At 61.8% G+C, this 44,951-nt stretch carries 29 protein-coding genes and 4 pseudogenes; 17 read left to right on the top strand and 16 right to left on the bottom strand.

Annotation, left to right across the window (positions count from 1 at the left end):
• Positions 1-353: 353 nt before the first annotated feature.
• The 9 genes and pseudogenes from F0169_RS23020 to F0169_RS23060 form a co-directional block, all read right to left on the bottom strand.
• Positions 354-2,863, bottom strand: a pseudogene (locus F0169_RS23020) (fimbria/pilus outer membrane usher protein).
• A 99-nt stretch (positions 2,864-2,962) separates the two neighbouring features.
• Positions 2,963-3,703, bottom strand: coding sequence for a fimbrial biogenesis chaperone (locus F0169_RS23025; protein WP_122250345.1), 741 nt, complete (start codon positions 3,701-3,703; stop codon positions 2,963-2,965).
• Positions 3,704-3,779: 76 nt separating this feature from the next.
• Positions 3,780-4,391 carry a fimbrial protein gene (locus tag F0169_RS23030; RefSeq protein WP_058412835.1) on the bottom strand — a complete coding sequence of 204 codons (612 nt, stop codon included), beginning with the start codon at positions 4,389-4,391 and terminating at the stop codon, positions 3,780-3,782.
• Between the two features lie 194 nt (positions 4,392-4,585).
• Complete coding sequence (locus tag F0169_RS23035; protein ID WP_122250344.1) at positions 4,586-5,233, bottom strand: response regulator; 648 nt, start codon at positions 5,231-5,233, stop codon at positions 4,586-4,588.
• A gap of 31 nt (positions 5,234-5,264) precedes the next feature.
• Positions 5,265-8,425 (bottom strand): annotated as a pseudogene (locus F0169_RS23040) (hybrid sensor histidine kinase/response regulator).
• Between the two features lie 82 nt (positions 8,426-8,507).
• Positions 8,508-9,701, bottom strand: a complete 1,194-nt coding sequence (pvrR, locus tag F0169_RS23045) for a response regulator cyclic di-GMP phosphodiesterase PvrR (RefSeq protein ID WP_058412832.1) — start codon at positions 9,699-9,701, stop codon at positions 8,508-8,510.
• Entirely contained in the window at positions 9,688-12,486 is a 2,799-nt protein-coding gene (locus F0169_RS23050) for an ATP-binding protein (protein WP_152747706.1), read from the bottom strand. Before F0169_RS23050 ends, pvrR begins: the two co-directional genes overlap by 14 nt.
• 58 nt (positions 12,487-12,544) lie before the next feature.
• Entirely contained in the window at positions 12,545-13,525 is a 981-nt protein-coding gene (locus F0169_RS23055; protein ID WP_058412830.1) for a fimbrial protein, read from the bottom strand.
• Positions 13,526-13,548: 23 nt separating this feature from the next.
• Complete coding sequence (locus tag F0169_RS23060; RefSeq protein WP_058412829.1) at positions 13,549-14,238, bottom strand: fimbrial biogenesis chaperone; 690 nt, start codon at positions 14,236-14,238, stop codon at positions 13,549-13,551.
• A 199-nt stretch (positions 14,239-14,437) separates the two neighbouring features.
• On the opposite strand from F0169_RS23060, the gene F0169_RS23065 reads away from it, so the two are divergent.
• Entirely contained in the window at positions 14,438-14,959 is a 522-nt protein-coding gene (locus F0169_RS23065; protein WP_152747707.1) for an ANTAR domain-containing protein, read from the top strand.
• On the opposite strand, the gene F0169_RS23070 is transcribed toward F0169_RS23065, so the two are convergent.
• The gene (locus F0169_RS23070; protein ID WP_152747708.1) at positions 14,960-17,272 is read right to left on the bottom strand and encodes an FdhF/YdeP family oxidoreductase; all 2,313 of its coding nucleotides are present in this window, start codon (positions 17,270-17,272) and stop codon (positions 14,960-14,962) included.
• Positions 17,273-17,509: 237 nt separating this feature from the next.
• On the opposite strand from F0169_RS23070, the gene F0169_RS23075 reads away from it, so the two are divergent.
• Positions 17,510-18,640, top strand: a complete 1,131-nt coding sequence (locus tag F0169_RS23075) for a catalase family protein (RefSeq protein ID WP_152747709.1) — start codon at positions 17,510-17,512, stop codon at positions 18,638-18,640.
• Here the strand turns inward: F0169_RS23075 and F0169_RS23080 are convergent.
• From F0169_RS23080 to F0169_RS23095, 4 genes and pseudogenes are all read right to left on the bottom strand, one after another.
• Positions 18,626-19,830, bottom strand: a pseudogene (locus F0169_RS23080) (DUF1835 domain-containing protein). The gene F0169_RS23075 and the pseudogene F0169_RS23080 sit on opposite strands and share 15 nt — an antisense overlap.
• Before the next feature lie 227 nt (positions 19,831-20,057).
• Complete coding sequence (locus F0169_RS23085) at positions 20,058-21,389, bottom strand: OprD family porin (RefSeq protein WP_058412824.1); 1,332 nt, start codon at positions 21,387-21,389, stop codon at positions 20,058-20,060.
• Between the two features lie 72 nt (positions 21,390-21,461).
• Positions 21,462-22,970: an MFS transporter gene (locus F0169_RS23090; RefSeq protein ID WP_152747710.1), complete on the bottom strand. Its 1,509-nt coding sequence runs from the start codon at positions 22,968-22,970 to the stop codon at positions 21,462-21,464.
• Between the two features lie 9 nt (positions 22,971-22,979).
• Positions 22,980-24,188, bottom strand: coding sequence for an aspartate transaminase (locus tag F0169_RS23095; RefSeq protein WP_099236753.1), 1,209 nt, complete (start codon positions 24,186-24,188; stop codon positions 22,980-22,982).
• 493 nt (positions 24,189-24,681) lie between these two features.
• Between F0169_RS23095 and nac the strand changes: the two genes are divergently transcribed.
• The 12 genes and pseudogenes from nac (at position 24,682) to F0169_RS23155 (ending at position 34,359) form a co-directional block, all read left to right on the top strand.
• Positions 24,682-25,587, top strand: a complete 906-nt coding sequence (gene nac, locus F0169_RS23100; RefSeq protein WP_058412820.1) for a nitrogen assimilation transcriptional regulator NAC — start codon at positions 24,682-24,684, stop codon at positions 25,585-25,587.
• A gap of 114 nt (positions 25,588-25,701) precedes the next feature.
• Positions 25,702-26,118: an acetyl-CoA carboxylase biotin carboxyl carrier protein gene (locus tag F0169_RS23105; RefSeq protein ID WP_152747712.1), complete on the top strand. Its 417-nt coding sequence runs from the start codon at positions 25,702-25,704 to the stop codon at positions 26,116-26,118.
• Between the two features lie 33 nt (positions 26,119-26,151).
• Entirely contained in the window at positions 26,152-27,504 is a 1,353-nt protein-coding gene (accC, locus tag F0169_RS23110) for an acetyl-CoA carboxylase biotin carboxylase subunit (protein ID WP_122250335.1), read from the top strand.
• Positions 27,501-28,172: a 5-oxoprolinase subunit PxpB gene (pxpB, locus tag F0169_RS23115; RefSeq protein WP_152747713.1), complete on the top strand. Its 672-nt coding sequence runs from the start codon at positions 27,501-27,503 to the stop codon at positions 28,170-28,172. The genes accC and pxpB overlap by 4 nt, the downstream gene beginning before the upstream one ends.
• Positions 28,169-29,143, top strand: a complete 975-nt coding sequence (locus tag F0169_RS23120; protein ID WP_152747714.1) for a 5-oxoprolinase subunit C family protein — start codon at positions 28,169-28,171, stop codon at positions 29,141-29,143. The genes pxpB and F0169_RS23120 overlap by 4 nt, the downstream gene beginning before the upstream one ends.
• A complete protein-coding gene (locus tag F0169_RS23125) occupies positions 29,140-29,538 on the top strand; it encodes a biotin/lipoyl attachment domain-containing protein (protein WP_152747715.1) in 399 nt (132 codons plus the stop codon). Before F0169_RS23120 ends, F0169_RS23125 begins: the two co-directional genes overlap by 4 nt.
• Positions 29,535-30,308, top strand: coding sequence for a LamB/YcsF family protein (locus tag F0169_RS23130; protein WP_058412814.1), 774 nt, complete (start codon positions 29,535-29,537; stop codon positions 30,306-30,308). Before F0169_RS23125 ends, F0169_RS23130 begins: the two co-directional genes overlap by 4 nt.
• Before the next feature lie 93 nt (positions 30,309-30,401).
• The gene (locus F0169_RS23135) at positions 30,402-31,154 is read left to right on the top strand and encodes an SDR family oxidoreductase (RefSeq protein WP_058412813.1); all 753 of its coding nucleotides are present in this window, start codon (positions 30,402-30,404) and stop codon (positions 31,152-31,154) included.
• A gap of 110 nt (positions 31,155-31,264) precedes the next feature.
• Complete coding sequence (locus F0169_RS23140; RefSeq protein WP_058412812.1) at positions 31,265-31,966, top strand: amino acid ABC transporter permease; 702 nt, start codon at positions 31,265-31,267, stop codon at positions 31,964-31,966.
• Positions 31,967-31,972: 6 nt separating this feature from the next.
• Positions 31,973-32,716, top strand: a complete 744-nt coding sequence (locus F0169_RS23145) for an amino acid ABC transporter permease (RefSeq protein ID WP_058412811.1) — start codon at positions 31,973-31,975, stop codon at positions 32,714-32,716.
• Between the two features lie 23 nt (positions 32,717-32,739).
• A pseudogene (locus F0169_RS23150) lies at positions 32,740-33,467 on the top strand (amino acid ABC transporter ATP-binding protein).
• A 58-nt stretch (positions 33,468-33,525) separates the two neighbouring features.
• A complete protein-coding gene (locus tag F0169_RS23155; RefSeq protein WP_152747716.1) occupies positions 33,526-34,359 on the top strand; it encodes an ABC transporter substrate-binding protein in 834 nt (277 codons plus the stop codon).
• Between the two features lie 165 nt (positions 34,360-34,524).
• Here F0169_RS23155 and F0169_RS23160 read toward each other — a convergent pair whose 3' ends face one another.
• Entirely contained in the window at positions 34,525-35,601 is a 1,077-nt protein-coding gene (locus F0169_RS23160; RefSeq protein WP_152747717.1) for an aldo/keto reductase, read from the bottom strand.
• 132 nt (positions 35,602-35,733) lie between these two features.
• Here F0169_RS23160 and F0169_RS23165 point away from each other — a divergent pair, with 132 nt between their 5' ends.
• Positions 35,734-36,411 carry an ABC transporter ATP-binding protein gene (locus F0169_RS23165; RefSeq protein ID WP_152747718.1) on the top strand — a complete coding sequence of 226 codons (678 nt, stop codon included), beginning with the start codon at positions 35,734-35,736 and terminating at the stop codon, positions 36,409-36,411.
• Positions 36,408-37,199, top strand: coding sequence for an ABC transporter permease (locus F0169_RS23170; protein ID WP_152747719.1), 792 nt, complete (start codon positions 36,408-36,410; stop codon positions 37,197-37,199). Before F0169_RS23165 ends, F0169_RS23170 begins: the two co-directional genes overlap by 4 nt.
• Positions 37,200-37,245: 46 nt before the next feature.
• Here F0169_RS23170 and F0169_RS23175 read toward each other — a convergent pair whose 3' ends face one another.
• Positions 37,246-38,040, bottom strand: coding sequence for a helix-turn-helix transcriptional regulator (locus F0169_RS23175; protein WP_152747720.1), 795 nt, complete (start codon positions 38,038-38,040; stop codon positions 37,246-37,248).
• 485 nt (positions 38,041-38,525) lie between these two features.
• On the opposite strand from F0169_RS23175, the gene F0169_RS23180 reads away from it, so the two are divergent.
• Entirely contained in the window at positions 38,526-44,795 is a 6,270-nt protein-coding gene (locus F0169_RS23180; protein WP_172979530.1) for a non-ribosomal peptide synthetase, read from the top strand.
• Positions 44,796-44,951: the final 156 nt, after the last annotated feature.

A 44,951-nucleotide genomic window follows, 5' to 3' on the forward strand; every position in this document is an offset into this window, starting at 1 on the left:
GGGCTGGATGGGGTGTTGTATCTGCTGGGCTTGCGTGACCGCGAGGGTCAGTCGTAACCCGTTCTAACTAAAGAAATGCAATAAACAATGTGAGTGGGGGGCGGCCATCGTGGTTTAACGGGGCGCTTCTCAGATCAAAAGCAAGAGCACGGCGGCCTGAAAGCCGACCTGAGTGGTTGAAGCAGATCAAAGGCGAGTTTTGCATACACGGCAGATCTGCTTTTTTTGCTTTCTGTGGGAGGGGGCTTGCTCCCGATAGCAGTTTCACAGTTGATACATGAGTTGACTGACACACCGCTATCGGGAGCAAGCCCCCTCCCACAGTTTGACCGAGTTCGGCTTGGGAGATTGGGTCAAGGCTCACACACCAGCACCTGCTTTTCATAATTCAACGCCTTATTTTGCGGCCCCAGCGCATACGATGCGTTGCAACGGTGCTCGCCCCACTTGATCACCAAACGCCCCTGATCCTGCTCCACCAACGCCAGCGCATTCCCGTTGGGATCAGCAATCGCCAACTGCTTGCCTGCTTCGTCCTCCAGCGATGCCCCGAACGACAGCGGCTTGCGCTGCGCATCCAACAACTCAAACAGCACCCGCCGCCCGCTGGTGCCGCTGTAATGCGCCACCACCACGGCTCCGCGGCGCGGCACCAGTTGCTGCGTGGCGTTGGTGATTTCTACATCGCCGCCCAAGTCGCGGGTGTCCAGGCTGATCCAGTTCACCCGATACGGCTGCGCATTCGGAATCACCGCATAGCCGTTATAGCCGGTCTCGACCCCGCTGTAGCTGCTGATTTTCGCCCCGGAAACACCCGGCACCTCGGCCAGTGCGAAGGTCTCACTGACGGTCTGCCCCAGGTTGATGCCGCCCGCGTGCGCCACCACCGAACCGGCGAGGTTGAGGTTCTGCGAGTTGTAGCCCTGGCCCTGGCTGTAGCCGAGGCTGACGTCTGCCACCGACGTGCGGCTGTTGAGGTTCACCGAGCCGGAATCGCCGCTGCTGTCGCTGTGCCCGGCTTGCACCGAATAAAAGGTGTCGCTGGTGTCGGCGACGTAGCCGTTGAGGCCCGCTTGGGTGGTGGTGTCGCCGCGTTGGCGGCTGCTGCTGACAAATGCGCGTGGCGCGCGGGCCTGGCTGCCGAGCGGGAAGGAAATCGACAGGTTCAACTGCGTGTCGCTGCTCGGCTGGCCTTGGCTGACGATTTGCTGGGTGCGCGTTACGCCGAGGTTGTAGCTAAGGTCGCCCCAGTTGCTGGTGTAGCCGGCGGAAAAACTCTGCGAGCCGCCGCGGTTCCAGTAGCGCTGGTCGCTGGCGTTCACGTACAGGCTGCCCAATTCACGGTTGCGCCCGATGCTCTGGTTGATGGTCAGGTCGGTGCGGGTTTTCGAATGGCCGGTGCGCACGCGCAGGCCTTCGCTGCTGTCTTCAACGTGGTCGGTGAGGGTGCGGTAGCCCTCGGTGGAATAGCGGTAGGCGGCCAGGGTGAAGTTGGTGTCGGTGCCCGCGAAGGTTTTCGCATACAGCGCGCGCACGCTGCTGCCTTGGGTGGTTTGCCCTTGCGCCTTGCTGGTTGAGTGGGTTGTGTCCAGCGAGAACGCGCCGAGCGCGGTGTTTTTGCCGGCGCCGATCGACAGCGCGGTGTAGTCCTCGCTGGTTTGCAGGCCGACAATCGCGCTGAGGTTGCTGGTCAAACCGTACGCCAGCGTACCGCTGAGAAAACGCGGGCTGGCGAGGCCGTCGGCATTACTTTTGAACGTGCCCGCCGAAACGCTGTACTTGACCTGGCCTTCACGCACCATGATCGGCAGGCTGGAAAACGCCTGCTGGGTGACGCGGCGGCTGCCGTCGGCTTCGATCACGGTAATTTGCAGGTCGCCGTTGGAGCCGCTGGGGTAGATGTCGTTGATCTCGAACGGCCCCGGCGCGACGCTTGCGGTGTAGAGGATATAGTCGTTCTGGCGGATCTCTACCGTGGCGTTGGTTTGCGCCACCCCCCGGATCACCGGCGCATAACCGCGCTCGCTGTCGGCACGCATGCCGTCGTCGGAGGCGAGTTTCAGGCCGCGATAACGCACGCTGTCGAACAGGTCGGTGTCCGAGAAAATCTCACCGGCGCTGAACTGCCCTTTGATCGCAGTCACGTCATGCTGCGCATAGGTGCGGTTGCTGGTGTAGGTGTTCGGGCGCCGGTGCCGCCACTCAGGTTCGATTCGTTGCGCAAGCGCCAGGCGCCGAGGTTGATGCCGTTGCGCAGGCCCAAATTGTTGGCGATGCGCGTGTCATAGTCGCCGGCGCTGCGGCTGCTGCTGAGCTGGTAGTTGATGAACGCGGCGCTCACACCGGCGTCCCACAGTTGCGGGTCGACATACCCGCGCAGGCCGCGCTGCATGGCCACTTGTGGAATGCTCGCCATCAGGCGCAGGCGGCTGCTGTCGTAACGCACGCCGGCGTCCTCAATCAGTTGCGCCAGGTCGTAGCATTCTTCTGGGTGCTGCGGGTCGACTTTGCCCTGGGCCTGTAACCGGCCCATGTCGATGCCCAACTGCTTGAGCAGGTCGAGGCTCAGGCAGGCTTCGACCCGAGCGTTGTGCGGGTTGCGCTTGAAGTTGATGTCGCGTCGGCCGACCAGCACTTCGTTGCTGTACAAATCGACGCGGTAATTACCCGGCAACACGCTGTTGGCCGAGAGCAATTGCTGCAAGTCGACGGGTGACTGCGAGCCTTGCAGGAAGGTGGTGTTGAAGGTTTCCGCTGCCTCATCGGCGGTTGCCCAAACAGGCAGGCTGGCGGCCATCGCGAACGACAGTGCCTTCAACTTCAGTGCGCCACGCGCGGGCCTGTTGCTGGAAAGAAAAGACATGCGAAGACCTGTGACATCCCGGATTGGCCAACAGCCGCGCGCGCCAATACGCACGCGCGGTGAGCCTGTGGGTTAGCGAAAGTGCTTGGGGTTAAGCGCTTAGGGTTTGCGGCGTGACTCAGTTGCGTGCACAGCTACCGCAGCGGCGCTGGGCAGGGCCGCGCTGTAGTGGTTCTGTGCGCCATAGTCGTTGATGCTGGAAAACGACAGCTGCACCGGGCCACTCGCTAGCGCTGCGCTGAGCGGGAAGCGTTTTTCCTCGCCGGGCGCAATCATCGTGGAGTCGCTGGCCAGTTGCGCCTGCACCTTAATGTCGGCCATAGACACGTGGTACAGCGTCGGGTTTTTCACCTGCAAGACGCTCTGCGCACCGTGTTTGACCAGCGACCACTCAAGTTGCCCGGGCGCTTGTTGCGCGCTGCCGGCCAAACCGGCAGGGCGGAAAAAAATCTTGATGCGTTGGCGGATAGCCAACTGCAACGTGTTCTCGACCTCACTGGCCTTGGGTATTTCCTGCACATTCAGCCACACCACCGATTCACGGTCGGTGGGCATGCCCTTGCCTTCATAGAGGATGCGCAACAGTTGCTGTTCCTTGGCGAACACGCGTGCCAATGGCGGGGTGACGGCAAACGGTGCACGGCTACCGTCGGCATCATTCATGTCGACCCAGGACTGAATCAATACATCCTGGTTGCCGTTGCGCACGGTGATATTGGCTTCCTTGTGGTCGCCCTCGAACACGATACGGGTGGCATTCAGTGAAATGCTGGCGGCGGCCTGGGTAGCCATTAGCATGCCCAGCAGCCCCAGACATGCGGCGATAGAACGAGGCAGCATGAGGGTTATCCAGTGTCGTCAAAAAAGAATGGCGAGGCCGTATGGCCTCGCGCGTTCGGTGCACGGGGCGCCGGGGTTACTCGTACTGCAGGATGAACGGCAGGGTGGCATCACCGCGACCGGCGGTGGCTGTGCCGGCGGCGCCGGTGGTCACATAGGCCGCCGCAAAGCTCAGGGTGGCATCGCCGCCCTCGCTGCCCTGGCCACGCATGGCGCTCTCGATGCGTGCGGTGGTCGGCGAGCTGAGGTTGATCAGTGCGCCTTTGTCGTCGAGCAGGGCGATACCGACGTTTTGCGCGGTGGCCGAACCCGGGGTCAGTGCCAGCACGTTTTTGCCGGTGACCAGGCCCGAACCGCCGTTGTTGGCGTCAAAAATCATCGCGACTTTGGTGCCCTGGTTGCAGTTGACGTTCAGGTTGAAGTCTTTGGCGGTCACACGGCCGGCGGTTGGGTTTTCGGCCGTGCCCATGTCCTTGATCGACACGTTGCCCATATCCACCGAAATGGTGCGGTCGGCGTTGGCGCCGTCTACCGAGCAAGCGTCGTTGTTAATCACGCCGGTGAAAGTAATTTTGCCGCTGCCGCCCAAAGTCGGGGTGGGTGCTGGTGCTGCTTCGCCCTCGGCAAATGCACTGCCGGAAGCGGCGATAATGGCCGAGGCGATAACAGCCAGGGAAAACTTCTTCATGTTGAGGTCCGTAAGTGTTAGTTGAAAAATACTGCTGTTGAACTGCGAGGAAAGAGTAAGGCGCACGGCGCTACGAGCAAATAAGACGATTCTTATAAGCGTTGGAACAGGCGGGTTAGTTGCACGGTAGGGCAGGCAAAAGCCCAGCAAATAAAGGGCGAAGCCATCGGCCAGGAATGGCTTTCAAGGAGGGCTTAGTTGAAAATGTTACGCGCCAGGCAATAGGCGAGAAGGTCCTGGTCGCTGCTCACTTCAAGTTTGCGCATGGCCGATATTTTTTGTGCGCTGATGGTCTTTGAACTGCGGCTTTGACGGCGTGCAATATCGCTGACGCTCATGCCCGAGATAAATAAACGGAGTATTTCGAACTCTTTGGGTGACAACGTAGTAACGCGTTCGTCGAGCGCGGTAAGCGTCTCGATCACCGAGGTTTTCGGCGGTTCCAGGCTGCGATAAGCGCTGTGCTGGGCAATCGCCTTGAGCGCGAGTTGAATCTCGGTGTGCAACTGGCTTTTCTGGATGATGCCGACCACGCCCAATTCTTGCAGACGCGTGAGGATCAGATGATTGGAAATCATCGTAAGAATCAGTATCTGCACCTGCGGAAAATGCCGTTTCAGGTACTCCACCAGCTTCAGGCCGTCACCGTAGGGCGAGTCGCCGGGCATGTTGTAATCGGTGATCACAATGTCGGCGCCCTGATGCTCCAGCAGCTCGATCAGGCCCGCCGAACACACGGCTTCGCCGACCACTTGAAAGCGCGTGTCGCGCTCCACCAGTTCGCGTACGCCGAGCAGTACGATCGGGTGATCGTCCGCGATAACCACGTTGAATTTTTTCATAAGGGCCGTCCGTAATGCCAGTTCAAGTAAGTCAAGTGCGCGGGTGCTTGAGCGTCTCCAGGACGGCCGACAAGCGCTGCATTACAGCCTTCACCTTGAGCTCAAGCGGGGTGTCGAGGCTGCCACGGTTAAGGGCGTTTTCAAGTTCGATGCAGGCGTGGGCCAAATTCAGCGCCTGCACGGCGCCTAGCGCCCCGGCGACCGAATGCAGCAATTGGCCAAGGCCGTGTGCGTCGCGTTGGGCCAATGCCGCGCCGATGCGCTGCATGTCTTGCTGCACGCTGCTGATGAACAGCGGGCGCATTTTTTCCGAGAGTTGCACGCCGTCGTCAAACGACTCGGCGGGTGGCTCCTGCGGCTTGACTTTGCACAGTTTGATTAACTGCGCGCGCAAGGTTTGCAGGCTCAAGGGTTTGACGATCCAGGCGTTCATGCCCACCGCCAGGCAGCGCACGCCTTCCTCGCGCATGGCGTTGGCGGTGACGCCGATAATCGGCAACAGCCGGTCATGTGCCCTGAGGGCCTTGGCCAGTTCATAGCCATTCATCAGCGGCATGTTCACGTCCGTCAACACCAGGTCGAAGGCGTCGGGTTGCCACAGTTGCAGCGCCTGCTCGCCATTGGCGGCCAGGGTGACCGCGCAGCCGAGCGCTTCGAGTTGTTCCTTGATGATCGCCTGATTGATCGGGTTGTCTTCAGCCACCAGAATGCGCAGGCCCAACTGCCCGGCGCTTTGTGGCTGGGCCGCGGGTGGCCGCTCATGTTTGCCATGCTGGGCCAGTGCAACGGTGGCGGCGATGGCACGCACGTCGTGCATATCCACCACCAACCTTGCGCCGAGTGCAACGGCGGGCTGTGCGCGCCAGGCACGCACAGCACGCGTTGACCGGGCCAAGGCTGGGCGGGCTCACTGGGCAGCATGTCGACCAATACGGCATCGCGGCTGGCCTGTTGTGGCATGGGGGCGGCCAGCGCCGCCGTTATGCCCAGGCGATTCAGCCAGTCACACAGTGACTCGGCCAATTCACGTACCGGCGCCTGCACATACACCGGTGTCGGGCTGGGTTCAATAACCGGCGGGTTGCTCAGTGCGCCGCAGCACAGTGGAAGGCGCATTTTCAAGGTGAAGCTGCTGCCCAGGCCCGGTTCGCTGACCACCTTGATTTCGCCGTCCATCATCTGCGCCAGCCAGCGGCAAATCGGCAGCCCCAGCCCCGCGCCGCCTTCAATCGCCGTGTCTGGCGCCTGGTAAAACAGGTCGAACAGCTTGGCCTGCTGCGCCTCGGGAATGCCCACGCCAGAGTCGGTGACCTGCCATTCGAAGTCGACGTTATCGGCATCGCGCGCCGTAACCCTGGCGCGAATCACCACGCGCCCAATGTCGGTGAACTTGATCGCATTGCTCACCAGGTTATTGAGGATCTGGCGAATACGCATCTGATCGCCCATCACGCAGTCCGGCAACTGCGCGTCGATGCAGCTGTAAAGCTGCAAACCCTTGCGCTGGGCGGAAGCCGCGTAGGTGTGCAGGGTGTCTTCGAGCATGTCCAGCGGGCAGAAGTCGACGGCTTCAATCGCCATTTGACCGGACTCTATTTTCGACACGTCGAGCACATCGCTGATCAACTGGAACAGCGTGGCGGATGAGCGCTGAATGGTCTGCAAATAGGTTTTCTGGTGCGCATTCAAGTCGGTCAGGCCGAGCAACTCCAGGGTGCCGAGTACGCCATACAGCGGGGTGCGGATCTCATGGCTCATGGTCGCCAGGAACAGCGTCTTGGCCTTGTTGGCGGCGTCGGCGGCGCGGCGCGCGTCTTCCAGCGCGCAGGCGTCGTCGATGTGCCGGGTGATGTCGTTGAACGCGTATAAACGTACGTCCTCGGCCTGATAGCGGGTCGATACAAAGCCCACTTGCAGGTGCCGACCTTCGACTTCCAAATGGGTTTCGCCGCTCTCGGCACTGTCGTGCACCGCGGCGAGGGCGCTGACCAGCCGCGCCGTGCCAGGCCACTGCTGCGCGCGCTGGTTTTCGATCAACACCTTGCCATCGCTGCGGCGTACCACACACAAACCGGTGGGCGCGGTGTCGATGATCACGCGGCTGAACGCCACGCTTTCGGCAATCCGTTCGTGGGCCAGGCGCGCCGGGGTAATCACCTGGCGCCGATACCAGCGGCTACCGGCCCAGCCCAGGCTAATCAGGCTGACAAAAAACAGCGCCAAGCTGCTGAGCGGCCACAACGCCGAGTGAAAGAAGTGTGAGTAATTCAGCGCATAGATCGCGCTCCAGGGCTGGTCACCGGCTTGGGTGATTTTGAATTCAAAGCCGCTGGCATTCACATGCACGCCATCGCTGAGCTGTGCGCTGACCGCCGGCCCGATCATTCGGTTACCGTCGGGCGCAATCAGGGTAAAACGGTCAAACGCGGAGTGCTCCAGCGCGCGCTGTACGTCGTCCACTTGGGCCACATCAAGCAAGGTGCCCACCACGGCCTGGCCCTCACCGGCGAGTGGCAGGCCGATATACGCCAACAGGTGGTCGGGCGCGGGGCCAGCTTGCCAATACACGCGATTTTGTTCCAGCGGCTGCGGCGTCTGCTCAAGGGTCTGCTGCACGGCATTGACCAGCGCCATCAGGTTGCCGGTGTCTTCGGTGATTTCCCGGCGTTGGTAGCCCACCGACGGAATGGTGAGGGTGTAGGGCGTGTGGCGGTTGATTAAAAACGTTTGCGGCGCTTCATACGGCGACGAAGACCAGAACGCGCTGTAGTAGCTGGTCAGGTGGGCGCCCAGCGCAAAGATCGGCGGCCGGTCAGCGGCGGCGATTTGCTGCTCATCGAATTTGACGTTGAACGGCACCGAAAACGAGTATTTCTGGCCTTCGTACAAGGTGCGATGGTTGTCGATCATGCGGCTTTTAAGGCTGACCTGCACGTGCGTCGCGCGCGTCAGTTCGGCCTGGATGCCAGGGTGCGTCAGGCTTTTGAGATACGACTCCTGCTCCGCCAGGTTTTCCATCAGGCGCGCAAAATGAAAGCGCGTGGCGCCGTAACGGGTTTCGACGCTGCGTTGCAGTGACCAGTAATTGGTGAGCACCAGCAACAACGCGATGCCGATCAGCACCATCAGGCCTTTGTTGAGGCGCAATGAGCTGCGGGTGAAGGCTTCGAGGACCGCGTTGTTGTGCTTCATCAGGGGCTTCCGCAGGCGCAGGATAAATCGGCACTGGATGCAGCTTACTCCTTATTAAAGGACAAATAATCCAGGCCGGCTGCTAGTGAGATGTCGCAGGGCCATCATTGTTCAACAGCTGTTGAAATTGATCCGAAGACACCGCGTGGGAAATCAGAAAACCTTGCACCTGGTTGCAGTCGATCTTGCGCAGCAGGGCCAGTTGCTGCGGTGTCTCGACACCTTCGGCGACCACGGTGAGGCCGAGCTTGCGGCCCAGTGCGATGATGCTCGCCAACGCCTGGGCGATGCCTTCGTTGTCGTGGCTGCCCTGGACCAACGCCTGGTCGATCTTGAGTTCGGTAAACGGCGTCGACACAAGGTTCAGGTATGAGCTGTAGCCCTTGCCGAAATCATCCTGCGACAGGCCGAAACCCTTGATGCGCAGGCGGCAGGCACCGGCGTAAAAGTTGCTGATGTCTTGCGGCACCGAGCATTCCATTAACTCAAAGCAGATCAGCCCCGGAATGCCGTCGTGGTGCAGCACGAATTCGAGCAAACGGTCGGCCAAATCGTGGCTGTTAAGCAGGTGCGTGGGCAGGTTGATCGAGACCGGTATTTCATAGCCGCGCTGGCGCCAGCGCTCCTGCGCATGGATCGCCTGTTTGAGTACCAGCCATAACAAGCGCTCCTCCAGTTCGAACGCCTTGATCGCCGGCAGGAACGCACCGGGCAGCATCACCCCTTGCTCGGGGTGCATCCAGCGCACCAGTGCTTCGGCGGCGACGATACGCCCATTGTCGAGGGATTTTTTTGGCTGGAACCAGGCCTGGAATTGGCCGCTGCTCATGGCCTGCACCAATGTGTGGCGGTCGATGTCGAGGTGTTCGGGCAATGCGGGGGAGGGGTTGCGCACTTTGTGCCGGAGCTGGTCCACCAGGCTGCGCAAGGCGTCGGCGGCGACCGGTTTGGAGATCAGCCCGATCACCTCCACATCCAGGTTTTTCGCTACCAGGCTGGCCGCCATCAGCATGCGCCGCGACGCCGCGCTCATGATCGCCAGCGCCGGTTTGCAGCGCAGGCTGGCCAGGCACTGGATAAACTGCACGCCGTCCATGCCCGGCATCAACAGGTCGGTCAGCACCAAGTCGAAATCGCGCTGGCGCAGTCGCTCCAGCGCTTGTTTGCCGTCCTCGGCGGTTTCGAGCCTGAAATCCCCCAACTCACTGAGCAGGTGCTGCAGGTAGATGTGCTGCAGGGGATGGTCCTCAACAATCAAAATACTAAGGGGCTTCATGGGTGATCCGTGCATAAGGCGCCAGGGAGTTGAATAGAGCCCGCAACGCAAAGGGTTTGACCAGGCAATGGTTCATGCCCGCGGCCAGGCACAGGTCGGCCTCGCCGCGCATGGCGTTGGCGGTGGCCCCGATAATCGGCAGCGGGCAGCCTTGGCGGCGCAGTTCGCGCGCCAGTTCATAACCGTTGATGTGGGGCATGTTCACGTCCGTCAGGACCACGTCGAAATGGCCGGCGTTATACAACTGCAACGCTTCCTGACCATCGGCCGCCACCTCCACGGTGCAGCCGAGTTCTTCGAGTTGGTCGCGCAATATCAACTGATTGATGATGTTGTCTTCGGCCACCAGCAAGTGCAGGTTCAGTGTGTTCAGATCACGCTGGCGCGTTTGCTCATCGGCGCGGGCCACCCACAGCCCCTGCGCCTGGCTGACCGCCTGATGAATCGCACCGAGATGGTTGAGGTTGACGTGCCACGCAGCGTCTTGCACCTCGATGCCGTTGCAGGCCTGGCTGCTGATGTGAATCACCGGGCCTGGCCATTCGGGCACCAGCAATGGGTCGACGCTGCCGGGGTGCACTTGCAGCAGCAGATGGCTGTCCGGCAATGTCGGCAGCCCGGTCTGCGCCCTGGCGCCCCAGCGGCGCAACCAGCCGCTGATCGAATGCGCCAATTCCGGGATCGGTGACACCACATAAATGGTCTCGGCCAACAAGGCAGTCAGCGGCGGCGTGGGCGCTTCTTCCAGCGGCAAAATCAGGCTGAAACTACTGCCCAGGCCGAGTTCGCTGACCATACGAATATTGCCATTCATCAACTCTGTGAGGCGCTGGCAGATCGGCAGGCCAAGGCCAGTACCGGCGACCACATTGGTGTTGCCTTCGCTCTGGTAAAACGGCTCGAAAATCATCGGCTGGTCTTCCTGCGCGATGCCTTTGCCGGTGTCCGAGACTTGCCATAGCAGGCTGGAGCGCTCACCGTCGCGGCCGAGTACTTTGACCCGCAGCACCACGCGCCCGTAGTCGGTGAACTTGACCGCGTTGTTGAGCAGGTTATTCAGAATCTGGCGGATGCGCGTCACGTCGCCAATCAACCGTTCCGGCAGCTTGGGGTCGAAGCAGGCATACAGTTGCAAGCCCTTGCCCTGCGCGGCGGCGGCATAGCCCTGGACGATTTCGTGAACCAGGTCCAGCGGTGAGAACTCGCTCAATTCCAGCGCCAGTTGCCCGGCTTCGATTTTCGACACATCCAACACGTCGCAGATCAGTTGCAGCAAGGTCGATGACGAGCCTTCGATGGCGTGCAGGTAGTCTTTTTGCTGCGTGTCCAGTTGCGTGCGCGCGAGCAACTCCAGGGTGCCGAGCACGCCGTACAGTGGCGTGCGAATTTCATGGCTCATGGTCGCGAGGAACAAGGTTTTGGCGGCGTTGGCCGCGTCCGCCGAGTGCCGCGCTTCCTCCAGCGCCGCTTCTACCTGTTTGCGCGCGCTGATGTCGCTGAACGCGCAAAACAGCACGTCCTCGCCTTTGTAGCGGGTCGGTGCGCTGCTCAAGTAGAGGTGGCGGCCGTCAATCGTTTCAAAGTAGTCGCTGCGTTCATGCGGCTCACCGGCGAAGGCTTGCTCTATCCAGCCCGCGCGCAACGCCTCGCGCTCCGGGCCGTTGCCCAGCCACTGCTGGGCCAGGGTGTTCTCCAGCACCACTTGGCCGTCGGTGCGGCGCAGTACACACAGGGCGACTGGCGCGGTTTGGATCACGTCGCGGCCGAACGCTTCGCTTTCGATCAACGCCTGGATGCGATGGATCGAGGGCACGATAAAACGTTGGTCGACGCGGCGCATCACCAGCCAGATCAGCGCGAGGCTGAACAAGCAGAACAACAGCGAGCCGAGCAGTTGCTTCCACAACCCGTTGACCACCGCGCGCAGGTCGATGGAATACATCAGTTGCCAGTCCGAGGATTTAAGGTGCTTGCGAATCACTAAGTGGTCGGGCAGCAAGCCGTTACCGACAAAGCCGAAAAAGTTCTCTTCCCTGGGCTTGAGGCGTTGCTGCTTCAACTGTGCGTCGTCGCTGTTGGTGAACACCAGCGCGCCCTGCGAGTTAAGCATCATGAACTCGCCGGCGCTGTGGTCGCCGAGGGTTTGTGACACCTCGCGGCTTTGCATTTCCAGGCCCAGCCAGCCGGAGTCGTGGTCGCGCTCATCAAGACGGATGAAAATGTACAGGTGCGAGTGTTGCTCGGTCGTGTCGCTCAGCCACACCTCGTTCAGCGTGTTCGGGTCGCTGTGTTGCAAGGCCTTGAGACGGTTGAGCATGCACTTGGAAATCGGCAGCACTTGCGCCGTCGCGTTGTACAGGCGCTTCACCTGTGGCGTGGGGTCGGCGTTCACATAAAGCAGGTTGAGCTGCTTGTTCTTGAGGTAGTCGCGCATGCGCGTGGTCAGCCAGATGCTCCACTGGCTGCCGGGCGTATCGCCCAACTGCACGTGCAGTTCTTCGGGGGAGGGCGGGTAAATCGTGGATTGCTTGGGCACCGCGGAGAGGCTGAGGCTTTCGAGCAGCGCCTCGCGGTTGGTGAAAAACGTATGCGCTTCGGCGATCGCGCTGCTCATGTAGCCACGACGTTGGGAAATGTCGTTGTTGAAGGTCGACAGCAGGAAAGTGTAAACCCCACTGAGGATGCCGATGAGCAGCACGGTCGCAAAAATACGCAGCAGCCTTCTGGCGGCTTCGGGTCGGGAGAGGACAGGGTTGATCTGCAGCAGATAACTTTTCAATCGCATTGGCGCACTTTAAGTGTCGGCCAATGCGCGTGGCATAAGACGATCCTTAAAAGGCCGGCTATTTGTAATACATGTCCACCACCACGGCGGCGTCGAACGCGCCGGGTAGCGGCAAGGTGCGCCATTTTACGTCGGCGCGAAATTCATCCTGGCTTGTGCCGCGCCCCATCAACTCCTGCAACGTGAACCAGGTGTTGAAGGGCAGTTGCTGTTGGCTTTCGACGCGCGACAACGAGATGCCCACCGAGCTGTTGTTATCCGGCACCAACAAGCCATTGCTCACGCTGCCGCCGCCCGGCGTGGTGGCGAAGCGCGCGCTGACGGTGTAAGGCGTGTCGCAGCCTTTGTTCAGGCCCAAACTGAAGTTTGCGCTGCTGGCCACTTCACCGATCGAGGCTTTGCGCGACGGCGTGGGAAAGCTGACCGTGCTGGGGCTGATAGTCAGCTCGGGCGTGCACGGCACGAAGCGAATGCCGTTCATGCCGGTGACCACGTAGTTGAAGTTGCTGTTGGGCCGTGCGTTGAGCCCAAGCACGCCGTCGAGCTGGAACACGCGGTACGCGTTCAATGTACTGGCTTGGCCGCTGGGCGGGGTAGGGTCGTACTTCTCGATGAATACGCTGAAGTTAAGGGTGAAGCGTGCGTACTGCCAGCCCGTGCAGTTGGCGGTGCAGCCACGGTGCGAATAGAACCCGGTACTGACTTTACCGGTGCTTTGCGTAATCGGCTGGTTGTTGTAACGGATACCCACGCGAATGCCCTTGCCGATGCTGACGTTGGCCGGGTTGACGTAGAAATACACCAGCTCGTTGCCGTAGTTGTAGTCGTCCCGGCAGATCACATTGGTCGAACGTGGGCCGGATTCCCAGATGATGCTGCCGTTGGGCGCATCGGCGGCGACCGCCAATGCGGTGCCCAGCGCCTCTTGGGTGATGATCGAATCGGTGCCGTCTTCACGGCAGGCCAGCGCATGGCTGGTGGCCGGCAAGACGGCGCAGGCCCACAGCAGCATCGGCAAAAAACGTTGGGTGAGTGACATAGGTGCAAGTACCCCGCGATTGATTACTTGAGTACCGCGCTGCGGCGGGCCTGCAAGCCAATATCGTTGATTTCGGTGAAGTGAAGGGTGGTGCCGGTTGGCAACGGGCTCGGCGCGCTCAGGGTTTTGTGCTCGTAGGGTTTGAGCAGCAGGTAATCGCTGAGCGCCACGTTGTCGGTTTGCAGGTTCACCAGCGATACGTGGAACGCGCTGGGGTTGCTGACCGTGACACTGCGCCCGGCGTCGCTGCGCCACTGCAATTGCTGCACCGCCTCGGCCGAACCGCCCTTGAGCGCGGGCGGCCGATAGAACAGCTTGAGCCGTTGGCGTATCGCAAACTGCACGCTGTTGGGGTCTTCGGGCTTGAGCGGTATCTCCATGATGTTCAGCCAGAACAGCGATTCGCGATCGCTGGGCAAGCCTTCACCGGCATACAGGATGCGCAATGCGTGATGCTCCCCGGCGGCCAACTGCACCAGCGGCTCGGTGGCGGCAAACGGCACATTGCGGTCGGTGGCCGGGTCCTCGCCGGTGATCCAGGTTTGCACCACCACCTCGCGTGAGGCCTGGTTGACCACGTTGATGCTGGCTGCCTTGTCCTCGCCGAAATAGATCAGGCGCGTGCCTTCGATCTTCAGCGCCGCGCTGGCGGGCGGCGTAAGGGCCAACAGTGCGCTGGTGAGTAACAGCATTCTGAGTAGAAACAGGTGCACAGCAAAACTCCATGGGAGCGTGTGGGGACGCAGGCCATGGTAGGGCGCGGGATGCGCGAGGGCTTTCAGGCGATTCTTAAAAATCAGCCGGGGTGCCGGGGCAGCGTTTCAGAATTGCCTTAAAGGCAGGCTTCGGTGCTGACGGTAACGTGCTCGGCGTTGATTGATCGACGTGGCTGCCAACTGTCAGGTTTACCCTATGTCCAATAAAGCGTTACGCCTTCTGATTGCCGATGCAGACCTGCTGGCGCGGGTCAACATCGAAAAAATGCTCAACCAGCTGGGCTATTACCGGATCGCCCCGTTGAGTACGTTCGACCAATTGCAGGCGTTGACGAAGGCGGGAAGCGTGGCATTCGACCTGTTGATCATCAACACCGCGCTGGTGCCCTCGCGGCAGGTCAACCTGTTGAAGTTTTGCCATGACAACCCGTTGATTCGCCACACGCTGATCTATGACGGGCGCTGCGCGCAGCGTTCACGGGCGTCGGTGTTGGTCAGCCAAACCTTGCACCTGTCGTTGGCGCAATCGCCGGACCTCAACTCGCTGCGCCGTTGCATGGAAATCGTCGACCCGACGCACAGTGCACCGGTGGTCGAGCGGCCGACCTTGCGCGCTGTCGACACGCGTGTTCAGCCACGTTCGGCAACGCCGCGTGCGAACTACCACGGCGACCCGGCGGTGGTGGCCTGCGCGGTCGGTTTGTCGCCCAAACGCTGATCAAACCGGCAAGCTGAGGCGTACCGGCACCGACTTGGCCGCCGGCACCTTGCTGCGTTCGGCGTGGTGCCACAGCGGCACCAGCGGGTTGCATTCAGGGTAATACGCCGCCGCGCAGCCTTCGGGAATGTCGTAAGCGACAATTTCCAGTGGCCCGACCTGACGCTTCACCGCAGGCTCTATCGCGGTGGTCAGCATCACCCCTTGACCATTCGCAAAACCCAGCCGCGCGATGTCATTGCAGTGCATGAAGATCACTTCGCGGGTGCCGCTGATGCCGCGAAAACGGTCCTCGTAGCCATAAATCGTGGTGTTGAATTGGTCGTTGCTGCGCAGCGTCATCAGTTGCAGCACGTCGCGCGGCGCTGTTTTTGCATTCGCCTCGACATTCACGTCATCGTCTTCATTCAGCGTGCTTGGCAGCACAAACTGCGCCTTGCCGCTGTCGGTCAGCCATTCGCGCTGGGCCACGGCAATCGGGCGGTGGAAACCTCCGGGCTCGGCCATGCGCGTTTCCATGTCGTGGAAGATCTTCGGGTAAATCGTCGCGATGGCGCTGCGTACCCGCGAGTAGTCCTCGCTCCAGCCTTGCCAGTCAATCGTGCAGCCCGCGCCGAGCGTGGCTTGAGCCAAGCCGGCGACAATGCTGGTTTCTGCGCGCAAGTGCGGGCTGGCCGGTTCCGCACTGCCGTGCCAACCGTGGATGCAACCGGTGCTGTCTTCGGTGGCCCAGGTTTGTTCGACGCCGTTCTGACGGTCGATCTCGATGTGCCCAAGGCATGGCAACAGCCATTGGTTTTGGGTCGCCAGCAAGTGCGTGCGATTGAGCTTGGTCGCGATCTGCACGTTAAATTGCAGCGCCTGCCAGGCCGGTTCCATGCGCGAAGTGTCGGGAATCGCCCGCAGGAAGTTGCCGCCCAAGCCGATGAAACCTTGCACCCGCCCTGCCAAAATGCCTTCGCAGGCGTCTACCGTGCACAGCCCCGTTTGCTCCGGGACCTTGAAACCGAAGTGCTGCTCGATCAATTGCACCGGGACTTTTTTCGGGTCTTCGGTGATCCCGACGGTGCGCTGGCCCTGCACATTCGAATGGCCGCGCACCGGGCAGATGCCCGCGCCGGACTTGCCGAAATTGCCGCGCATCAACAACAGGTTCACCAGCATCTGCACGTTCTGCACGCCATGCCGATGTTGGGTCAGGCCCATGCCATAGACCATCATCACCCGGTGGCTGCGCGCATACACCTGCGCCGCCGCTTCGAGGGCACTGCGGCTGAGGCCGGATTGGCGCTCGATGCGCGGCCACGCGCAAGCACGCGCCAGCGCCGCGAACGGTTCAAAACCTTTGGTATGTTGCGCAATAAACGCATGATCAAGCACTGCGGCGCGCCCCTCGCGTTGCGCCTGGTCGTCCATCTCCAGCAACACCTTGGCCATGCCGAGCAGGGCGGCGCTGTCGCCGCCGATAGCGACCTGGTGATACTGGGTGCTGATCACGGTTGATTGCGGGGTGAGCATTTCGACCGGCGATTGCGGGTTGACGAAGCGCTCCAGCCCACGCTCGCGCAGCGGGTTGAAAGTGATGATCGGTACATCACGTTTACGCGCCTCTTGCAGCGGGTGCAGCATGCGCGGGGCGTTACTGCCGACGTTCTGGCCGAAGAAAAACAGGCAGTCGGTGTGTTCAAAATCCTCTAGCGTCACCGTGCCGACCGGTATCCCGATGCTTTCCTGCAACCCCACCGACGTGCTTTCGTGGCACATGTTCGAACTGTCGGGCAGGTTGTTGGTGCCGTAGGCGCGCGCGAACAGTTGGTACATGAACGAGGTTTCCAGCGACGCGCGCCCCGACGCGTAAAACACCACACTGTCGGGTGGCAGGCTGCGCAATTGCGCACCGATTTCGCGGTAAGCCTCTTCCCACGACGTCTCGCGGTAGCGGTCACTGGCCGCGTCGTACCGCAGCGGATGGGTCAGCCGCCCGTGCTGTTCCAGCGCATAGTCAGACCAGCCGCGCAGTTGCGTCAGCGTGTGCTCGGCGAAGAACGCCGGCGAGGTCTTCAGCGCGGTCAACTCCCACGCCGTGGCCTTGGCGCCGTTCTCGCAAAACTCCAGCGCGTGCGGCTTGCCAGGCTTGGCCCACGCGCAGCTGACACAGGCAAAACCGTCCGGTTTGTTCTGTTTGAACAGCGCTTTGGCCGCTTTGCCGAAGGCCTGTTCACGCCAAAGAATTCTCATCACTGATTGTGCGGAACCCCAGCCGCCAGCCGCGTGGGTGTAGGGCTGAAAGTGTTTTTTTGGATAGATGAGCATGGCTGCACCTGAAAGCGTTATCGGTGGGGGATAACGCTACGACGAGTGCGGTGGGCAAAAGGTTCGAGCCAGGTTCCGGGCGGCAGGCTGACCGCTCGTCCGGCGGGCCTGTGGATTTGTTGAACGTCCGTTTATTCGCCCCGGCCATATCCATCACGGCGGCTGAGTTTTCTTATCAATGCCTGCCAATAAAAAAATAGCCTGTCGTGAATAGCATGCCGAGCGGAGAGACACCTGATGAACGACCTACCTGCAGTTAGCCCAGCCATTCAGCCTTTGCCCTTTGAGCCTTCATTCGAACAGATCCCTGAGGATGAAGCGCAGACCAGCAAGGAGTTGGCCGAAACGCTTCGCGGCATCATGCAAACCACTTTTGAAGACAGTGGGCATGCCACACGCAGCGTGCACGCGAAAGCCCATGGTCTGTTGCGTGGGCACATCACGGTGCTCGACAACCTGCCCGCCGCCCTGGCGCAAGGCGCGTTCGCCAAACCAGTGAAGCTGCCGGTGTTTATGCGCTTTTCGACCAACCCTGGCGACGTGCTCGATGACAAGGTTTCCACGCCCCGTGGGCTGGCGGTGAAAATCGTCGGCGTAGACGGTCCACGGCTACCCGGCAGCGACGGTGAGGTGACTCAGGATTTCGTCATGCAAAACGCCAAGGCCTTTACCGCCGCGACGCCCAAGGCGTTTTTGAAAACCCTGAAGCTGTTGGCGAAGACCACCGACAAGGCTCCCGGCATGAAAAAAGCCCTGTCGGCGGTGCTGCGGGGTGTGGAAGCGACGATTGAATCGCTGGGCGGCGAAAGCGGCACCCTGAAGAGCCTCGGTGGCCACCCGCAAACGCATATCCTCGGCGAAAGTTTTTCCAGCGTGGTGCCGGTGCTCTACGGCCCGTACTACGCCAAAGTGGCGGTGGTGCCGGTGTCTTCGAACCTGACCGCGCTGACTGATTTGCACGTGGACTTCGGCGACAACCCGAACGGCCTGCGCGCCGCAGTCGAAGCCTACTTTGCGCAGAGCGGCGGCACCTGGGAGGTGCGCGTGCAGTTGGCCACCGACCTCGACAAAATGCCGATTGAGGATGCCTCGGTGCAATGGCCTGAAGACCTCAGCCCGTATGTCACCGTAGCGCGTATCGAGCTTGAGCCGCAGGCGGCCTGGAGCCCTGAAAACGTGCAGAAAATTGACGATGGCATGGCGTTCAGCCCGTGGCACGGGCTGGCCGCGCATCGCCCATTGGGGGGTGTGATGCGCGTGCGCAAGCCTTCCTACGAGATGTCGTCGGGGTTCCGCGCCGAGCACAACGGCTGCCCGATGCATGAACCGCGACTGGCGCAGGATGCCGGGCCGTCAATCACGCCATAACGGCAGGTTCTCGTCAGTCAGCGTCCAGTGCGGCTGGCGGGGTTTGAGGCAGACCCCGCGACCCAGCGCTCGTGGCTGGCGTGGTCGAGCCAATACGCATCTCCCTTGAGCACTGAGTGCCCCAAAGCGGTCAGTGCCAACCCGCGACGAGGCCAGGGTTGCGCGGTGTCGGCTTCGCTGAGCAACGGCTGCTCGCCATCGATCAACGGCCGCAGCAACGCGTGAAACATCATGTCCCCGAGGAACGGCAGCGGCTCCCGCTTGCCTATCAACTCCGCAAAGACCCTGCCGAACGGCACCGCGCCCACTTCGGCGATGTAGCTCAGGGCCAAGCGTTCGGTCAGCGACAATCCATCCTGGCTGCCCGGCAATTCCTGTAACTGTCGGCGTAAAGCCCGCGCCATCAACGGCAGCGCCGTGTGTGTGCCGTGGGCCAACTGCCAAAGCTTCACCGGCGAACTGTCGCAGTAGGCCGCCCACGCTTGTTTGGCCAGATTTACCGCTTGGTCATCGATAAAGCGTCGCTGCGGCCATAACCACGCCAGCACGTCGGGCGCCAATTGGCCGATGCCGACAAAACGTTCAACACCCGGAACATGATCGACCTCGATCAGCTCAAGCGTGTTCGGTGCATGTTCAAGACCTGCCAACGCGCGGATCAGAAATAACTGGTCATAAGCATCCGCTTCGCACCACAGCACGCTGTGAGCGGCGCTGGCGAGGGTTTGCAGCCGGTCGTATTCATCGTCAACGCGATGCGCTACCTCGCTGTGGTCGATGGCAAAGGCCTGGCTGATAAATGCGCTGCGCACTGCGCGGAATTCCTCGCGGGGCAGGGTGCGAACCGGGCCCATGCACAGTGGATCGCTGAGCATCTGAAACTGCCCCTTGAACCCCGCCAACTTAAGGCTGTGGGCAATGTCGTTGCCGCAGCGCCAGTGGCAGGTGCGCGCTTCGTCGCTGGCGGCGAAATCGGGGTGGCGGGCGGCGAAGTCGATGGCGTCGACGTGCGCTTTAAGCTTGGGCCAACTGCTGAAGCCGAGTTGTTTGGCGATCTGCCATTGGGCCTGCGACAAGGTGGCGGCGGGGTCCTGGCTTTTCAGGCGCGGCAAGAGTTCCTTGGCGCGTTTGCGCTGCTGCTCCAGGTTGAGGCGGCCATCGGTAGTGGAGGCTGAAGGATGTTGCGACATACGATCTCCTTGCACAGACCTTTTCCGCTTAAAGGTTGGGAGTCGTAGAAATGAGGTGAAGCGTGATTGTCTTGGGCGCAGCCCTTTCCGCGGAAGGTGGCGTAGAGAGCGCCAGGCGGCAAATATAAGGCACTGCGGCGGCGGATTGCAACGGGGTTGCGCGCATCGAACAGTGTGGGGCGAGCCTCGCGAAAGGCTCGGCCCCACTGCCGCCCGAGTGCTGGCGTTTACAAAATGCTTAACGGGTAGCTAATGATCACGCGATGTTCATCGCTGTCGCGTTGGGTGGTCACTTCCGTGCGCAACGAGGCGTGGCGCAAGGCAATGCTCAGGTTCTTCAACGGGCCTTGCTGGATCACATAGCTGACCGTGAGGTTGCGTTCCCATTCGCTTTTGTCGCCGGTGGGCGTGCGTATGTTCGAGCCGCTTTCGTACATGCCGAGGAAGCTCAGGCCGGGTACGCCGACCGTGGCAAAGTCATAGCCGTAACGCACCTGCCAAGTGGTTTCGCCGGCGCGCTGGAATTTGCCGATCATCGACTCGGTCATAAAGTACGCCGTGGAACCGTCACCCTGGTTCAGCCACACCGCGTCGCTGTCGCCGCTGACTTGTTGCAGGCCGGCAGACAGTGTGTGGCCGTTGATCAAATACGTGAACTGGGCACTGCTCAGGCGGCTGTCGACTTTGCCTTTGGTCACGCCGTTGCCGTAGTAGCCAAAGGTGTAGAAGGCCGGGTCGTTGCTGTTGGCGCCATCGGAACGGTTGTCGAAGTGCCGCAGGTCGGTGCGCAGGGTGCCGGGGCCGATCTGCCAGTCGTATTTCAGGCCGAGGAAGTGCTGTTTGTAGAAGTCCTGAAGGTTGCCGTAGTAGTACTGCAAGGTCAGGTCTTTTGTCGCTTTGTAGTCGACCCCGCCGTAATAGAACTTGTTGACGAATTCACCGGTGACGGCATTGTTGGCGCCCGGAATCGACATGCCCATTTGGTTGCTTGAGCCGCGACCTTTTACGTGTTCCAACTGGCCGAGGGTGAAGGTGAAATGGTCGAGGTCTTTGGATTGCACCTGGCCCCCGTTGAACGTCTGTTGCAGCATGCGATCGGTGGCCATCACGACCGGCAGCATCGGCACCAGGGTGCCGTATTTCAGCTCGGTTTTGGCGAACCTGGCCTTGGCGGTCATGCCCAGGCTGCCGAACTCATCCACCGCGCGGCCATCGGAGCCAGTGGGGAACACGTTGCCATTGAACGCGGTGTGTTGCGGGTTGTAGTGGCGACCTTTGCCGGAGTCCAGGCGCACACCGAACATGCCGATAGCGTCGACGCCGAAACCTACCGCGCCTTGGGTGTAACCCGACTCGAAGTTGGCGATAAAGCCCTGGCCCCATTCCTGGGTGTAGTTAGGGTCTGCTGCGCCGCTGCGGTTGTCGGCATTACTGAAGAAGTTGCGGGCCAGCACATTCAGCTTGCTGTCTTCTACCAGGCCTGCCGCATAGCCTTGTTGGGCGATGAGCAGGCCGCAGAGGCCGGCCAAAACGGTGGGTGCGCGATTGAAAAGCTCCATCGGAGTGATCCCCATGTGTGATTAGTGTTTTTTGAGGGCAGTCAAAAGCGGCAGTGGTGTTTCTAGTTTTTTTCAGGAGACCGGCAGTCGCACCGGCGGCAAGCGGTACAGAATGAACAGCGCCAGCACGCCAATTGCGGCGCACAGCAACAGGCCGACACCCACCGACTGGGCCAGCGCGTCACGCGCCAGGTTCAGCCAGGGTGAAGGCTCCAGGGTGGCGTGCAGCAACACTTGCGGGTCGGCATACAGCGCCAGGCCTTCAGCGTTGCCCGCCGCGAGAAACACCCGCTGCAAGTTGCTGCTGTAGAGCAGGTTAACCAGCACACCCATGCCCGCCGTGCCGAGCAAGCCGCCGACCAATCGCAGCGATTGGGTCAGCGCCGTGGCGATACCGAGGAACTGGCGCTCGGCCAGGGTTTGCGTGAACACCGTGAGGTTCAGCAAGATAAATCCCAGGCCCAGACCCGCCAGCAAAATCAAACCGAGCAACAGGTTGAACGAGGCCCCACGCCCGACCAGCGCCAAACCTAGGCACGCCAGCAGCAGCGCGACAAAACCCGCCAGCGGCAAATGGTTGGGGTTGCGCAACCGTGTGACCACGCGGCTGTTAATGATGGCGCCAAGCGTGATGCTCAACGCCAGCGGCGTGATCAGCAGGCCGGCGTCCTGCGGCGAGTAGCCATAGGCGCCTTGCAGCAATAGCGGCAAGTAGAACAACAGCGAAAACATGATCGCGCCGGCGGCCATCGACAGCACAAACAGCAGCCGCATGCTCGGCAAACTGAACAGCGCAACCGGCAGCAGCGCATGCGCGAAGCGCCGTTCCCAGTGCCACAACGCGATGATCGCGGCAATGCAGGCGAGCCCCAAACTCGCGCTCATGGCCAGGCTCGAATGCCCCAGCCATTCCACAAACAGTTGCAGACTGCCCAGCGCCAGCGCGATCAACAGCGCGCCGGGCCAGTCCAGGCGAATGCCGCTGCGCTGTTGCGGGCGATACCAGGGCAGGTAACGCCAGGCGATCAACAAGGCCAGGCAACCCAACGGCAGGTTGATGTAAAACACCGAACGCCAGCCGTAAACGCCGGTGAGGTAGCCGCCCAGCCCGGGGCCTATCGCATTGACCACACTGAACATCGCACTCAACAACATTTGCCAGCGCAGGCGTTGGCGGGTATCGGGAAACAGTTCGGGGATGCAGGCGAACGCGGTGCCGATCAACATGCCGCCGCCCACGCCCTGCAGCGCGCGGCCGAGCACCAATACCAGCATGTCGTTGGCCACCGCGCAGGCCAGCGAGGCCAGGGTAAAAATCAGCGTGGCGGCCAGCACGAAGGGCTTGCGCCCGTAGTAATCGCCCAGCCGCCCGAAAATCGGAATGGTCACAATGGATGCCAACAGATAACCGGTGGCGACCCACGCATAGAGTTCAAAGCCATGCAGTTCAGCAACAATGCTCGGCAAAGCGTTGCCGATCACGGTCTGGTCCAGCGCCGAGAGCATCAGCACCAGCGAGATGCCGAGCATGGCCAGCAAGGCTTGCTTGAAACTCAGGGGAGGGTGGGCCGCCACGCTCATCGTCGGTCCTCAGCGCAACGCAGCAACGGCAGCTTTGATGCGCGCGCAGCCTTGGTCGAGGGTGCTGATGTCGGTCGCAATCGACATGCGAAAAAACGGTGCCAGGCCATACGCGGTGCCCGCGACCACCGCCACGCCCTGGCTTTCCAGCAGGTACATGACCACCTCGCTGTCGCTGTGCAGCGTGGTGCCGTCGGGTGTGGTTTTACCCAGCAGGCCGGCGCAATTTACATACAGGTAAAACGCGCCGTCCGGCTTGCGGCAGCTCAGCCCCTCGATGGCGTTAAGCAGCTCCAGGCAACGGTCGCGGCGTTGCTGGTAAACCACCACGCTGTGCTTGACGAAGTGCTGGTCGCCGTTGAGCGCCTCGACCGCTGCGGCCTGGCTGATCGAGCAGGCATTGCTGGTGGACTGCGATTGCAGGGTGGCCATGGCACCGATCAGGTCGGCGGGGCCGGCGGCGTAACCGATGCGCCAGCCGGTCATGGCATAGGTTTTGGACACGCCGTTAACCAACAGCGTGCGCGCGCTCAAAGCCGGTTCGATGGCCAGGATATGCGGGTTGTCGAGGCCGTCGAAACGGATGTGCTCGTAGATGTCATCGGTCATCAACAGCACCTGCGGGTAGTCCAGCAACACGTCGGCGAGGGCACGTAATTCGCTGTGGCTATAGCTGGCGCCGGTGGGGTTGCTCGGTGAATTAAGCAGCAGCCAGCGGGTGCGTTCGGTGATTGCTGCGCGCAGTTGCGCAGGCGTCAGCTTGAAGCCGTTGTGCTCGGGGCAGGCGAGAGTCACCGGCTCGCCTTCGCAGGCCAGCACCATGTCCGGGTACGACACCCAGTACGGCGCCGGTATCAGTACTTCATCGCCCGCGCCGAGGGTGGCGGCGAAGGCATTGAAGATTGCGCTCTTGGCGCCGCTGGTGACCAGCACATGCTGCGCGCTGTAGGTCAGGCCGTTTTCGCGCGCCAGTTTGTCGACAATCGCCTGGCGCAGTTCCGGTGTGCCGGCGTTCTGCGTGTAGCGGGTTTCACCGCGTTCGATGGCGGCGTTGGCGGCCTGGCGAATATTCGGTGGGGTATCGAAGTCCGGCTCGCCGACCACCAGGTTAATGATGGACTGGCCTTGGCGACGCAGCTCGTTGGCGCGGTCGGACGCGGCGCTGCTGGGCGATGGTTTGATGCGTTGCACACGGGCGGCGATGCGGGAGGCGGTCACGGGCGTTCCTCGTTGATGGCGTTGACGGGGCCACAGTACGAGGCGCGGGGGAGGCGGCGATAAGACGAGATCGTTCTGGTTTGATAGGAACTGCTTATGGCTGGCTGCGCACCAAACAAGTGCGCCCAGCCCCGCGTGCTCCGGGCGGGTGCCTTGAGGGGTGGATGTGCGTCAGCCATAGCGAAGCCTTATGGCTGTGGCCTGGGTTTTGCAATCACTTGGGCACGCCTGCCGAATTTTTGATGGAGTGGTTAAAGCAGATCAAAAGCGCTTTTGTGGGAGCGGGCTTGGTCGCGATTGCGGTGTATCAGATAAGTATTTTTCAACTGACACACCGAATCGCGAGCAAGCCCGCTCCCACAGTGTTGACCGAGTTCGGCTTGGGGGGTTGGTAAACCCAATAACGGGTAAGTACCCAATCCAGCAGACACCCCTATGACGCGCAACAGCGCGGCATCAAACCCCCACTCATCCTTACAAGAGCACCGCCCACTTGAACCTGCGTCGATTGAAGTATTTCGTAAAGTTGGTCGACATCGGCAGCATGACCCAAGCCGCCGATGTGCTGCATGTGGCGCAACCGGCGTTAAGCCAGCAACTGGCAACCCTGGAAGCCGAGCTGCAACAACAACTGCTGATTCGCACCAAGCGCGGCGTCACGCCCACCGAGGCGGGCAAGGTGTTGTATGGGCATGCGCAAATCATCCTGCGCCAGTGCGAACAGGCCCAGAGCGACATCAACGCCACCGGCCAGGCGTTGTCCGGGCAGGTCTCGGTCGGGCTCGCACCGGGCACCGCCGCGTCGGCGTTGTCGCTGCCGCTGTTGCGCACGGTGCGCGAGCGGCACCCCGGCATCCTGCTCTACCTCAATGAAAACTTCGGCACCACGCTGAGTGAGCTGATCATGAACGGGCGCATGGACATGGCCGTGCTCTACGGCGGGCGCGAAGTGCATGGCTTGAGTTTCGTCTCGCTGTTGCGCGAGCCGCTGTACCTGGTGAGTGCCGACCCTGCGATTGCAACGCGTGATGACATCCCGCTGGCCGAGTTGGCCGACATGGACATGCTGCTGCCGCGCCCCTACAACGTCATGCGCCGCCTGGTCGATGAGGCCTTTCTGCGCATCGGCCTGGGCGCGCGGGTGGTGGCCGAGATCGAGTCGTCGACCACGCTCACGGCAGCTGTGGCCGACCACTTCGGCTCGACCATCCTGCCGGAGTCGTCGGCGCGGGTGATGGTGGCTGCCACCTCGGTGCACATGTGCCGCATTGTCCAGCCCGAGGTAGAAGCACCGCTGGCGCTGTGCTTGTCCGGGCACTTGCCGTTGTCGGTGCCGGCGCAGGCGGTCAAGGCGATCCTGCTGGAATTGGTCGCGCAGATGCGTGGCAGCTTGATCTGAGGGGTCATAAGGTCGGCTTATCACCCCAAAGCCAAAGCGTCTTGGCTGCTTTTCGAGGGGCTCGGTAGATTGGGCCTATCCACTCAAGACACGCTCGACAGGCAGGGGCCGTACATGGATTCAGCACGTATCAAGGGGTTGATGGATTTGCTCGCCGAATCCGATCTGCTGGAACTGAGCCTCACCGAAGGCGACACCACGCTGCGGCTGTTCAAGCAGCCGGGGCAGGGCGTTATCAGCGCAGCGCCCAGCGTGAGCGCAGCGCCGCCACCCGCGGTAGCACCCGCAGCCCCCAGCGCTGTGGAAATCAAGGCCAGCCTCTACGGCGTGCTGCACCTGACGCCCGCTGTCGGCGAAGCGCCCTTCGTGAGCGTTGGGCAAGCCATTGAGGCGGGCCAGACCGTGGCGGTGATCGAGGCGATGAAGATGTTCCACCCGGTCAAGGCCAAGGTCGCCGGCAACGTCCTCGCGGTGCTGGCGCAGGCCGGGGTTGAAGTTGAAGCCGGCCAGGCCTTGTTTCGACTCGGTTAACCCCCACGCGTATTGGTTATTCAGGTGACTACAATGTTCGATAAAGTGCTGATCGCCAACCGTGGCGAAATCGCCCTGCGCATTCAGCGTGCCTGCCATGGCCTGGGCATCAAGACCGTGGCCGTGCACTCCGAGGCCGACCGCCACGCGCAGTATGTGCAAAACGCCGACGAGTCGCTGTGCATCGGCCCCGCCGCACCCGGCCTGAGCTACCTGAACCAGACGGCGTTGCTGTTTGCCGCGAAGGTCAGCGGCGCGCAGGCGATTCATCCGGGTTACGGGTTTCTCTCGGAAAACGCCGGGTTTGCCGAGCGCATTGAAGCCGCGGGCCTGACGTTTATCGGCCCAAGCGCTGCCTGCATTCGCACCATGGGCGACAAAGTCGCTGCCAAGCGCGCCATGCGTGAAGCCGGTGTGCCGTGCGTGCCGGGGCCGGATTCAAGCATGCCGGGCGACGATGCGAGCATCCTCGCAATTGCCGCTGAAATCGGCTACCCGGTGATCGTCAAGGCGGCGGGTGGCGGCGGCGGTCGCGGCATGCGCGTGGTGCACGAAGCGGCCGACTTGCTCGCCGCCATCGGCCTGACGCGTGAAGAAGCGCGCCTGGCGTTTGGCAACCCGCAGCTGTATATCGAGAAATTCCTCGGCCACCCACGGCACGTGGAAATCCAGGTGCTGTGCGATGCCCATGGCCATGCGATCTGGCTGGGTTGCCGTGATTGCTCGCTGCAACGCCGGCACCAGAAAGTGCTGGAAGAAGCCCCTGCACCGGGTATTGATCCGGCGCTGATCGCCAAGGTCGGCGAACGCTGCGCCCAAGCGTGTCGGCAGATCGGCTATCGCGGCGTGGGCACCTTTGAGTTTCTGTTTGAGAACGGCGAGTTCTTTTTTATCGAGATGAATACGCGCCTGCAGGTGGAACACCCGGTCACGGAGATGACCACCGGCATCGATATTGTTCAGCAACAACTGCGCATGGCGCGTGGTGAGGTGCTGAGCCTGCGCCAGCAGGATGTGCAGCTTAACGGGCACTCGCTGGAGTGCCGCATCAACGCCGAAGACCCGAGCACCTTTATGCCGACACCGGGCCTTATCCAGCGCTGGGAAGTGCCGGGCGGCTTTGGCGTGCGCGTTGATTCGCATGTCACTACCGGCTATCGCGTGCCGCCGTATTACGACTCGATGGTGGCCAAAGTCATCACGCATGGCGCCACGCGTGAAGAAGCCATGGCACGCATGCGCCTGGCCCTGAGCGAAATGCGTGTGGAGGGCATCAGCACCAATATCGCGCTGCACCGCGACATTCTTGACGACCCGGCCTTCTGCGCCGGCGGTGTCGACATTCATCATCTGGAGCGCTGGTTACAGCAAAGGAGTCCAACATGAGCACTGCCGATCGGCACGCTGGCCCGACCATCAGCCTGTTGGGCTCCAGCGCCTTGCTGTTCGAAGCACCGGGCGAACTCGACCTGGCCCCGCAACAGCGCATCTGGAGCCTGGCTTTGCTGGCCGGCGAATGGCCGGAAATTCGTGAAGCCGTCCCCGGCATGAATAACTTGATGCTGACGTTTCTCACGCCGCCGCGCGAGCTGGACGCACTGTGCGACCGCCTCTTGCAGGCGTGGGAACACAGCCAGCCGCTGCCGCTGCAAGGGCGTATCGTCGAGCTGCCGGTGGTGTATGGCGGCGAGTTCGGCCCGCACATGGCCGATGTGGTCGCCCACACCGGGCTGAACATCGAGACCATTGCCAACCTGCATTGCGAACCGTTGTACCCGGTTTACGCACTCGGCAGCCACCCCGGTTACTGCTACCTCGGCGGCATGGACCCACGCCTGGCCACGCCGCGCCGCCAAGTGCCGGTGCTGAATATCGGCGCCGGTTCGGTGTCGATTGGCGGCGTACAAACCGGCGTGTCTGCGTCGGCAGGCCCGAGTGGCTGGAACACCATCGGGCGTACCGAAATGGCTTTTTTTGACCCCGCCCAAACCCCGCCAGCCATCCTGCGGCCAGGCGATTTCCTGCGCTTGCGCATCGAGAGGATCATTCGATGATCGAGATTCTATCGGCCACCGCCCTGGCCACTGTGCAGGACTTCGGCCGTTTCGGCAGCCTGGGTTACGGCGTGGGTACTTCGGGTGCGATGGACCCGTTGGCGCTGGCCTTGGGCAATGTGTTATTGGCAAACCCCGAAGACGCCGCCGCAATTGAAATACCGCTGTTTCCGTTCGACGTGGGGCTGCTGCAGGACTGCGCGTTCGCCGTGACCGGCGCCGTGTGCGACGCCACCCTCGACGGCCAGCCGTTGCTGCCGAACTGGGTGTATCAGGGCCTCGAAGGTCAGGTGTTGAGCCTCGGTTACCCCACGTCCGGTAGCCGCGCTTACCTGTGCCTGGCTGGAGGCGTGGATGTGCCGATGGTACTCGGCTCCCGCAGCACGCAACTGCGCGGCGAGTTTGGTGGCCTGGACGGCCGCGCGCTGCAGCAAGGTGATCGGCTGGCGGCGTTACGCCCTGGCATCAGCCCATTGGCGTTGGACTTTGGGGTGTTGGCACCCAGCCTGGCGCTGCCCTTGCAGGTGGATGGAGTGCCCGCCATGCGCGTTCTGCCAGCCGCTGAATATGAACGTTTTCAGCCCGCCTCACGTGCAGCCTTTTGGGCCGGTGAGTGGAAGATCACCACCCAGAGCAATCGCTACGGCTACCGGCTGCAGGGCGAGCCGTTGCTGCCTGTAACGCCCATGGAAATTCGTTCGCACGGCATCGTGCCGGGCGTTATCCAGGTGCCGCACGGTGGCCAGCCGATTATCCAGATGCGCGACGCCCAACCCAGCGGCGGTTACCCCAAGTTCGGCAGCGTGATCGAGGCCGACCTGTGGCGGCTGGGCCAGGCGCCCATCGGCAGCAACGTGCGCTTTGTCGAGTGCAGCTACGGTGAAGCCGTCGAGGCGCTGCAAACCAATCGCCGTTACCTGCGCGAAGTCAGCCGCCTGGTGGGCCTGCACCGTGAGGGAGTTAACGCATGAATATCGACGAAATTCGCCAACTGGCGCTGTGGCTCAAGGAACACCATTTGGCCGGCGCCGAGCTGAGCCGACCGGGCGTGCACCTGGCGCTCAAACGCAGCGTTTCGGCCGAAAGCAGCTGGGTGGTGGCGCCTGCGCCCGTTGCGATTGAACCCGACGTGCTGCGAACCACCGGCCTTGGCCGTTTGCTGCTGACTCATCCGCAACTCAGCGAACCGTGGGTGGCCGTGGGTGACCACCTCAAGGCTGGTCAACTGGTCGCACTGTTGCAAGTGGGCGAGTTGCTGTTGCCACAGCGCAGCCCTTACGCGGCGCGGGTTCTGGATGTACGCGTGCCGTGTGGCAGCACAGTGGGTTATGGCGAAGCCTTTATGGGCCTGGAGCGTCAGCCATGAAAATTGATTTGAACGCCGACCTCGGCGAGGGCTTTGGCCCGTGGCGCATGGGCGAAGACGAAGCGCTGATCAGTCTGGTTTCGTCCGCCAACGTCGCCTGCGGTTTCCACGCCGGCGACCCCTTGATCATGCACAACACGGTGCGCCTGGCCAAAGCCTGTGGCATTGATGTGGGCGCGCATGTCGGCTTCCCGGACCTGGTGGGCTTCGGCCGTCGGCAGATGAACATCGAGATCAAGGAATTGGTCGCCTGTGTGATTTACCAACTGGGTGCGCTGGCGGGCATCGCAGCGGTCAACGGCCATCGCATGACCCACATGAGTTTCCACGGCGCGCTGGGCAATATGGCCGCTGCCGATGCCGCGCTGGCCGAGCCGTTGGTGCGCGCGGTGGCGGCGTTTGACCCCAGGCTGATCATCAGCTCTTCAAGCAGCCGTGCCATCGAGGGCGCGGCGGATAAATGCGGCTTGCGCGTGGCGACCACGTTTCTCGCCGACCGCGCCTATGACGATGACTGCTTGCTGGTGCCGCGCTCGGTCGAAGGCTCGGTGATCAAGCAACCCGCGGCGGTGCTGCGCCGGGTGCGGCAGTTGCTGGAGGAGGGCAGCGTGACGGCCCTCAGCGGCAAGCTGCTGAAGGTGCCGGCCCAGTCGATTCTGCTGCACGGCGACACCCCCGGCGCGGTCGAACTGGCGCGCACCATTCGCCAGGAAATCGAGCAACTGGGCGGGCAGATTACGCCGATTTCCGAGCTCTTAGCCGCGTCATAAGCAGGCCTTATCGCCACACAACCATTGCGTCTTGGTCCAGCGCCTGAAGGCTGGATACAGTCGAACCATCACCCGTAGCACAAGGATTTCTCCATGCCATTTTCCGACTACAAAACCGCGCTGGTCACCGGGGCCTCCTCCGGCATCGGCGCCGCCGTCGTCGAACGTCTGTGCCAGGAAGGCGTGCAGGTGCATGCGCTGGCCCGCAGCGCCGACAAGTTGCAGGCACTCGCGGCCAAAACCGGCTGCATCGCCCACGCGATTGACGTAACCGACCTGGCGGGCCTGACCCGGCTGTTCGCCGAACAGCGCTTCGACATCCTGGTCAACAACGCCGGTGTCGACAAACCAGGTTCGTTGCTCAAGGCCGACGCCGCCGGTATCGACCTGCTGATCGACGTCAACCTGCGCGCCGTGCTGCACCTGGCGCGCCTGGCCTTGCCGGGCATGGTCGAGCGCGACTGTGGGCACATCATCAACATCAGCTCGATTGCAGCGGCCTACAACTTCGGCGGCAACTCCACCTATCACGCGACCAAGGCGGCGGTGAGCATGCTCTCGCGCCAGTTGCGCATTGATGCGTTCGGCAAGCGCGTGCGGGTCACCGAGATCTGCCCCGGGCGTGTCGCCACGGATATTTTCGCGCATGTGCACGGCGATTCCGAAGAGACCTACAAGCGCTTCGTCGAAGGGTTTGAATTACCGCAGGCCGAAGACATCGCCAACGCCATCGCCTTTGCGATTGCCGCACCGATTGCCGTCAACATCGGTCACATGGAAATCACCCCGACCTTGCAGGTGCCGGGCGGGCTTTCCACCGCACGGCCACAGGACTACCAGGGCTGACTACCCGCCGCTTTAAAAGAACGGATTGATCCGTCAGCGCTGCACCCCCGCCACGGCCACGCCGGGTGATTTTATTTTCTGCCCTAGCCCAATGCCGATAGGGATTGACCATGAAGCAAGACTTCGATTTGGCCGCGATCATGCAGGGCGAATATGCCGAGCTGATCGTCAAGGGCATCGAAATGACCTTGCAGCTGGCGTTGTTCGCTTGGCTGCTGGCGATGGTGCTGGCGCTGACACTGGTGACGGTGCGCCTGACCGGCAATAAACTCGCCGACCGCCTGGTGGCGGGGTACGTGTCCTACCACCGCAATGTGCCGACCCTTGTGCAATTGATGCTGTGGTACTTCGGCGTGCCGACGCTGCTCAGCGAGTCTGCGCAGTTGTGGTTGGCCAACCACAACACTGAATACCTGTTCTCGGTGATTGCCTTGGGGCTGTGCCAGGGCGCGTATTTCTGTGAAGACATTCGCAGCGGCCTGCGCGCGATTCCCGCCGGGCAGACCGAAGCGTCAAGGGCGTTGGGCCTTGGTTACGTGCGCTCGATGCGCTACGTGATCCTGCCGCAAGGCGTGCGCAATTGCCTGCCGTCGCTGATCAACCACACCGTGCTGTTGTTCAAGAACACCAGCCTGGCGATGGCCATCGGCGTGATGGAACTGACCTACGCCACCCGCGAAGTTGAGAACTACACGTTCCGCACCTTTGAGTCGTACCTGGTGGCCACGCTGTTCTACCTGGTGTTTTCACTGCTGCTGATGGGCGCCGGCGCGTTGCTTGCCCGGCACTTCAGCAAAGCCCTGGCGAGGTAGACGGCCATGTTCGATATGTTTGCGATAGTCCAGCAAAACTGGACGCTGTTGCTGATCGGCCAATACCCGCACGGGCCGTTGGGCGGCCTGGCGAGTACGTTGATTTTGGCGGCGCTGGCGTTGTTGCTGGCGTTCCCGTTCGGTTTGCTGTTGGCGTTGGCGCGGGTCTCGCCTTGGAAAAGCCTCTACCTGTTCGCCACGGTGTGGGTCTACATTTTGCGCGGCATCCCGTTGCTGATGGTGATCTTCTGGACCTACTTCCTGGTGCCGTTGCTGATCGGTCATAACATCACCGGGTTCATGACCATGCTCTGCACGCTGGTGATTTACCAAAGCGCCTACCTCTGCGAAATCATTCGCGGCGGCATTCAGGCCTTGCCGAGTGGCCAGTACGAAGCGTCGCGCGCCTTGGGCCTGGGCTACGTGCGCACCACGCTGTGGGTAATTTTGCCGCAGGCGCTGTACAACGCGCTGCCCAGCCTGATCAGCCAGTTCATCTCGATCATCAAGGAAACGTCACTGGGCTATGTGATCAACGTGCAGGAAGTGACCTTTGCCGCCAACCAGGTCAACAACCAACTGCTGACCAAGCCGTTTCAGGTGTTTTTTATCCTGGCGATCATCTACTACCTGCTGTGTTTCGGCCTGACGCGTCTGGCCGGTTGGGTGGAGCAGCGCATTGCGCGCAAGCGCCTGGGTGACGGCGGGCAAACCGTGCCAGGCCGTCCGTTGCTGACCACTGATAATTGAAGAGGGTTGCGCTCATGCATCCAATGATCATGTTTTCGAACATCAATAAATGGTACGGCGAATACCAGGCGCTCACCGACATCACGGCGCACGTGCAGCCCGGCGAAGTGGTGGTGCTGTGCGGCCCATCGGGCTCGGGCAAGTCGACCTTGATCCGCACGGTCAACCGCCTGGAAGACATTCAAAAGGGCCAGATTCTGTTCGACGGCCAGGACGTGCACGGCACCGACGCGCAGATCAACCGCCTGCGCAGCCGTGTGGGGTTCGTGTTCCAGAGCTTCAACCTGTTCCCGCACTTGTCAGTGCTGGAAAACATCACCCTGGCGCCCAACAAACTGCGCAACCTCAAGGGCGCGGCGGCAAAAACCAAGGCCATGGAACTGCTCGACCGCGTCGGCCTGGCGCACAAGGCTGGCGCCTACCCGGCACAGCTCTCCGGCGGCCAGCAACAACGCGTGGCGATTGCCCGCGCTTGGCGATGGAACCGCCGGTGATGTTGTTCGACGAGCCAACCAGCGCACTCGACCCGGAAATGGTCGGTGAAGTGCTGAGCGTGATGAAAGGCTTGGCCAAGGACGGCATGACCATGATGTGCGTGACCCACGAGATGAACTTCGCCCGCGAAGTGGCCGACACCATCTGGTTTATGGACGCGGGGCAGATTCTGGAAAAGAGCACACCCGAGGCTTTTTTCAGCCAGCCTTCGCACCCGCGAGCGCAACGTTTTATCGCCGACCTGCGGGCCCATTGAGCTGCAGCGGCGTTGCTCCCTCTGCCCTTTTGCTGGTTCAACTTTCTGGAGATTTACCATGCGTATGAAGCACCTGTTGACCGCGCTGGCACTCGGCCCACTGACAATCGCGGTGGCTCAAGCCGACCAATTGAGCGACATCATGGCCAAGCAATCCTTGAGCTGCGGCGTGTACGCCGACGTGCCGCCGTTTTCTGCGCCAGACCCAAAAACCCGTGAGCTGGTGGGCATGGACGTCGACCTGTGCAAAGCGCTGGCGAAGACCTTGGGCGTGGCCCTGGAGCTCAAGCCGTTGTCGGTTGAAGCGCGCATTCCCGAAGTAAAAATGGGCCGTGTCGACGTGATTTTCGCCAACCTGGCCTACACCAAAACCCGCGCCGAACAGATCCAGTTCAGCGACCCGTATTACATCGCCAAGGAAACCCTGGTGGTGCGCGCGGCGAATGCTGATCAGCCGAAAAGCTTCTTCAAGGACAAGCGCATCAGCTCGACCAAAGGCTCAACCTCCGAGCAGTCGATTCGCATGGCCGGCGCTACCCCGGTGACGTTCCAGGACACCGGCTCGGCTTACATGGCCCTGCAACAGAACAAGGTGGTGGGCTTGGTCACCAACACCATGACCGCGCTGAAATTGGTCAACCAGGCCAAGGCCGGCGGTGTGGAATTGGCATTGGCCAAAGAGCCGATGGCGCTGGAGCCGATTGGCGCCGGTATGCGCCGTGATGAGCCGGCGTTTCTGGCCAAGGTTAACGAGGCGTTGATGACGATGGAGAAGGCCGGGGAAATCGACGCGATCTGGGACCGCTGGATTGGCCCGAATACCGAGTACAAGATGGTCCGTGAGGACAAGGTGCAGAGCTTGAGAGCACTGAAGTTTGATCCGCTGCCTTAGCGCGAATAGCGCGGCCCGGGGTTGCTGGAGGTGAGCTTAAGTGGGAGCGGGCTTGCTCGCGATTGCGGTACGTCAGATACGTATTTTTAACTGACACACCGCTATCGCGAGCAAGCCCGCTCCCACAGGTTGAGCCGCTGTGGTTGGCAGATTCGCGCTCAGTGCTTATTTGTCCTTGCGCGCGTCCATGGTCTTCTGGTGCTCCGCCAGGAAGGGCTGCTCCGCCGGATCAAAGCGGTCGATCCCCGCGGTAAAGCGATGCCAGTACGGATACAACGGCTCACGGCGCGTCACCGCTTCGATACGCGCAAACTGCTCTTCGGTGAGCTTCAGTTCAGTCGCCGCCAAATTGTCACGCAAGTGTTCTTCAGTGCGCGCACCGACGATCAACGAGGTAATCCCCGGGCGGTCTTTAAGCCACGCCAGGCACGTACGTGCGACCGAAACACCGTGCTCATCACCGACCGCCGCCAGCGTCTCGATAATATCCAGCGCGCGCTCCTGATCATGCACATAGGGTTCCGGCCAGTCGCTACCCTGACGCGTATTCGCCGGCGGCTTGCGCCCGCGACGTGTCGACCCGGTCAACAAACCTTCGCCCATCGGCCCCCACACCAGCGTACCCACCGACTGGTCCAGCGCCAGCGGCAGCAACTCGTACTCGGCTTCACGCGATTCCGGCGTGTAGTAAATCTGTTGGGTGATCGGCTTGAGCATGCCGTGCAGCTCGGCTTTACCCAAGGTTTTCATCATCTGCCAGGCAGTAAAGTTGCTGGTGCCGAAGTAGCGAATTTTCCCCGAGCCGACCAATAGCCGCAGGGCTTCGAGCGTCTCCTCGATCGGCGTCATGCCGTCCCAGTTATGCAATTGATAGAGGTCGATGTGGTCGGTGCCCAAGCGCTTCAAACTGGCTTCGCAGGCACGGATCAGGTGGTAGCGCGACGAGCCTGAGTTGTTCGGGTTTTTATCCACCGGGCTGCGGCCCTTGGTGGCCAGCAGGATGTCGTGGCGCTTGTCGCCCAAGGCTTTGCCGACCACTTCTTCAGCCAGGCCGTGGGAGTAGAGGTCGGCGGTGTCGACCATATTCACCCCGGCGTCGAACGCGATATCGAACATGCGCTTGGCCTGAGGCACGTCCACCGAACCGCATTTTTCGAACTCGGCGCGGCCACCAAAGGGCACGGTGCCGAGGATAATTTCGGATACCAGCAGGCCCGAATGGCCCAGTTGTCGGTATTGCATGTCGTCTCCTACTTTTACGTTACACGTGAAGGTGTGAACGACGTGGGTGGCGATAGTTTGAATTTTTTCATGAAATCTTGCCGCGCCTGCCGCACCATTACGCCCGACATGACCAAGAGGAACATCGCGTCCATGAGCGCACTGATAGAAACCCGCGCCCTCACGCGCAGCGATGAACGTCGCCAGGTAACGTTGCTGCAGCCCACCGATTTCACCTTGAACCGCGCCGATCGCGTGTCGATCACCGGTTCCTCCGGCTCCGGCAAAAGTGTGTTCCTGCGTGCGCTGGCGCTGCTGGATACGCCAAGCGGCGGGCAGATTCTGTGGAATAACCAGCCAATCGTGAATGCACAGATTCCGCACTATCGCAGCCACATCAGTTACCTGTCGCAGCGCCCCGCGCTGATTGAGGGCTCGGTGCAAGATAATCTGCGTTTCCCGTTTAGCCTCAAGACCTTGCGCCAGCGCAGTTTCGATCTGCCGGCGGTTACCGCGTTGCTCGGGCATGCCGGTAAAACCCCGGACTTTTTGGCGAAAAACGCGGGTGACCTGTCGGGCGGCGAGTCGCAGGTGGTTTCGCTGATTCGCACGTTGCAACTGAACCCCGAAGTGCTGTTGCTCGACGAACCCACCGCAGCCCTGGACCCGGCGTCGTCGCGCGAGGTCGAGGCACTGATCGAAGCGTGGTTTGCCGGCGATGCCGCGCGTGCTTTTATCTGGGTCTCGCATGACCTGGATCAGGCTCAGCGAATGAGCACGATCCACTTGCAGATGGCTGCCGGTGTGTTGAGCGGGGCAGACCCGCGATGAACTATCAAAACCTCACGGCGCTCGACATGGGCATCGCCGCTTCACTGATTCTGGTTAACGGCGCGCTGTCGCTGCTGTTGCGACTTGGGTTGGGGCGCCAATTATTGTGGGCTGCGGTGCGCACCGTGGTGCAACTGCTGGCCATCGGTTACTTGCTGGGTTGGGTGTTCGAGTTCGCCTATTGGTACTTGGTGCTGCCGCTGATGTGTGCGATGACCTTGATTGCCGGCCTCTCGGCGGCAGGGCGCGGGCGCCGGACTTATCACGGGCAACGTGTGGACAGTATTGTATCGGTGTGGGGCAGTTCGTGGCTGGTCACGGCGGTCGGGTTGTTTGCGGTGATCCGCATCCATCCGTGGTACGAGCCGCAGTACGCGATCCCGATTTTGGGGATGATCCTCGGCAACACCCTGACCGGCGTGTCGTTGGGCATTGAGCGCATGACCCAGGAACTGACCTCGGGCCGTAACACCATCGAGATGATCCTGGCGCTCGGCGGTTCTCGCTGGGAAGCGGCGCAGGAAGCGATCCGCCAGGCCGTACGCGCCGGGATGATTCCGACGCTGAACCAGATGACGGTGGTGGGCATCGTCAGTTTGCCGGGCATGATGACCGGCCAGGTGCTGGCAGGGGAGAGCCCGGTTGACGCGGTGCGCTATCAGATCGTGATCATGTTTCTGATCGCCGCATCGTCGGCGCTCGGCACTGTGGGCGCGGTGTTGCTCACGTACCGGCGGCTGTTTTCCAAGAGCCACCGGTTTTTGCGCGACCGACTGGAAGAGCGCTGACACGAGCGTTGGCGTGGCGAGCGAGCGCGCTCGCCACAGTTTTTGATCAGACGCCCACCATCCATTTGGCCAAACCATGTCGCCCACTTACGCCCAATTTAGCCGCGGCGCGTTTCAGGTAGGTTTCAATCGAGCTGTTCTTGACGCTGAGTTTTTCCGCCATCTGCGGCACGGTGCCGCCGGTTAACAGGCCCAGGCAGACTTCCTGCTCGCGCGCCGACAGGGTGATCTCGCTGAGCGACAAACGTTTGTAGAACTCGCGCTGCAACTGCGATTGCTCCAACACGTTGAGCGCCGGCTCGGTGTCGGTATGCGGCGAATGGCGCAGGATCTGCGCATGCCGCTCCGTCAGCGGTAACAGCGTCTCCGACAAGCTTTTGAGGAACGATAACTCAACCAGCGAGAAACTTTGCTGGGTGGGTAGGCGGTAGAGCGAAATCACGCAGCGCCGATTGCCCTGGCGCGACACCAGGTTGCACTGGTGCGAGCTGCCGAGCGGGTGTGCGCTGTTGGCTTTGGCCTTCATCTGGATCAGTAGCGGGTCCTGCATGTGGAGCATCTCGTGCAGCAGCGGGTGGTCCTTCAGCGGGTGCAGCGTCTGCGGCGCAGACAGGTCGCTTTGCAGCCCTGCGCTGCCCAACAGCTTAATATCCCGCACGCTGTCACGCAGGTCATCAAGGGTCCATTCACTGAGGTCTACCACGTGAATCGGCACCCACTTGTCGACCAGATGCAACATGTGGGCAGCGAAGTTCTCGTGACCACTGGTTGAAATCAGTTCGCCCAGCTCTGCATAAAAGTGCGGGCTCTGTGTGTTGCCAATATTAAGCGTCAGACTCATAGCCATCTCATTGATCTCGAAAAAAGTCGATGGACGCCCTAAGTCTGTAGGGGGCTATCCGTGCGCTTTAAACGCAACGCGGCGTTTGAAAATCATTTAGCCATAGCGATTTATCCTACGTATGTAGCGGAATCAAGGGACACAAACTGCCATAAAAACCGCGTCATTAATTCGACGTTTCTTACAGGCTATTCCCTCGACGGTAGAGGGTGGATGGTCACTGATTCTGGCTAAGATGCTGATAATGATAAAGTTTTTACGTTTATGCAGTATTGGGTTGGGCATCGACATCGGCCAAATGTAGCCAATCTCTTACATTCATTTAATCGTTTCAGCAGTGAACCTTCAGACAAGCCCGTTTGTGCCGGTCACCTGTCCGGGTTTCGGGTGACAGACAGGTGCTGGTCGGCATGCTCAAATCCGGCAATTTTGTCGTAATGGGCCACCCTGCGCGGCCAGTGCCTGACACCCATGAGAAGGATCTTATGACGCATCCAGACTGCCTGCCGGCCAGCTTCGCCCTCACTGCCGCCCAACACGACATCTGGCTTGACCAACTGCGTGCGGGCGATTCGCCGCTGTACAACATTGGCGGCTATGTGGATTTCGCCGACGCCGTGGTGCCGGAACTGATCCAGCACGCCGTCGAGCGGTTGGTGGCAAAGCACGATGCGCTGCGCACTCAACTGCACAGTGATGCCGATGGTTTGCCGCGGCAAAGCTTCGCCACCACGTTGGCGGCGCAGGTCCCCGTGCATGATTTTTCCTCGCTGCCAGACCCGTCAGCCGCCACCCACGCGTTGATGCACACGCACATGGCGCGGCCCTATGCGATGGCGGGTGAGCCGTTGTTTCGCTTTTTTCTGGTCAAGCTCGCCGAAGATCACTACCGCCTCGGCACCCAGGCCCATCACCTGATCCTCGATGGCTGGGGCTTTGGCCAGATGCTGCAGTCGCTCGCATGCCTCTACACCGAGCTTGAACAAGGCCTGCCACCGCAGCCGCTGGCGCCGTCCTATATCGACTTTATCGACGCCGACCAGCGCTATTCGCAATCCGCGCGTTACGCCAGTGACCGTGCCTACTGGCTGGACAAATACCAGGTGTTGCCCGAGCCGTTGTTAACCCCGCGGCACAACGCGCAGGCGTCGAGCAACAGCCTGGTGCAAGCGTTCCCGGTGGCGCTGCTTCAGCGCATGGAAGCATTGGCCGGCCGTTATCAGGCCTCGGCTTTTCATGTGTTGCTGGCAGCGCTGTCGGTGTATTTCACGCGTACCAGCCAGCGTGATGAATGGGTGGTGGGGCTGCCAATTCTCAACCGTTCCAACGCACAGTTTCGCGCCACCGTGGGCTTGTTCACTCAGGTCAGTGCGGTGCGTTTTCAGTGCCGCGAGCAGTTGACCTTCGGCGAGCTGGTGCGCGGTGTGCGTGACCAACTCAAGCAGGATTTCCGCCACCAGCGTTACCCGTTGAGCGAGATGAACCGTGAGCTGGGCCTGCGCCGAACAGCTCGCAGCCAATTGTTCGACCTGTCGGTATCGTTTGAGCAGGACGAGCATGACCTGCGTTTTGGCCAGGTGCAGGCGCGGGCGATCAAGGTGTCCAACCACCATGAATCGCTGCCGATTGCCATCCACCTGCGCAGCAACCCGTGCCAGGGCACCGCGAGCCTGCATTGCGTGTACAACGAGGCGTATTTTCAGCACGACGAGGTGCAGGCGTTGGTGCAGCGCTTCACGTGGTTGCTGGAACAGGGGCTGGCAGATGCCGGGTTGACCGTGGCTGAATTTTCCCTGGTGACGCCTGCCGAACAGGCGCAACTTCAGCGCTGGAATACCACCGCGCAAGCGACTGCCAGCGTGCAAACCCTGCACGCGCGAATTGAAGCGCAAGCCGCGCGCGCACCGCAGGCCGTGGCGGCCGTGTACCAAGGCCAACAACTGACCTATGCCGCGCTGGATCAACAGGCCAATGCGCTGGCCTACACGCTGCTGGATCAAGGCGTGCAGCCGGATGACCGCGTGGCGATTGTGGCCCGGCGCGGCCTGGACACGTTGGTCGGGCTGCTCGCGGTGCTCAAGTCCGGCGCCTGCTATGTGCCGGTGGACCCGGCGCATCCCGCCGAGCGCCTGCATTACCTGTTGCACGACAGTTCACCGGTGGTGGTGCTGACTCAACCCGACTTGTTGCATCGATTGCCGGCATTGGATGTGCCGGTGATTCGGCTCGGCAACCTGCGCGCTCACCTCGGTGGTAGCCCGCGTGTGGCGGCCACGCCGGGCAACCTCGCCTATGTGATCTACACCTCCGGTTCCACCGGGTTGCCCAAGGGCGTGATGGTCGAGCATCACACCGTGTCGAATCTGGTCGACTGGCATTGCCAGGCGTTTAACCTGCACGCGGGCAGCCACACCGCCAGCGTCGCCGGCTTTGGGTTTGATGCGATGGCCTGGGAGGTCTGGCCGGCCCTGTGCGTGGGCGCCACGCTGCACCTGCCGCCTGCGCACGATGACGCGCAAGACATTGATGCGCTGTTGAGCTGGTGGCAAGCGCAGCCTCTGGATGTGTGCTTTTTGCCGACCCCGGTGGCCGAGTACGCCTTCAGCCAGCGCCTGCAACACCCGACCCTGCGCACCTTGTTGATTGGCGGCGACCGCCTGCGCACTTACGCCCGGGCGCAGACCTTTGCGGTGATCAACAACTATGGTCCAACCGAGGCCACGGTCGTCGCCACCTCCGGGCGCGTCGAGGTGGGCCGGCCGCTGCATATCGGCGCGCCTATCGCCAATGCCACGGTGTACTTGCTGGATCAACAACAACGCCTGGTGCCGATCGGTGTGGCGGGCGAGTTGTACGTCGGCGGCAAGGGTGTGGCACGCGGTTACCTGAACCGCGCCGAACTGAGTGCCGAGCGCTTTATTGATGACCCTTTCAGCACTGGCCGTCTGTACCGCACCGGCGATTTGGCGCGCTGGCTGCCCGACGGCAACCTTGAGTACCTGGGGCGTAACGACGACCAGGTAAAAATTCGTGGCATGCGCATCGAACTCGGCGAAATCGAAGCCGCGCTGGCACACCATCCGGCAGTCACGGAAGCTGTGGTGCAGTATCGCGAGGGGCAATTACTGGCCTGGTTTATCGAAAAGCATCCCGTCGATATCGAAGCATTACGCGCCCACCTGCAAGCCTCGTTGCCGGACTACATGCTGCCGGTGGCCTATGTGAAACTTCAGGTGTTGCCGCTGACCGCCAACGGCAAACTCGACCGCAAAGCCTTGCCTGAACCCACCCATCAAGCGTTTGTGACGCGCGTGTTTGAGGCGCCGCTGCAAGGTGCGGAAAGTACCCTGGCGCAGATCTGGGCCGAGCTGCTGCAGGTTCAACAGGTGGGCCGCCACGATCACTTTTTCGAACTCGGCGGGCATTCGCTGCTGGCGGTGCAACTGGTGCAACGCATGCGTCAGGCCGGGTTGCAAGCCGATGTGCAGGTGCTGTTTGGCCAGCCGACGTTGGCCGCATTGGCCGCGGCGAGTGCCGGCAGCGACGTCGAGGTTGCGGCCAATCGAATTCCGCCTGGTTGCACCGCTATCACCGCGGACATGCTCGCGCTGGCCGAACTCGACGCGCCGAGCCTTGCGCGCATCGTCGCCGGCATCCCCGGCGGGGCGGCCAATGTGCAGGAAATCTACCCGCTGGCGCCGTTGCAGGAGGGTTTGCTTTACCACCACATCACCGACGAGCGCGACCCGTACCAGCAACAGGCGCTGTTCAGTTTTGCGCGCCGTGAGCAATTGGATGCGTTTGCCCACGCCTTGCAACAGGTGATCAACCGCCACGATATTCTGCGCACCAGCCTGGTCTGGGACGCCCTTGAGCAGCCAATGCAAGTGGTCTGGCGCCAAGCGTTGTTGCGTGTCGAACCGCTGTGTGAACAGGCTGCACCGCTGGACTTGCGCCAGGCGCCGCTGATGGCCCTGGATTACGCCGAAGAGCCACACAACCAGCGCTGGGTCGCCAGGTTACGCTTCCATCACTTGGTCAACGACGCCACATCGACCACGCTGCTGCTCGACGAAATTCGCGCGCACCTGCTCGGCCAACAGGCGCAGTTGCCGGTGCCGGTGCCTTATCGCAATGTGGTTGCGCAGGCCCGCTGCCCGGTGCGCCAAGCCGCGCACGAGGCGTTCTTTCGTGAGCGCTTGGCCGACGTTGACGAGCCAACCCTGGCCTTCGGTTTACACGAGCGTCAGGCCGATCGCGCGGACACTCAAGCATTCGAACAGCCGCTGAGTGAAGCCCTCAACCTACGCTTGCGGGCGCAGGCGCGTGCCTTCGGCGTCAGCGCCGCCAGCCTGTTTCACCTGGCCTGGGCGCAGGTGCTCAGCCGTGTGGCGGGCCGCGATGACGTGGTGTTCGGCACCGTGTTGCTTGGGCGTTTGCAAGCCGGTGAGGGCGCCGACCGGGCGCTGGGCATGTTCATCAATACCTTGCCGCTGCGCGTGCGCCTGGCCGGGCAAACCGTGCTTGATGCAGTCAATGACACCCACGCCCAACTGAGCGCGTTGCTCGCGCATGAACAAGCCTCGCTGGCGCTGGCCCAGCGTTGCAGCGGCGCCTCACCGCTGTTCAACAGCTTGCTCAACTACCGCCACACGGCTGCCGAACCCGACGTGAGCCTGGTGCCGGGCATCGCCTTGCTCAGCAGCGAAGACATCCTCAGTTACCCGCTGATGCTCACGGTTGATGATATTGCCAGTGGCTTTCGTCTCAAGGCCAAGGCGCCGCGCCAAGTCGGTGCCGAGCGGCTGTTGAGCTACCTCGACACGGCCTTGCACGGCCTGGTGCACGCACTTGAACAGGCGCCGCAACGGCCCTTGCGCGAGGTGCAGGTGCTGCCCGCGCACGAATTGAAAACACTGTTGCTGGACTTCAACGCCACCGCAACCGAGTACCCCGAAACCCTCACCGTACAGGCGCTGTTCGAGGCCCACGCGCGGCACATTCCGCATGCTGTCGCGGTGCAGGCCGGCGAGCAGCAACTGACCTACCGTGAGCTTAACGAGCGTGCCAACCAGTTGGCCTTCCACTTGCGCGAGCGCGGGGTGCAGCCGGATTCGCGGGTGGCGCTGTGCGTCGAGCGCGGGCTGGATCTGGTGGTGGGCTTGCTGGGCATTCTCAAAGCGGGCGGTGCCTATGTGCCGCTCGACCCTGGCTACCCGCGCGAGCGACTGGCCTACATGCTTAAAGACAGCCAACCGGTGGCGTTGCTGGTACACGCGGCCACTCGCGATGTGCCGGGCGAGGTGTCGATACCGGTGCTCGACTTCGACCACTGTGCTTGGCGCCAGGCGCCTACCGGCAACCCAACGGTGCCGGGTTTGAGCGTCGCCAACCTGGCCTACGTGATGTACACCTCAGGCTCCACCGGCACGCCCAAGGGTGTGATGATCGAACACCGTGGCCTCGGCAACCTGATGCACTGGGGCTCTCAACTGTGCCCTGACGCCGAAGGCGGTGCGCTGTTGCAACGCGCGCCGTTCAGCTTCGACGGCTCGGTGTGGGAACTGTTCTGGCCGTTGACCAATGGCATGCGGCTGGTGCTCGCGCGGCCCGATGGCCATCGCGAACCGGCTTACCTGGCGCAGGTGATTCGTGAACAGCGGATCAGCGTGATCAAGTTTGTGCCGGCGATGTTGCAGCAGTTTCTTGAGCTGGACGAGTCGGCGCTGTGCACCAGCCTCACCGATGTACTCTGTGGCGGCGGTGAACTCACCGAAACCCTGGCGCGTGGCGTACAGGCGCGCTTGCCCACTGTACGTTTGCACAATGTCTACGGCCCCACTGAGGCGACGGTGGACAGCAGCGCCTGGACCCTGGAACCCGGCGCGCCGGTGCCGCCGCTGCAATTGCCAATCGGTCGGGCGATCAATAACACGCGCCTGTACGTGCTGGACGAACACGACCGGCCGGTGCCCATCGGCGTCAGCGGCCAACTGCACATCGGCGGCGTTGGTGTTGCGCGGGGCTATTTGGGGCTTGAACAGATGAGCGCCGAGCGCTTTATCGACAGCCCTTTCGTGAAGGGTGACCGGTTATACCGCACCGGCGATCTGGTGCGGTACTTGCCGGATGGCAACCTGGCGTTTCTGGGGCGCAATGACTTCCAGGTCAAGCTGCGCGGGGTGCGCCTGGAACTCGGCGAAATCGAGTCACGCCTGGCCGCGCATCCAGCGTTGCGCGAAGTCGCGGTGCTGATTCGCGACGAGCGTTTGGTTGCTTACTTCACCCAGCGTGGCGCAGTGCCGAGCCTCGACGCCTTGCGTGCGCATGTGCTGGAGCAACTGCCGGAATACATGGTGCCAGCGGCCTTTGTGCAGCTCGACGCATTGCCGCTCAACCCCGCCGGCAAACTCGACCGCAAGGCACTGCCGGCGCCGGGTTTGGAGTCGGTCGTCAGCCGTGCCTACGAGGCGCCGGTTGGGCCGGTGGAGAATTTGATGTGCGGTATCTGGGCCGAGGTCTTGAAGCTTGAGCGGGTAGGGCGCCACGACCACTTCTTCGAACTCGGTGGGCACTCGTTACTGGCGGTAAACCTGGTGGCGCGGCTGCGCAAGGCCGGGCTGGAAGTTGATGCGCGCACGCTATTCAGCCAGCCGACGCTGGCGCAACTGGCCGCCGCCACGCTGACCTCAACGCAACGTGTGGAAACCCCACAAACCGCGATCCCCCAGCTCAACCGCCGCCGTAGAATTTGAGGCCAGAATGCGGCTTTTGGGGGCTGGGCTTTTCAAGATCAAAAGCGGGCGGCCTGAAAGCCGACCCCATCTCCCAAGCCGAACGCGGTCAAACTGTGGGAGCGGGCTTGCTCGCGATGGCCTCAACTCGGTGTGCCTGATGGTCCGAGGTGCCTG

The organism is Pseudomonas kitaguniensis, from assembly GCF_009296165.1.
Classification (GTDB): Bacteria; Pseudomonadota; Gammaproteobacteria; order Pseudomonadales; family Pseudomonadaceae; genus Aquipseudomonas; species Aquipseudomonas kitaguniensis.

What these genes read in the sequence shown, in the direction of transcription:
- F0169_RS23025 (WP_122250345.1), bottom strand. Translation starts at nt 3,703, where the DNA reads ATGCTGCCTCGTTCTATCGCCGCATGTCTGGGGCTGCTGGGCATGCTA.
- F0169_RS23030 (WP_058412835.1), bottom strand. Translation starts at nt 4,391, where the DNA reads ATGAAGAAGTTTTCCCTGGCTGTTATCGCCTCGGCCATTATCGCCGCT.
- F0169_RS23035 (WP_122250344.1), bottom strand. Translation starts at nt 5,233, where the DNA reads ATGAAAAAATTCAACGTGGTTATCGCGGACGATCACCCGATCGTACTG.
- pvrR (WP_058412832.1), bottom strand. Translation starts at nt 9,701, where the DNA reads ATGAAGCCCCTTAGTATTTTGATTGTTGAGGACCATCCCCTGCAGCAC.
- F0169_RS23050 (WP_152747706.1), bottom strand. Translation starts at nt 12,486, where the DNA reads ATGCGATTGAAAAGTTATCTGCTGCAGATCAACCCTGTCCTCTCCCGA.
- F0169_RS23055 (WP_058412830.1), bottom strand. Translation starts at nt 13,525, where the DNA reads ATGTCACTCACCCAACGTTTTTTGCCGATGCTGCTGTGGGCCTGCGCC.
- F0169_RS23065 (WP_152747707.1), top strand. Translation starts at nt 14,438, where the DNA reads ATGTCCAATAAAGCGTTACGCCTTCTGATTGCCGATGCAGACCTGCTG.
- F0169_RS23070 (WP_152747708.1), bottom strand. Translation starts at nt 17,272, where the DNA reads ATGCTCATCTATCCAAAAAAACACTTTCAGCCCTACACCCACGCGGCT.
- F0169_RS23075 (WP_152747709.1), top strand. Translation starts at nt 17,510, where the DNA reads ATGAACGACCTACCTGCAGTTAGCCCAGCCATTCAGCCTTTGCCCTTT.
- F0169_RS23085 (WP_058412824.1), bottom strand. Translation starts at nt 21,389, where the DNA reads ATGGAGCTTTTCAATCGCGCACCCACCGTTTTGGCCGGCCTCTGCGGC.
- F0169_RS23090 (WP_152747710.1), bottom strand. Translation starts at nt 22,970, where the DNA reads ATGAGCGTGGCGGCCCACCCTCCCCTGAGTTTCAAGCAAGCCTTGCTG.
- F0169_RS23105 (WP_152747712.1), top strand. Translation starts at nt 25,702, where the DNA reads ATGGATTCAGCACGTATCAAGGGGTTGATGGATTTGCTCGCCGAATCC.
- accC (WP_122250335.1), top strand. Translation starts at nt 26,152, where the DNA reads ATGTTCGATAAAGTGCTGATCGCCAACCGTGGCGAAATCGCCCTGCGC.
- pxpB (WP_152747713.1), top strand. Translation starts at nt 27,501, where the DNA reads ATGAGCACTGCCGATCGGCACGCTGGCCCGACCATCAGCCTGTTGGGC.
- F0169_RS23120 (WP_152747714.1), top strand. Translation starts at nt 28,169, where the DNA reads ATGATCGAGATTCTATCGGCCACCGCCCTGGCCACTGTGCAGGACTTC.
- F0169_RS23125 (WP_152747715.1), top strand. Translation starts at nt 29,140, where the DNA reads ATGAATATCGACGAAATTCGCCAACTGGCGCTGTGGCTCAAGGAACAC.
- F0169_RS23130 (WP_058412814.1), top strand. Translation starts at nt 29,535, where the DNA reads ATGAAAATTGATTTGAACGCCGACCTCGGCGAGGGCTTTGGCCCGTGG.
- F0169_RS23135 (WP_058412813.1), top strand. Translation starts at nt 30,402, where the DNA reads ATGCCATTTTCCGACTACAAAACCGCGCTGGTCACCGGGGCCTCCTCC.
- F0169_RS23140 (WP_058412812.1), top strand. Translation starts at nt 31,265, where the DNA reads ATGAAGCAAGACTTCGATTTGGCCGCGATCATGCAGGGCGAATATGCC.
- F0169_RS23145 (WP_058412811.1), top strand. Translation starts at nt 31,973, where the DNA reads ATGTTCGATATGTTTGCGATAGTCCAGCAAAACTGGACGCTGTTGCTG.
- F0169_RS23155 (WP_152747716.1), top strand. Translation starts at nt 33,526, where the DNA reads ATGCGTATGAAGCACCTGTTGACCGCGCTGGCACTCGGCCCACTGACA.
- F0169_RS23160 (WP_152747717.1), bottom strand. Translation starts at nt 35,601, where the DNA reads ATGCAATACCGACAACTGGGCCATTCGGGCCTGCTGGTATCCGAAATT.
- F0169_RS23165 (WP_152747718.1), top strand. Translation starts at nt 35,734, where the DNA reads ATGAGCGCACTGATAGAAACCCGCGCCCTCACGCGCAGCGATGAACGT.
- F0169_RS23170 (WP_152747719.1), top strand. Translation starts at nt 36,408, where the DNA reads ATGAACTATCAAAACCTCACGGCGCTCGACATGGGCATCGCCGCTTCA.
- F0169_RS23175 (WP_152747720.1), bottom strand. Translation starts at nt 38,040, where the DNA reads ATGAGTCTGACGCTTAATATTGGCAACACACAGAGCCCGCACTTTTAT.
- F0169_RS23180 (WP_172979530.1), top strand. Translation starts at nt 38,526, where the DNA reads ATGACGCATCCAGACTGCCTGCCGGCCAGCTTCGCCCTCACTGCCGCC.